Below are 57,671 nucleotides of genomic sequence, written 5' to 3' on the forward strand. Positions count from 1 at the left end.
CATTGGCGGCGACCTGGTTGCCGCGCTGGCGCGCGATCGAGGCGAACACCTTCTGCACGTAGCCGTGGCGGAAACCGGTGGTGAAATTGCCCGAGTAGTAGCAGCTGAAGGATTTGCCCCAGTCCCTGCCCGAACGCCCATAGCACTCGGCCAGGATCCTGGAGCCGGCCTGCAGGTTCGGGCACTGCTGGAACGCCTTCTCGTAGGAATCCAGGCCGTACTTGGCCAGGTTGTAGCGGTTCACCTGGGCCAGTCCGATCGAGAAGTTGTAGCCCTTCTCTTCCAGCATGCGTACCGTGGCCAGAGCCTCGTCCAGCGCCTTGGGCTGGCGCACCAGGGCGCCACCCACCACGCCGATGGCGTAGGGGTTGCGCGAGGATTCCACATTGATCACGTGCTGCATCACATCCATGGACACGGCCATTTCAGGACACGCCAGTGCTTCCAGTCCCGGCAACATCAGCCCCACCTCCCTGCGGACGACATGTGATCACTCACACAGGCAACGTAGAGGCAGCAGGCTTCGGCCCGCGTGAAATCCCGGTTCAGTTTTCTGTAAATCATGTTCGCCATCTCACCCTGCCTGCGCCAGCGCGCGTTCGGGACTGAAATCGATGCCGGTGATGTAGCGGCTGCCGGCATGCGCCTTGATATGCACCACGATGTCGATGGTCATCATCAACAAACGTTTGATTACCGCAAATTCCAGGCCGGAGCCTTCGCTGGAGGCCTTGACCATCAGCGCCAGCTGGTCCCAGGTCTGTTCCGGGCTGCCCGCGTGGCAGCTGGTGATCGACCCGGGGTGGCCGGAGGCGCAGTTGCGGATGAAGTAGAACGCCTCGTCGCCGCGCAGCTCGGCCAGGATGATGCGTTCGGGCTTCATGCGCAGGCACGCTTCCATGCAGCTCTTGGCGGTGACGTTGCTGGCGCTCTGCCCGCCCTTGGAGTACAGCAGGTGGACGACGTTGGGCTGGCTGATGAACAGCTCGCGCGCGTCCTCGATCGTCACCAGCCGCTCGCTGGCCGGGATGTGGTTGACCAGCGATTTCATGAAGGTGGTCTTGCCGCTGCCGGTGGCGCCGGAAACCACGATGTTCTTGCGGTACATCACCGCGCGCCGGAAGAACTCGGCGTAGTTGCGCGACTGGCGCAGCTGAACCAGTTCGCTGTCCTGCTCGCTCAGGCCGGCGCCCTGCTCCAGGATCTGGTTGAAGAACCCGTCGTCCTGGTACTGCTCCAGCGTCTTGGTGTGCTTGGACGGCAGGCGGATGGTGATCGACACCTTGCCGGCGTCGCACGCCGGCGGGATCACGAACTGGGCACGCTGGCCGGTCGGGAAGGTCAGCGACACCACCGGATCGGCATCGGTGATGCGCTGGCCGGTATTGCTCTCGTTGACCACCGCGGTACAGAACTGGCGCGCGCGCTCGAAGGTCAGCGTGGGGACTTCCACACGCTGCCATCCCGCATTGGTTTCCAGGTACACCTCGCCCGGACGGTTGATGCAGATTTCCGTCACATCGGGCGAAGTCATGTACTGGTGGATCCCCAAGACCTCGTACTGGTATCTCAGGAATTCACTGGAAACATCGGCGACAGGGGCCACTTCGGCGTCCATGATTGATCCGGAAGGTCAGCGGCGCTGCGGCAGCACGTCGCTGAAATCGACGTCCTTGGCCACATAGACACTGACCACGGTGCCTTGGTTGATGGTAACGGTGGGCGGGCGGCGTTCGCTCAAAGCCTCGTTGGCCAAACGCTCCATGCTGCGCGCGGTGGCGCTTTCATAGGGCGACTGGATCGCCATGCCGCTATTGGTGATGGTGGTGGATTCCGGGCCATGCTCGGCAGCGGCGTACTTGAAGGCATCGGAGATCAGGCTGATCATCAGCGCCGAGGCGATGCGGCTGCCCCAATGCGCGCTGTACTGGCCCGGATGGCCGGCGCCGCCGAGCTGGTCGATGCCCGGGCTGGACATGGCCACGTCGATACCGTTCGGGGTGGTGATGCGGTCCCAGATCACTTCCACGCGCTCGCCCTTGGGGCCACCGCCATACGCGCCGTAGATCTTCGAGCCCTTGGGCAGCAGCAGGCTGCGGCCATTGATCGAGTAGACCGGCTCGGTCAGCAGGCACGAGGTGTAGCCGGCCAGGTCGGTGATGATGCGGGTTTCGAGCACGCAGCGCAGATAGGTGCCACGCACCAGCAGTGCATCCGGGCTACGGATGAAACTGGCACTGGAGACGTCCTCCACATCCGGTCCACGCTTGGTCTTCTGAGGTTGCGGCTGCTGCGGCTGACCGTTGGCAGCAAGTTGGGCGAGCATCGCACGGCTGTACTCATCCATGCCGCCATTGGCAGCTTGCCCGCCCTCGCCATCGGAAACACTGCCGTTGGCGCCGATTCGGCGGTCAAGCAAGGTTGGGCCACGTTCCATCTGCTGGGCAGACATCGATTGGCCAAAATCAGACTCGGGGCGGGTCGGGCCACGCGGCTCGGTCGGCAGCGGCGGAATCATTGGAATCGGTTCGGCCATGCTCTGCGGCGGCGGCGGCGCAGGAGCGGCAGTTGGCAATTCCGGCGTCGTCGCACGTGCGGTCTGGTTGAGGTTGGCCGGTGCATCCTTGTCATCGCTGGACTTGCGGAACAGCAGGAAGCCCATGGCAATCAGCAGCAGCACGATGCCCCCCAGGAACAGCAGCGCCTTGCGGTTCAGCCGTTGCTCTTCGGAGGAACGCAGTTGCGGTGCGGCGGCATCCAGATTCGGCGTACCGTCGGCCACATTCCGGCCGTAATACGGGTTGTTCGGCGTATCTCCACCACCCTGGTTTGCACCAAGGTCAGCGCCGTCGCGTTCGTTGTTCGGCTCATTGCCGGGGATGTTGTGCTGGCTCATTTCTTCACGTTCCTTCGCAGACCGACGACCTTGTCACCGTGGCGGATGACCAGATAGGGATAGGTTCCGTGCACGATCAGGGAATTGCCTTCCACCGTCGTGTTGACCACGAAATCTTCGCCGTACTCGGTCTCACGGCCGAACACCGCCGGGAAGATGCCGGTCTTGTACTCCGGCGATGTCGGCAGCTTCAGGTAAGTGAAGCGCCCATCGTCATAGGCATTGACCGGGATCAGCCAACCCATCTTCTTGGAGCGGCGGGTCGAATAGGAGTAATCGAAGTTGTACTGGCGGTCCTTGGCCAGCTCCGAACTCAACAGCGGCTTGACCTCTTCTTCCACTGCCTGCTGGGCGGTACCGAACTCGGTATCGCTGGGGTAGCTGAAGGCGATCTTGTACTGCACCCCGGCGCGACGGGCCTGTTCCAGCTGGCGCCAATCGGTGGCCACCACCTTCAGCTCGAAGATGTAGGAATGGGTCTCGGTGCGCACCATCATGTTGGTGTCCACGTCGACGTTCTTGGGCTTGAGATAGAACACGTTCTCGCGACGGGTCAGTTCCCAGCCATTGCTGAAGCCGGTGCTGTAGTCGAGGATCTTCTCGTTCGGGCTGAGTTCGATCTGGGTGGTCAGGCCCAGGCCGGTGCGGACCGGATAGATACGGTCCTTCTCGTATTCGTACTGGTCCACCGCCTGTGCGGCGACCGGAGCAGAGAACGCCGACAACATCGGCAACAGGGCCAAGCTGGCCCACCAAATTTTGTTACTACTCATCGGTTGCTTGCTCCCTCAGCAGTTCCGGTGGAAACACGTTGGCCCGGCACCTGTGCCGGTTGCCGCGGCGCGACTTGTCCTGGTATCGCCTGGCCCGGCACAGCCTGCCCGGGTACGCCTTGTTGCATGGGTTGACCCTGCATGGGTTGGCCCGGCATGGGCTGCCCCGGCACCGTCTGCCCCGGCACGCCCGGCATCGGCGGCGGCACAGGCAGGCCCGTAGCCGGGTCGACCATGGTGGCCGCAGCCGGATTGTTCGGGTCATAAACCCCGGCCTGGGCCGTCTGCGCCGCCTGGGCAGCCAGCGCCGCCTGGGCGGACTGGCTGGCCATGGCGGCGTCATCGGGAACCGGAACGCCACGGGCGTAGTCGTTGTCCACGCGGTATTCGGTGACGTAGAACGACAGCGGGTTGAGGATGCGGTCCTGCTCGGACAAGGCCAGGTCTGGCTTGTATTCAAAGCGCATGGTGACCAGCTGGTTGTCCAGGAACTGCGCCACCGCCGTGCGCTTGTCCAGCAGGCTGCGCTGGATGCGCACCGAGGCACCCTTGAAGCTGCCATTGCCCTCGGCGCCCAGCGGGGTGATGCTCAGGATCTTGACCCGGATCGCCTGGTGGGTGCCGTAGACGAACACCGGGTTCTTCGGATTGTTGTTGGCATAGCGCTGGTTCATGCTCGCCGCGACCGGCTCGGAGGACATGGTGAACACCAGGTCCCAGTCGCGCAGGCCCATCACCGCCGAGTCGAAGGACTCGCGCGCCATCACGTACTGGGCGACGTTGCTGCGGTTGATCGCTTCATTGGCGGTAATGCCCTGCTCACCGAAGGTGCCGGTCAACCGGGCCACGGTGGCGTTGCCGGTATAGGCATCGGCCATCACCAGGAACGGCACCTTCTCCTTCAGCGGCAGCATGTAGTAGTAGCCGCCGGCCAGGGCCAGCGACATCACCAGCGAGGCCGAGGCCACCCACCATGCGCGGCGCTCGCTGCGGCGCGCCATGTCGGCCACGGTCAGCTCGTAGCTCACCGCTTTGGCGACCGCCTGGTCGACCTTCTGGCTACTGCCTGTTTCCTTCTTTCGGAACATGGGTTCATCCGTACTGCTGGAACGTCAATGGGCGTGGCACCCCGGCGCGGTGCGCGGGGAGCATCACGTTTACCGATACCCGGCCGGCGTCAGCTACCGCTGGACGCGTCGACCGCGCCCGTCGAGACGGTGGGCGACGCGGCGGCCTGCACGACAATCTGGTTGCCGACGATGGACACCGACACGCCCTGCGCCGCATAGGCGGAGCTGAGGTCGATCATCGCCTGCTGCGGATTGGTGGTGCCGATGGTGGAGACGGCGCCGTAGAGCGTGTAGTCCGAGCTGATCCGGTAATCCAGGGTCATGCCCGAATCCTTGGCCCAGCGTTCCAGCATGGTCTTGAGCGTGCCGTCCATGGGCGTGGCCTGGTACACGTAACTGGTGTACAGCGGAATTTCCATGGTGGTGCTGGCGAAGCGGTTGACCGGCTTCCAGCGGCCGCCGATATCCGGGGCCGGCTTGGTGGCGCAACCGGCCAGCAGCAGTGCGGCGGCGACGGCGATGAAACCCTGTGACAGATACGCTTGCTTCATACGGACTTCCCTATGACGTACGGAACGCGGCTTGATTCGACTGACTGACGGCAATTCACTGCGCCGGGTGGATGAAGACCCGGGACGCAGATGGCGATTGCGGATACAGCGATGAAACACCGTGGATTGTTGTGACCAGGCCCCCGCCCTGTCCCCGCAGCCCAAGGCTGCATGTACCGGTGTGCAGGCGTCCCGGGCTTATCGCCCGGCCCCGTCGCCCCACCCCCACATCCCTTCGAAAAATACCGTCCATGATTTCCTCTGCAACTACCCTGCGGCTGTCCTTGTGCGGCGAACTCTAAACGACAAATTCACGGCGCATAGAACGGCCATCACAAATACGATGCCACAACCGCGCGTCAATTCGGTGTCAAAGCATAGTCAAAAATCGTCTTCACATGTCGTTTATCTGACGTCCATCACAGGAATTCACACCGACTTGATCAAATTTCGAGATTTGGTACGGAAGTTTTAGGCAGCAGACGGGACGTGAAATAGCGATCCTTGTAGTACTTGATCTTGTCGCACTTGACCGGATGGGGGATCCCCTCATACAGGAACACCTCGTGATCGTTGCCCATGGCCTTGAGCTCCTGCGGCAGCATCAGCGCGCGCCGCTCCTCGGTGAAGCTGTGGGTCTTCTCGCGGGCATGGGTGACGTTCTTCTTGCGGATGGTCGTGTAACCGAGCATCTCCGAGTAGTCGTTGGCGTCCTGCTGCTCGCGGGGGGCGTACAGAATCTGCAGGGCATGGTTGGTGATGATGGTGCGCGACACATCCCGGCCATAGGTGGCGTCCAGCTGGGCCATGCTCTGGATGATCGGCAGCAGACGCACGTTGTAGCCGGCCATGTAGGACACCGCCGAGGCGATGATGTCGACCTTGCCGATCGCGGTGAATTCGTCCATCAACAGCAGGCACTGGTACTTCAGGTCCGGGTTGGACTTGGGCAGTTCCTTGGTGTTGAGGTTGATGATCTGGCTGAAGAACAGGTTGATGATCAGGCGGCTTTCGGCCAGCTTGTTGGGCTGGATGCCGATATAGATGGTCATCTTCTTCTTGCGCAGGTCGGTCAGCAGGAAGTCGTTGGCGCTGGTGGCCTTGTCCAGCACCGGGTTGATCCAGGCGTTGAGCGGCTCCTTGAAGGTGCCCATGATCGAGGCGAAGGTCTCATCGGCCTGGGACAGCATGTTGGCGAAGGCCGATTTGGCGTTGCCGCTCAGGTAGGTCTGCCCGGACAGGCGCTGCAGGTACTTCTTGAGGTCGCTGCCGTCGCCGGTGGACAGGCGGAACAGCGCGCCCAGGGTGGGCACGTCCTGCACGCCGGGGAAGCCGGAGCTGAGCGCGTCGTCGCGGTTCTCGAACAGGTACAGACTGAAGGCCATGAACGCGTTGCGCGCCTGGCTGACCCAGAATTTCTGGTCGTCCGACCCATCCGGGTACAGCATCGCGGCAATGCTCATCAGCTCCGAGACGCGGAAGGCCGGGTCGTTGGAGACGTAGCTGAGCGGGTTCCAGCGGTGGGTGCGGCGGTCTTCGGCGAACGGGTTGAACAGGTACACCTCCTGGCCCTGGCTGGCGCGCCAGCCGCTGGTCAGGTCGAAGTTCTCCTGCTTGATGTCCAGCACCACCACCGACTCGTCGTACTCCAGCAGGTTCGGGATGACCACGCCCACGCCCTTGCCCGAGCGGGTCGGGGCGGCCAGGATCACGAACTGCTGGCCGCTCAGGCGCACCAGCTTGCCGCCGAAGCTGCCCACCACGATGCCGTTGCCGGTCTTCTTGAACAGCCCGTGCTTGGCCAGGTCGGCGGCCTGGGCAAAGCGCGCGTCACCGTGCAGCGAGGTCTTCTTCGGCCGGAACATCAGGAACATCACCACCAGGTACAGCAGCAGCGGCAGGCCGAAACCCAGCACGCCGGCCAGCTTGATCTTGGTCACATACGGCGCCACGGCCGGCTGGTCCAGTGCCTGCAGGTACTGCAGGTAGGTGTTCCACTTGAACAGCCCGGTATCCAGGCCCAGCAGCAACAAGGTGAGATACCCGGCAAGGCAGTAGCCGGCAATCACGGTCAACAGGGTGGCAACTACGGCAACAACGATCTTCTGCGTGGACAAACCCTATCCTCCATGACGCGCCCGGCGGGCGCTACTGCTTGCGCCGGCGCCTGCGCGGCGTCGTACGCGGTTCTATTTCGTCCTGCACCCGCGTCCCACCGTCCTGGTCACACAGCAACGCCCACTGGCTGCGCGCCTGTTCCAGCGACAGCACCTCGGTGACCCTTGCCCCTTCGGACGTGAACACGGCATAGCCGAACACATCGCCCGGACTGTACACCGGCGAATATGTCAGGGCTACCAGCTGGTACTTCCCGCTGACCTGGACTGCATGAGGGTATTGGACCATCAAGCACGCTCCCCGCGCCACGACAGGCTGCCGATGCTAAAGCACTGCCTGCAGGCTGCCAATCAGAAAATCCCGACCCGGCCGCCGCCGGCCCGGCGCCGGGCCGATCGCGACCACCCTGCACCACAGCGTCCCAGGCCGGCGGCAGGCCGCATGCTGCGCCGCAGCAGTACAATGGGCGGCCGCCCCCTGGTCACGCCCTGCCCGCATGAGCTCCTCCCCCGTTTCCCTGGCCGCGCGCCTGTCCCCGCGCGAGCGCACCTTCATCCTGCTGGCCCTGTCGCTGGGCGGCTTTGCGATCGGCACCAGCGAGTTCGCCAGCATGGGGCTGATGCTGGAGATCAGCCGCGGGCTGGCCATCAGCGAAACCCAGGTGGGGCACCTGATCAGCGCCTATGCGGTGGGCGTGGTGGTCGGTGCGCCGGTCCTGGCCTTCGCCGGCGCCGGTTACGCCCGGCGTTCCCTGCTGCTGGCGCTGATGGGTTTCTATGCGGTGGGCAACCTGGCCAGCGCGCTGGCGCCCAACTACGGCACCATGCTGCTGGCCCGCTTCATCGCCGGGCTGCCGCACGGCGCCTACTTCGGCGTGGCGATGCTGGTGGCCGCGGCGATCAGCCCGCCGGCCCAGCGCGGCGCGGCGATGTCCAAGGTACTGCTGGGGCTGTCGGTGGCGATCCTGGTCGGCAACCCGCTGACCACCTGGCTCGGCCAGCAACTGAGCTGGCGCACCGCCTTTGCCCTGGTCAGCGTGCTGGCGATCGCCACCGTGGCGATGATCGCCCGCTTCCTGTTGCCCGACCCGGACGAAGTGCGCACCTCGCCGATGCGCGAGCTGCGCGCGTTCAACCGCACCCAGGTGTGGCTGGCGCTGGCGATCGGGTCGGTCGGCTTTGCCGGCATGTTCTGTGTGTTCACCTACCTGGCGCCGACCCTGGTCCAGGTCACCGGCCTGGCCGAATCGTGGATGCCGCTGGCGGTGGGCATCTTCGGCGTCGGCGCGATCATCGGCAACGTCGCCGGCGGCTGGCTGGTGGACCGCTTCCATTTCCGCGCCGCCGCGGTGGTGCTGGTCTGGTCGATCCTGGTGCTGCTGGCCTACCCGCTGGCCGCGCAGTCGGTATGGAGTGTCTTCCCGATGATCATCGCGGTGGGCACCATGGGCGCGCTGGCCGCGGTGCTGCAGACCCGGCTGATGGACGTGGCCGGCGAAGCGCAGACCCTGGCGGCGGCCTCCAACCATGCCGCCTTCAATACCGCCAACGCCCTGGGCCCGTGGTTCGGCGGCATGGCCATCGGCGCCGGCTTCAGTCCGGCCACCACCGGCTATGTGGGGGCGGCCACCGCACTGGGCGGCCTGCTGCTGTGGGGCGTGGCGGTGCTGGTGGAGCGACGGTCACGCGCCGGCACAGCGGCGGCCTGCCAAGGCTGACCGCAGCGCCAGCCGAAGGCGACCACAGGCGGATTGAAACAAATTGCATGGCCGTCGCACGGCCCTGACCTTACCCTGCACCGCCTGGACATTGGCGGTACCCACAGCATGCAGCTTTCCTCCCCCCGCGCTTGTCTTGTCCACCGCCTGCGCGTAAGCAGCAGAGCCGTGCTGCGCACGCTGCTGGCACTGGCCGGCGCCGGCCTGCTGGGCTGCACGCCGGGCGCGGCCGCCGACCCGGTGCAGATTCCCGGCTCGCAGGTCAGTCTGGTGCCGCCGGCGGGGATGGAACTGGCTACCCAGTTCAGCGGCCTGACCGGCGAACAGGGCCAGGCCAGCATTCTGGTGGCCGAGCTTCCGGCCGAGGCCGCCGAACCGATCGGCACGTTGTTCGACAGCCTGCCTGCAGCGCGCACCGCCTTTGCCAGCAAGGGCATCGTGGTGGATACCCTGGCGCATATCCAGGCGCAGGGAGCCAAGGTGCCGGTGGTGGCCGGCACGCAGCGGGCCCACGGCCAGTCCTTCCGCAAATGGGCGGCCTTCTATCGCGGCACCAAGGCCGTACTGGTGACCGTGCAGCTGCCTGACGGCTCGTCCATCACCGATGCGCAGGTGATGCACACGCTGGCCTCGGTGACCCTGCAGGGGGAGGTGACCCTGGCCACCAAGCTTGCCGCGCTACCCTTCACCGCCGAGCCTGCCGGCCCGTTCCGGATCATCGACGCCTTGGGCGGTTCGAGCCTGCGGATGACCGCCGGCCCCCTGGACGTGGACCCGCAGGGTCTGCAGCCGCTGATTGTGATCGCCTCGCAGCTGGCGTTGCCGGCCGGCGCAACCAGTCCGGCGACCACCTCGCGCACCCTGATCGCCGGCACCCGTGAACTGGACCAGGGCGTTGCCCAGTCCCAGCGCCGTGTCAGCTTCGCCGGCATCGATGGCATCGTGGTCACCGGCACCCTGCCGGAAGGGCGCCGCTTCGCGCATTACCTGGCGCTGTGGCCGGGCCAACGCTACGTGCGCATGGCCGTGATCTACCCGGCCGATGCCGATCCGGGCCTGGAACAGAGCGTGGCGGCGATCGCCGCGTCGGTGATGTTCCGCCCCTAGCGAAGCCATCCAGCACAACTCGGAAAACCGGAGGCGCAGGGGTCAGGATTTTCCTATCATGGCCGCCTGACCCCACCGCCGTTGCAGGTTCTGGCAGCCGGCCGCCTTCTGGATGTATGGATGACGCACCACTGGACCCCTTCGTACTGGGGTCGACGCATCACGCGCTCGCCGCACTGGCAGCTGCGCCTGGCCGGGCAGCAGTTTGAACTGTACATCGACGGCGCGCTGCACCCGCTGCCCGCCACCGCCTCGCCGAGCCTGCGCCGCGGGCTGCTCTGGAGCGAACTGCAGCTGTGCCCGGGCCAAGCGCAGGCAGTACGCCTGGGCGGCCTGCCGCATGCGCAGGCACGCACGCTGCGCCAGGCCCTGCGCCAGTTGGAGCAGGACCGGCAGCAGGACCAGCGCTTGGCCGACAGTTGCGCTGCCCTGGAGCAGGTCCAGCACTGGCTGGCGCTGGCCGACGCCCAGCTGCAGCAGGCCGATGCGCAGCACCGCTGGTTCACCCAGGAGCAGCAGCAGGCCCTGCTGCAGCGTCGCCCGGCCCTGCCGGTGGAGGAAGCCGCGTTGTGGGCGGTATTCGATGATCCGGCGCTGCGCCCGCTGCTGCCCGGCCCGCCCGCGCAGATCGAAGATGCATTGACCCGCTGGAGCAGTGACTGGGCGTCTACCTGGGAGCAACGCAACCAGGCCTACCTGCAACGCGAACTGGTCCAGGCCGGCGAGCTGCTGGACCAGGTCGAACGCCAGCCGCTGACCGACGAACAGGCCCGCGCGGTGATCTGCTTCGACAACCGCGTGCAGGTGGTGGCCGCGGCCGGCTCAGGCAAGACCTCGACCCTGGTGGCCAAGGCCGCCTATGCGGTCGACCGCGGCCTGGTGCCGCCCGAGCGCATCGTCATGCTGGCCTTCAACAAGGATGCCGCCGGGGAACTGCAGCAACGCACCGAACAGGCCTTCGCGCGGCTGGGGCTGGACGCACAGGCGGTGCAGGCGCGCACCTTCCATGCGCTGGGCCGGCAGATCATCGGCAAGGCGACCGGGCGCATGCCCGATGTGCCCGACTGGGCCGTCGATGCGGCGCAGGGCTTCCACCAGCTGGCCGAGCTGATCGACCGGCTCAAGGACCGCTCGCTGCACTTCCGTACCCAGTGGGACATGTTCCGGCTGGTGTTCGGCCGCGACCTGCCGCCGCTCGGCGGTGCGCTCAGCGCCGATGGCTGGGACGCCGACGGCAGCGGCTATGTGCGCACCCTGCGCGGGGAGCGGGTACGCAGCATCGAAGAATGCGTGATCGCCGACTGGCTGTTCTACAACGGCGTGGACTACAACTACGAGCGCCACTACGAATTCGATACGGCCACCGACCAGTACCGCCAGTACCGCCCCGATTTCCACTACCCCGGCATCGGGCTGTACCACGAGCACCTGGCGCTGGATGCGCAGGGCAATGCGCCGGCGCATTTCGACGGCTACCTGGACAGCCTGCAGTGGAAGCGCCAGGAGCATGCGCGGCGCGGTACCGACCTGGTCGAGACCACCTCGCACCAGCTGCGCAGCGGCGCGCTGTTCACCCACCTGGGCCAGGCGCTGACCCGGCGCGGGATCGTGCTGGACCCCAACCCGGACCGCGAGCTGCCCGGCGATGGCGCCAGGCCGATGCCCGACACCGAGCTGATCGCACTGCTGCGCACCTTCATCAGCCACGCCAAGAGCAACGCGCTGTCGATGGAGGACATGGCCCAGCGCCTGCGCGCGATGCCCGAGGACCAGTACAAGCACCGCCACCGGCTGTTCCTGGAACTGGCCACGCCGATCCTGCACGCCTGGGACGAGGCGCTGGCGGCCGTGCACGGCATCGATTTCGAGGACATGCTCAACCAGGCCGCCGAGCACCTTGAGCAGGGCCGCTACAGCTCACCCTACGATCTGGTGATGGCCGACGAGTTCCAGGATGCCTCGCGCGCCCGCGCGCGGCTGTGCCGGGCCCTGGTGCAGGCGCCGGGCAGGCACCTGTTCGCGGTGGGCGACGACTGGCAATCGATCAACCGCTTCGCCGGTGCCGATGTGTCGGTGATGACCGGCTTCGTCGACTGGTTCGGGCAAGGCCGGGTGCTCAAGCTGGAACAGACCTTCCGCTGCCCGCAGGCGCTGTGCGACGTCTCCAGCGGCTTCATCACCCGCAACCCGGCGCAGCTGCCCAAGCAGGTGTGCTCGGTCACCGCCGCCCATGGCCCGGTGCTGCAGGCCTTCCAGGTCGCCGTGCGCGAGCAGATCTGCGATGCCATCGGCCAGTACCTGCTGCAGGTGCAGCGCCAGCTGCTCAGTGGCCAGATGGCGCCGGGCCGCAACGGCAAACTGTCGATCTTCGTGCTCGGCCGCTACAACGCCGACCGCAGCTTCGTGCCGCCCAACTGGCAGGCGCGCTTCGGCCAGCAGCTGGACGTGCGTTTCCTGACCGCGCACCGTGCCAAGGGCGCCGAGGCCGACGTGGTGATCCTGCCGGCCATGCTTGAACGCAGCTTCCCCAACACGCGTGCCGATGACCCGGTGCTGGCGCTGGCCATGCCGCACGCCGAGCACTGGCCACTGGCCGAAGAACGCCGCCTGTTCTACGTGGCGCTGACCCGGGCGCGGCGTACGGTGGCGATGTTCAGCGTGCGCGGTAAGCGCTCGCCGTTCCTGGCCGAACTGATCGCCGATGGCGCGCTGCAGGTAACCGCGCTTGACGGCCAGCCGATCCAGGAGCATCCCTGCCCGGCCTGCGACGGCGGGGTGATCGTGCAGCGCAGTGGCGCCTACGGCAGCTTCCAGTCCTGCTCGGGTTATCCACGTTGCCGGTACAAGCCGGCAACGGCTGCCTCGCAGGCCGTCCGCGCATGAAAGCGGTGTCGTCGGCGATGGCCGTTCTGCCCGGATGGCACCGACAGCGCCCTTATCCGGGCAGGCGCTATCATGTGCACCTTCCGTTGAAAGCAGTAAACGCAGATGAGTTGCCGAATCAACATGCGCACGGCGGTGGGCAGCCATGGCACGGTGCATACGCCGGCTCTGCTGCAGAAGCGCCATGACGCCCGGCAGACCCTGCCCGCCCTCTTCTGCGACAGCCCCGGCTGCCTTGCACCGGCCTGCTTCATCGCCGAGCAGGCCGTGGCCGGCACCGACCGCCACGGCCCGGTTACCGTGCCGGCCCATATCGTGCTGGAACAGGGCGCCGCGCACGCACCGGGCTGCCGCTACGACCCGCGCGGCCGGCTGCACGGCATCCTGGCCGCCGTGGCTGATCCGGGGTTCCTGCAGACCCTGGACGATGGCAGGCAGGAGCTGCGCTTGCTTGGCCTGCAGCAGGCATTGAAACGCGGCAACGCCACGTCGCCGCTCGACGACTACCTGCGCACCGTCGGCGCGCTGGCGGTGCTGCGCGCGCTGTGCGCCGACGATACTCTGCTGGCAGCGCAGCTGACCCTGCGGCTGGGCAAGAAAAAGGTCGCCTGGGATGGATTCTTCTACCCGCAGGACCGCTACGACGAGGCCTGCGAACGGGTCGCGTCGATGTCCAGCGGGTTTCCGCTGGCGCTGGCCGGCACGGTCCGTTCGCACCGCTCGCCGCAGGCCGGCAGCGGTTACGGCCCGACGTACCTGAACTGCACCGCCCAGTACCGGCACGGTGATGTCGCCAATCGCCACGAGTACTTCGAAGTAAGCATCGGCCATGACGACGCGGCGTGGTTGCAGCGGTTCCCGGTGGGATCGGAGATCGTCATGCTTGGCCTGTGGCGGCTGGGCAGCAGCCAGACCGCCACCCGGCCGCACCCGCAGGACCCGAGGCGGATGCTCAGCACGGTCACCCACAAGCTGAGTCTGCGGCCGGTATCCAAGGCCCAGTTGATCGCGGTCGACTGAACCGGCTGCGCAGCGCCCGTGAGCGGGCACCATCACCGCGGCCGGCGCCGACCTGCGCGGGCCGCCGCTGTCGCCAATGCCTCTTCGCAGATGCCGTGCAGTTCGCTCTAATGCCTGTGCTTCCGTGCACTCGGTCCACCGGCGCTGCGGGCGCGCCACCGGCCAGGCGTACCTGGCCACCAACCGGGAGCGGCCGATGTTGATCATGGACAATGTGGTACATGCCATCGGCGAGCGGGTGGTGCTCGACCACGCCTGCCTGGCGCTGGGCGCGGGTGAGATCGTGGTGTTGGCCGGCCCGCCCGGCAGCGGCAAGACCAGCGTGCTGGGCATCATCGCCGGCACCCTCAAGCCGCTGGCCGGCACGGTGGCCTGGAACGACATCCTGCTCGACGCCGGCTACCGTCGGCGCCACCTGAGCTATGCCGGGACCTCGACGCCGATCATCCGCGACTATCTTCTCGGCGACTTCCTGCGGATAGCCGCGGCAGACAGCCTGCTGAGCGATGCACAGATGCTTGCGCGCAGTAGCGAGGTGCTGGAACGCCTGGGCCTGCAGGCACGACGCAAGGAACCGCTGGCGGCGCTGAGCGGCAGCGAAATGGTCAAGGCCATGCTCGCCGCCTGTCTGGTCGGCGCCCCGCGGCTGATCCTGCTCGATCAGTCGCTGTCGCTGCTGGACAGCAAGGACCGCGCGGTGGCCTGGGAGACCCTGGCTGCCGCCGCGCGTGAGGGCGCCGCGCTGCTGGTCAGCGCGTATCCCGAGCAACTCCCGCCACCCGGCGATGCGCGCATACTGCAGATCGCCGATGGCAGAATCCGCTGACCGGTCCGGTCCGCCCCTCCTTCCCACCACAGGCTGCCCCATGTCCTCGCCGCTCCGTAACCTGCTGCTTGCTTCGGCCCTGCTGGCCAGCGCAGCGCCCGCCGCCCACGCCGCCCAGACGCAACCGGTTGCGCTCGATCCTGCATTCGTGGACGGCGCTGCGGCCGCCTTCATGCAGCGCTACCACGTGCCGGGCATGGTGATCGGGATCAGCCACAACGGGCAGCAGCGCTTCTACAGCTACGGCGTGGCGTCCAAGGCCACCAAGGCGCCGGTAACGCCTAACACTCTGTTCGAGCTCGGCTCGATCAGCAAAACCTTCACCGCTACGTTGTCCACCTATGCGCAGGCGCGGGGCGCGCTGTCGCTGCAGGACCCGGTCGGCAAGTACCTGCCGGACCTGGCCGGTCACCCGATCGGCTCGGTGCCGCTGTGGCAGCTGGGCACCCACAGTGGCGGCGGGTTTCCGCTGCAGTTCCCGGATGCGGTCAAGACCGACGCCGATGCGATGCGCTACTACCGGCAGTGGACACCGTCGTATCCCGGTGGTGAACAGCGCAGCTACGCCAACCCGTCAATCGCCCTGCTGGGCGTAGTCGCCGCGCGGGCATTGGACCAGTCGTTCGAGCGCGCGATGCAGGGCACGCTGTACCCGAAGCTGGGCCTGACCAGCAGCTGGCTGCGCGTGCCGCAGAAACAGCGCCGCGGTTATGCGCAGGGCTACAACGCGGCCGATGTGGCGGTGCGGCTGAATCCAGGGCCGTTGGCGCAGGAGGCGTACGGCATGCGCTCCAGCGCGCGCGACCTGCTGCATTTCGTCGAGCTCAACATTGCGCCGGCCACCGGCGACGCTGCCCTGGACAAGGCGCTGCGCGATACCCAGCTGGGGCGCTTCGAGCTAGGCCCGATGACCCAGGCCCTGGTCTGGGAGCAGTACCGCTACCCGCTGGCGCTGGAGGCACTGCTGCAGGGCAACTCGGACCAGATGGCCTATCACGACAATCCCACCACGCCGATCGCCACCTCGCTGTTGCCACAGCAGGACTGGCTGTACAACAAGACCGGTGGTACCGGCGGTTTCGCCGGCTATGTGGCTTTCATTCCATCCAGGCAGGTGGGGATCGTGATCCTGACCAACAAGTCGCATCCCAATGAAGGGCGGGTGCGGCTGGCGTATGCGTTGTTGGAGGCGCTGGAAAAAGCGCCCTGACGCTACCGCCCCGCCGGTGTTTGGCTTGCCAGGACCGGCCTGGCCCTGCGCGGTTTTACCCGGCCGGCCAGGCCATGCCCATGATCATTGACCTTCGGCAATGGTGTAACGACCCACGTTCTGTCGCACCGCCGGCGGCATGGCTCCCTGCTCCTGGTTGTAGATCAATACCCCCGACCATGGGGTCGAGCAGACCAGGGTCAGTCGATACCTGGTCACGCTGCCGCCGAAGTCCTCGTGCGCTTCGAGCTGACCCACGCCGGCGGCCAGCCGCCTGTATACATAGCTCCCCTCGACCGTCAGGTTTTTGTTCAGAATCTGGTTGGTGTAGTGGCCGGCAGCGAACCGCAGCTTGACCAGACTGCCGGCATTGGGGTTTTCCGGCGAGTAGTCCGGGTCGATGGCATTGATGAAGGTCAGGCCGTTCAATGCGGCCGGCACCGTGCATTCGGCCCGGGCATCGAACGCTGCAGCCAGGGCCAGTGCGAGCAGCGGGGCAGTAGCAGTCATTGTGTTCATCGCATATCTCATCAAGGCGCCACCGGCCCTCAAGAGCCGGTGGCGCATGCTCAGGGGCTTACCAGTCGTACTGCAGCTGTACCCGCGCATAGCGTGGAGTGGTGTAGTACTTGGCCTTTTCGAAGTTGTAGTAGTCGGTGATGGCACCATTGTTGTCGACGCTGAACTTGGTCTCATACACCTGCAGTGGCTTGACCGAGTTGAACAGGTTGATGACCGAGAACTGGACGCTCAGCCCGGGCAACGCCGCCGGCCGGTAACGCACGCTTGGGTCGAAGCTGACCACCCACGGGGTCCGCCCGTTGCTGCCCAGCTTGCTGACTTCCTCGATGTCGGCGTTGCAGGTATGGAACACGCCGGTGTAGCCATACTCGGTACCAAAGGTGTCCATGCCACCGCCGAGACAGGTGATCGGCGTGCCCGACTGGATCAACAGGTTCGCGCCGAGCTGCCACTCGTCGGTGAGGTCGTAGGAACCATACAACTTGAAACTATGCCGACGGTCGTTGAACAGATAGCCATCGGCACCGTACATCAACTCCTTGAAATCGAAGTCGGAGGTGGTGCCGGTATCGGTCTGGCCATTGGTACTCTTGACCAGCCCTTCATAATTGCCGTTCAACTTCGCCCAGGTGTAGTTGACGCTGGCATACCAGCGCTCCCCCTGCCTGTCGGCCGTCAGGGTCAGGGAGCGGTAGCTGCGCTTGGCCTTGGGGCCCAGTTCCTCGCCCGGCACCGTGATGTCGTCGACCTTGCCATCGCCGTCAACATCCAGGCTGACGTTCAGGTCTTCCCCGGGGTTGTAGATCCAGCAGCCCGGCAGGCCGGACGGTACTTCCCAGGGATTGTCCCAGTTGGACAGATCGTAGCCCGCGTTCCTGGCCGCGTTGTACAGCGCACGCGAATCACAGGTATCGTCGATCACATTGTTGATGCGGCGCCAGGTCAGCTTGGCACCCAGCGTCCACCCATCCACCCACCGGTTGCCGGACTGCAGTTTCTGCTCATAGCCGAGGATGACCTCGTCCTGGGTATACGGCTTCAAGCCCTTCGAGGCAATGGACCTGGGGTCCGGCGCGTGACCATCGGACCCGTTGACCACGTTGTCGTTGGCACCGCCATCCAGCGAACCGGTGATGTTGGGCTTGCCGGTGACCGGATCGTAGCCATCGTAGGTGTAGTACTCATTGGTGTAGTACGAACCAGAGGCCGAACGCAGCGCAACGTTGGCGGCAATGGGCAACGAGTAGCGGCCGATCGAGCCGAACAGCTTGGAGCTGCCCTCACCCAGCACATCCCATGAGAAGCCGGCACGCGGCTGCCAGATATTGTCCTGTTTGACGAAGCTCTGGCCATCGCCGTTCTTGTTGTTGAAGGAATCATTGCGCAGGCCGCCGTACAGCATGAATGCGTCGGTGACCTGCCAGTGATCTTCGAGGTACCAGGAGCGCTGCTCGATCTTGATGTCACCGCCGGTGCGGAAGTTGATCTTGCGTGCGTAGTCCTTGTACAGCAGCCAGCGGGCGCCGCTGGAGTAGGAACTGCCCTGGGTGGACTTCCACACATCATCGCTGACCCCGAAACCGATCGCGTGGTCGTCCAGCTGCCAGGTCAGGTCGAGCGCGGTCGTGCTGCGCTGATTGCTGCCGTTGGCGATGCCGAGCGAACTTTCCACCGCGCAACCTACCCGCTTGCCCAGAACATAATCGTAGACGTACGGGCAGCTGCCCTCCGGGCTCTCGATATTGCCGTCATACTCGCCGCGTTGCCCGTCCGGGCTGATGGTGTACTCGCCATTCTTGTTGCGCATGCTGCCGTAGCGGAAACTGGCCGTCAGATCGTCGTTCAGGTAGCTGGTCCACTGCAGGATATGGGTCATGCCCTCCTGCTTCTTGTACAGCCGGCCCAGGTACTTGTCCTTGCTGGCCTCGGCAGCGGGGCTGTCGTCTTCGTAATTGGCGGTGTACTTGTCGTAGTGGTAGCGGCGGTTGTTGCCGAAGCCGGTGTACTCCAGATGGTTGTTGTCGTTGAGATACCAGTCCAGCTTGAGCAGCCAGTAGGGATTGTTCGAGCTGTAGTCCTCAGCACTGGTTGCCAATGAGGTGGGCGGCGTGGAGACCCCGGACTTGCGTGGAGCTTCGGCGCTACGCCCACCATAGGCCTCGCTGTCGGCCGTACTCAGACTCCCCAGCGCGAACAGGAACAGCTTGTCCTGGATCAGCGGACCACCGATCCACGCCGAGGCCACGTCGCTGTCCTGCTTGTTGTTGTCATACGAACGCAGCAGGGTGCCGTCGCTACGCAGGGTATCGGGCTGCCTGCTGCGGAAGGCGTCCGGCGTGGTGGTCCAGCTGAAGCCGCCCTTCCACTCGTTGGTGCCACGCTTGACGTTGACGCTGGTGACGCCGCCGGTAGAAAACCCATAGCGGGCGCCGTAGCCGCCGGTCTGCACGTCGAGCTGGTCGATCGCCTGGAACGGTACTTCGGTGAAGCTCAGGCTGTCGAACAGGTTGGTGACGTTGAAGCCGCTGACGTAGTAGCTGTTCTCGGCGGCCGAGGCGCCGCCAAAGGATGCCGGCCCGAAATAGCCGCTGCTGGCCACCGTACCGGGCGTCAGCAACGAGATGCTGGTGATATCGCGGGCGACCGGCAGCGCATTGAGCTGCTCGGCGCTGAAGGTGGTACGCGATTCCACGCTGCCCAGGTCGATCGTTGCGCCCAGCTGGGCGCGCACGTTGACCGCATCCAGGGTCGCGGCCGCGCTGCCGCCGGCCGCCAGGTACGCGCTGGTGGTCTGGCCGGCGGCCACCGTGACCACGCCGGTGCGCACTTCGCCGCTCGGGCTGGTGGCGGTCACCTCGTACCTGCCGCTGCTCAGCGTGCCCAGCCGGAAGCGGCCGTCGGTGCCGATCCTGCCGTCGCGGACCACGCCGGAATCGAGGTTGCGGATGCGTACCTCGCCACCGGTGAACTCCGGGGCAAGGCCGCTGATGTCGCCCACCGTGCTCTGCGCATAGGCCTGCGCCGACAGCATGGCCGCGGTGAGAACAAGCAGTCGAAGACCGCGGCGTGGTCGCCGCAGGCGGATATGTGAAGCATGTGCCATTGAACCCTCTCCAGGAATGCCCAGTCGAGACTGGTTAAGGAGCGGTGAACGTAGTCCTGTTCAGACGGCAGCAATCAGGGAGGTTGATAGAAAAAAGTTATGCCGTGACACGATTCTCAAGTTGATTCGCGGGTTAACAATACGGTGGGATGGATCGCACATTGCAACTGAGGTGCGCACCACCTTTGTCATATCGAATTGCGGCACCGCGACATACCAATTTCGCTACGCGGAGGTCGCTTCGACCGTGCGTATCAACGTTCGTGGGCCATCTGCGACACACAACACAAGGCCGGCGTGGAATCCTCCACGCCGGCCCCGGTTCCCGCGGGTGCTTACCAGGCCCGCTTCAGGCCCAGCTGCGCGGCCACGTCACGGAAACTGCCATCGCCACGCTGCACACCCAGCTGGCCCCAGCCGGTCCACTTGCCGCCCAACTGCAACTGCGCGCCGGCCTTGAGCTCGTAGCGATCCTGCGGCGCGGCGCCGTTGATGGCATCGCCGTTGAAGCTGACCGCATTGCCGCGCTGCTGGTGGTACCAGTTGGCGGTGACGAACGGCTGCACCCGGTTGCCGCTGTCCACGTTGGCATGCCCATACGCCCGCACGCCCAGGCGGGTGGTGAGACCGCCGGCCAGCGCGGTCTCGATGCGGGTGCCGTTGGCTTCGGCATGGTCGTCGCTGCGGTAGTCGGTATAGGTGAGCTGCAGCTGCGGCTCGACCAGCAAGCGCGAGCGCTCGCTGCTGCGCGCCAGCCAGGCGTAGCCGGCTTCCACCGAGCCGGTCAGGCTGCGCGCCCGCAGGCGCTCTTCGGCCAGCGCCTGGCCCTGCACGCGCTGGCGGTAGTCGCCCGCCTGCACCCAGCTGTCCACGTACAGGCCGGTGCCCTGCGCGGGATGGGCGAACCAGTTGCCGTAGATGCCCAGCGCGGTGCCATCGACACGGCCCTGCGCCTGGTAGCCGGTGGCGTTGGACAGCACGCTGCTGCTGCTCTTGCCGGCCGCCATCATCACGCCCACCTGGCCACGGCCCTGCTCGCCCCAGCGCGCCAGGTCGGTGCCGATCTGCAGCATGGAACGGTCGCTGCGGACATCCAGCTGGTCCAAGCCGGTGCGCTGCTGGGTCTGGCCACCTTCGATACGCGCCCAACTGCTGCCACGCACGTCGTCCCGGCGCAGGCGCTCGACCAGGTTCGGCTCGCCCAGACGGTCATGCATCGCGTGCTGGAACATGCCCACCGCCGCGGCCTGGTTGGCCAGGTAGGCGCCCGCCTCCGGACGCAGCACCGGCTTGATGATGCCGCCGCCGCAGCCCGGCGCGGCCGGATCGGTCAGGCACGGCTGCGGCGCCGGATCGGTGGCGCTGTCCAGTTCCGAACGCAGGTACCAGTCGCCATCGTTCGGGTCGGTCTTGCCGCCCTGGTACAGGAAGTATTCGTACATCCCGCCGACTGCACGCCCGGCCAGGTCGAAGCGGGCATCGGAGCGACCATCGACCTGGATGATCTGGATGCCGTCCTGGGTTTCACCGCCCAGACCGCCCACGTTGTTGACCGCCACGGCCGCAGTACCGGAGGTATTGCCCAGCACATGCAGCTTGTCGGTGGCCGAATGGTCATCGCCCAGCGCGGTGTTCATCAGCAGCAGGCCGTTGTTGGCGGTGAAGTCGCCGTTGACGGTCAGGGTCTTGAAGTCGCCGGTGGCGGGCGCGTCGAAGGCAACGATGCCGTGATCCAGGCTGAGCCGGCCCACCTGCGAATCGCCGGTCATCTGCCAGCGTGCGCCGCTGGCGATGGACAGGTCTTCGAGCACGCCACTGGTCTTGCCGACCCAGGCCGAATCGCCGGACAGCTGCAGGGTGGTGGCCGCGGTGCTGGCGCCGCTGCCGAACACGATATCGCCGACCGCAACGGCGCGGTCCTGCATGCGCACCAGGCTGGCGTCATCGCCGACCTGCTCCAGGAACGTGCCGTTGCCGGCGCCGACCTGGGCCGCGGCGGTCAGCGTGATGTCGCCACCTTCGCTGCGGATGGCACTGTCGTGCCCGCTGTACAGCGTGCCGCCGGCCATGCCCAGGGTGCTGCCGATCACGTCGGCGCCGACCGCACCGGCGCCTTCGGCGCGCACCTGCGAATCGATCAATTGCAGCTCGGCACCGAACTCGGCCACCGCGCCATGCGCGCCATTGCCGGTGGTCAGTACCTGGCTGCCGCTGGCGGTCAGGGCCGCGCCGGCAGGACCATAGGCATACAGGCCATGGCTGCCGGTACCGGTGGTGTGGAGGCTGCTGTCGGTGATGTTGAGCAGCGCACGCGCGCCGTCGCTGGCCATGCCCGAATGGGTCGGGCTGGCACAGGCATCGCCGGCACCCACCACCAGCGCGCAGGCCATCGCGCCGAAGGCGTTCTCGCCATTGGTCAGCACCTGTACCTGATTGGCGTTGAGCACCGTGTCCGGATCGCCCAGGCTGCCGCCAACCTGCGACAGCAGGCCGATCGAGGAAACGCCATGGGTGGTGAGGTTGGCGTTGCTGATGTCCAGCTGGCCACCCCACTCGGCCACCACGGCCGAGGCGGTGGTGCCGCCGAAGGTGGTGCCGAAGGTTTCCACCGACACGTTGTCGGCCCGCAGCACAGAACCACCGCCCATCGCCTCCAGGCCATAGGCGCCGTTGCCGCGGGTGGTCAGACGCGCGGCGCTGAGCTCGACCAGACCGCCGTCGACCGCGCGAGCGCCCATGGATACGTCGCTGGCGGTGCTGATCTCAGCATGACCGACCTTCAAGGAAGAGCCGACGGTATCGGCGACCACGCCATGCGCATACACGCCGCCGGTAGCGATGGTCACCTGATCCAGATCGACCTGGCCGCCATTGTTGGCGCGCAGGCCATAGGCATGTTCGCCCTCGGTAGTGGAGCGCACGTTGCTGCCGGTCACCCGCGCATCGCTGCCGGTCGCCTCGACGCCGTGTGCATACCCCTCGTGGGTCAGCACGCTGACATCGGACATATCGACCCGGCTGGCATCGGCCGCCTGCACACCGGTGCCGGAGGCATCGATGCTGAGCTGGCTCAGCTGCAGGGCAGCAGCGGAGACCGCCTGCGCGCCCTTGCTGCCGGCGCCGGTGGTGGTGATGCTGCCGCCGCGCATGGCCACGTTCGTGGCCAGCCCGCTGGCGACCACGCCACGCGCGGTGGCGCCGTCGGTGCGGATGCTGACGTTGTCCAGCACCAGGGAGGCGTTGTCGTCGTAGGCCACCGCACCCTTGGCGTCGTCGCCGGTGGTGTGGATGCTGCTGTCGAGCACGGTCATCGAGGAATCGCCCTCGACATCGACGCCATCGCCCCAGTAGCCGGTGGTGGTGATGGTGGTATTGGTGACCAGCGCGTCGCCGCCATGCGAGGTGACCACGCCGGCCGCGCCGACGATGCCGGTGCCGCGGCCGCCATCGATCTGGATGCTGGCGCCGTCGATACGGGCCGTGCCTGCGTCGACCCACGCGCCGCGGGCGTTGTCGCCGCTGACCTGGATCAGCGTGCCGTTGCCGCTGGCATCGCGTCCGAGCTGCAGGTGACCGCCATTGCTGACCCGCGCACCGTCACTGCTGGTGCCGGTGGTCTGGATGCTGCCGCCGTTGAAGGCAACTATGCCGTCAGTGCCGTTGGCCAGCACGCCGATCGCGCTGGTGCCACTGGTACTGATATCGACGCCGCTGGCGTTGATCGTGCTGCTGCCTCCGGAATACAGGCCGTAATTGAAGTTGCCGGTGGTGGTGACCGTAGTGTTGCTGAGGTCGGCAAGCGCACCGGTCGTGGCCAACACGCCGGATCCATAGTCGCCATCGGTGTGGATGCTGGAATCACGCATCTGCAGGGTACCGTTGCCGAGCAGCACGCCGTTGCTGCTGTTGCCCTCGGTCTGGACGGCCACGCGCTCGGCGCTGATCAGCCCACCGGCATCGACGAACATGCCCGAGGCGTTGTCGCCGGTCATGTGGATGGCGCTGTCGCTGATCTGCAGGTGGCTGCCGGCGTCGCGGGCGTCCACGCCATGGGCGGTGCGGCCGCTGGCGTCGATGGTGCTGTTGCGCACCGTGACCTGACCGCCGCTGAAGGCCGCCATGCCATGCACGACATTGCCGGACACGGTGATGGCGGTACCGTCTATGTTCAATGCGCCGCCATTACGGGCCAGGCCACCGCTGGCATCGACGCCGTCAACGCCGATCGAGCCGCCATCCAAGCTGACCGCGCTGCCGGCGCCGTCGGCGAAGATGCCTTCCGCGCGATAGCCCTGGGTGACCAGGTCGGTAGCGGTGGCGATGATCGTGCCGCCGTTGATCGCTTCCAGCGCATGCGCATAGTCGCCATCGGTCTCGATGCTGCCGGCCGGCACGGTGACCACGGTCCCATCGGCAACCTGGCGGTCGGCATCGGCCGCGAAGGTGGCCGATGCCGACAGCGTAAGGATGCCGCCGATCGCAAGCGACAGGGTATGGCGGGAGAGCGTGTTGCGGGTTACCTGGTTCATGGGAATCTCATCACAGAAGGGAGAAGGACCTGGCCCGGCCGCCTCCCTGCTGCTGGAGGTCAATCCCTGGCATTTGCGCCGGCCAATGTGTGTCGGCAGTCGCAAACTACGGACGTATTCAACCCAGTCCTATGCAATTAGTTTCAAAACTTGCGGAACAGATCACGCTATTCATGTGCGGTAGTGCTCTGTATACAGACCGTGCAACCACGCCCAAGCGCCGTTCCAACCTGCTGCCGGGCTTTCGTACTTGTTGTATTGACCACCGCTCCCGACACGCGCAGCGTCGCCACTGCACTGCTGAACTGCCGAGCGCGCATCATGAAAAAGGTCTGGAACCCTGCCATGAGGAGTGGATTGCTGACCATCTCACCCGTCCTGCCGGCCCGACACGCCAGCAGCGGCCAGCTGCCGCGCTGAGCACCGGGCACGCGCATTGAACGGAGATACGCCATGGATACGCTTCGACGCCGTCTGCTGGCCGGCACGGCAGCAGGCTGGCTGGCGCAGTCGCTGCCCGTGCCGGTGAAGGCCGGCAGCACTGCCGACCGCGCCGGCCTGGCCGACGCCAACGCGCCGGCGTCATCGGCCATCGACGCGGTGCTGGCCGATGGCCAGGCCATCGACGGACTGCGCAGCCTGCTGCTGGCAGCCGGTGGCAAGGTGCTGGGCGAGCGCTACTACCACGGCGCGCAGGCCGAGGACCTGCAACCGGTCAACTCGATCACCAAAAGTGTGACTTCGATGCTGGTCGGGCTGGCCCTGCGCCGCGGCAGCCTGCCCGGGCTGTCGGCCCGCGTGGCGCAGCTGCTGCCACGCGCCCGCGCTTGCGTGGCGCCCTGCCCGGCCGCGCAGCTGCACCTGGAGCAGCTGCTCAATGCACGCAGCGGGCTACGCTACGACTGGCTGGCCCAATACGATGCGCTGATGGCCTCGCCCGACCCGATCGCGATGGCCCTGGCGCAGGTGGCCGAGCCGGGCGCAGCCGGGCAGTGGAGCTACAACGACCCGGTGATCGGCCTGCTCTCACCGATCCTGGCCGAAGCCGAGGGCCTGGACCTTGAGGCACTGGCCGCGCGTGAGCTGTTCGCGCCGCTGGGCATCGGGCACTGGCACTGGCAGCGCGATGCGCTGGGCCAACCGATGAGTTATGCCGGGCTGGCGCTGCGCTCCCGCGACCTGCTCAAGCTGGTCTGGATGATGGCCCGTGAGGGCCGCTGGGGGACTGCACCGATCCTGCCGGCGCGCTGGGTGCGGGCCAGCACGCGCTCGCGCGGCACTGCGCAATGGCAGCTGCCCGGTCTGCACGACATCGGTTACGGCTACCTGTGGTTCAGCGGCCGCCTGGATCGCCAGCGGCTGGTCTGGGGCTGGGGCTACGGCGGGCAGTTCGCGCTGTGGGCGCCGGCGCACGGCATTGCCGTGGTCAGCACCGCGACCGCGCCCGAGCCCGCACGGGCGCTGCCGCAGGCCGAGGCGATCATGGCGCTGGTGCTGCGCCTGCTACGGCTGCCGCTGCAGACGCGTCCACAGCGGTGCCGCAGAGCTGGACCAGGGTCTGCACCATCGCGGCCATGCGCTCGCCCTTGAACAGGTAGCCACGCGCGCCGGCCTGCCGCGCCTCCGCCACGGTGGCGTCGTTGCAGCGCGAGGAGAACACCACCACCGGCAGCGCCGGATATGCGCGGCCCAGTTCGCCCAGCAGCTGCCGGCAGCTGCGATCGTGCGCGGCGAGCACGTAGTCGGCCAGCACCACATCGGCCGCGGTCGGGTTGCCGGCCAGCGCGTCCAGCAGTTCCTGGCTGGTGCCAAAGGAACCCACCACGCAGGTAGCCGGATCATCGTTCAACAGGCCCTCCAGGCCAAAGCGGACCAGCGGGTGGTCATCCAGCAGCATCACCCGCAGCGGGCGACGCAGGTTTTCAAGGCTATCGGTCATCGTTGTGCTCCAAAGTTCGGGGGTGCCGACCGCCGCGCGGGCAGGCAGCGGTCATGGTGCGCGCCGGCGTGCCGGATCGATATTCAACGGCTTGCAATCCGGCTGCGCTGGGCCGCCGCCGGACCGGCACGCATAGCGTTCCAGCAAGCTTTCCAGGGTCCGCAGCAGCGCCTCGATCGCCGCGTGCGGCACCGGTGCAGGCTGCTGCAGCAGCGCCTGCTCCAAACCGACGCAGACCTGTGCGGTGTCGCGTTCAGCCATCATCAGCAGCGCTCCGGCCAGCGAATGCAGGCGGCCGATCAACTCGGCCGCGTCCTGCCGGGCAAGTGCTTCGGTGATGCCGGCGATATCCTCGGCGGTGGTGCTCACGAACAGTTCCCGCATTTTCGAACGGCGCTGTCGATCGCGCGCGTCGTCGCCGGCGCCGGCCGATGGCGCCTCCAGTGGCCGTTGCGACGACACGAGGTGGCGGGCCAGCGTCGCCTCCAGCACGTCCAGCCCGACCGGCTTGAGCAGCAGTTCGCTGATGCCGGCGGCCCGGCAACGTTCGCGGTCGGCGGGCAGCGCCGAGGCGGTGATGGCCAGGATCGGGGGCGTCTGCCCGCGTTGCTGCAACGCCAGCGCCAGGTCATAGCCGTTCATGCCAGGCATGTTGATGTCGGTCAGCACCGCCACGTGGGTGCCCGGGCACCACTGCGCGAGCGCCTCCATCGCTCCCGGCGCCGCGTCCACGCGGTAGCCCAGTTCCTCCAGCTGCCACTGGATCAACTCGCGATTGACCGGATTGTCCTCGGCCAACAGGATGCGGCCTCCAGCCGACATCGGCATGCCAGACGCCGGCGCCGTCGAGCGCGCAGCCGGCGCCGGCATGGGCAGGCCGCGTCGACCGATCGCGGCCACCAGCGCGTCGCTGGCATAGCAGGAAAGCAGCACTTCGCCGTCTCCCTGCCTGGCCACCAGCGGCCCGCCGGGAAGCGCCCGCAGCACGCGTGCGTGGACCTGCCGCAATGGTGCTTCTTCCGCCTCGCTCCAACCTTCGCGCGCGCCGCAGACCAGCAGCAGTTCGGCCTGCGCGCCGGCCGGCCATGCCGCCGGGGTGTCGATCACCCGCACATTGGCCCCCAGCGCCGACAGCAGACCACCGAACTCATCCCGCCATTCGGCCCGTGCCGACAGCAGGGTGACGCTGATCGCGGCCAGCGGCTGTGCGCGCGGCTGCGCTGCCGGCACCGGCTCGACCGGCACCTCGAGCGTGAACACGCTGCCATGGCCCAGCATGCTGACGGCCTCGACCCGCCCGCCGAGCAGGCCGGCCAGTTGCTGGCACAACGCCAGGCCCAGGCCGCTGCCGCCATAGCGCCGCGAAATGCTGGAATCGGCCTGCAGGAATGGTTCGAACAGGCGCTGCAGCTGCGCCTCGGTGATCCCGATGCCCGAGTCTTCCACCTTGAAGCGCAGGCGTTGGCGCGGGTCTGCAGCGGAGCGCGCGGCCAGGATGCTGATCACCACCCGGCCATGTTCGGTGAACTTGATCGCGTTGCTGACCAGGTTGTTGAGGACCTGACCGATCCGATGCGCATCGGCCACATAGTCGGTGTGCAGTGACGGATCGATGCGGTACAACAGTTCGATGCCCTTGCGCTGGGCGACGGGCGCGTACAGCAGCGCCACCTGTTCGACCAGGCCGCGCAGCGCGAACGGGGTCGGGTCGATGTCCAGCTGACCGGCCTCGATGCGGGAAAAATCCAGTACATCGCTGATGGTGCCCATGAGCAGGTTGGCCGACAGCTGGATCCGGTTGACGTGTTCCTGCTGAGCACTGCACATCTGCGAACGCGACAACAGCTCAAGGTGGCCGAGTACGCCATTGAGCGGGGTGCGGATTTCATGGCTCATGGTGGCCACGAACACGCTCTTGGCACGGCTGGCCGATTCGGCCTGCAGCCGCGCGTGTTCCGAATCCACCCGCGCCTGCTGCAGGCTGCGCTGCAGCTCGTGCTGGGTGGTCACATCGTGCAGCGCGCAGACCCACACGGCCCGGCCGCGGTAGGTGGCCGGGGCCATGCTCACTTCCAGCCGCATGCCCTGGTGCACCCAGTGCAGTACCTGCTGGCCCTGCCCGGCCTTGCCGCGCACCTGCGCCACCAGTTGCGCATACAGCGGGATGGATGCATCGGCCACCGGCGCAGCCAGCGAACCCGCCACCGCGTTCTCGGCCAGCGCACTGGCATCGGCCGCATCCAGCAGGCACAGGCCGATCGGGGTGGTATCGATGATGATGCGGCTCAGCGCCTGGCTTTCGTAGACCCGCGCGGTGTTCAGCAGCGCCGGAGTGAACACGCGCCGGTCCAGCAGCAGCAGCACCGTCCACAGGATGGCGCTCATCGACAGCGTGGCCGCTGCCTTCAACCACACCTTCCAGCCATTCACCGCCAGCAGTTCTTCCCAGGTATAGAAGTGCAGCAGCCGCCAGTCGATGCCCTGCAGCTGGCTGGCGTCCATGAAGGTGCCGCCAGCGCGCAGGTGCAGCGGCTGTCCGTCGGCGGGCAGCGCAGCGGGAATCATGCGCTGCAGCGCCGCGGCGGCCGCAGGCGTCTTGCCGCTGCTCATCAGCGTGCGGCCCTTGCGATCGATGACCAGGAACGCGCCCTTGGTCGATGCCGTCATGCGTTGCTGGATCCGCTCCAGCGAATCGAAGGTGACCCGCCGGAAATACGCATCGCCCTCGCTGGCCTGGGTCTGGATGCCGACCAGGGCGGGCTGGTGGGTGACTGGATTGAGGTCGACGAAATTGCGCAGCCGCCCCTCTTCATCCGGATACTGGATCGGCCCACGGCAAGGATGGATGCCCGCCACCCGGTAGTCGTGCGATATCAGTATCTGCAGGGCCTGGGCCCGGGTGGACACCTGCAGACGCTGCAGCAGCTCGGCCTCGCTGGCCACCCCGGTGACCGCGAACAGGCGCCCGGCCGGCTCGTAGGCATACATGAACAGTTCCGGGCCGGACTGGACCGCGGTCACCGTGGTGGCGGTGAACGCCGAATACTCGTGCAGCATGCCCAGGTAGGCGGCCAGCAGCGCGGGGTCCATGGTTTCGGTGTGCCGGCCCAGGACCAGCCACGGCAAGGCATTCTTTCCTTCCGCGGTAACCACCAGCTGTTCGCCCTGCCGGATGAACCGGCGGGCCAGCGCCCGACCGCGCTGCACCAGCGCCGGCCGTTGGGTGGTCCACAGCGCGTCATGCGCATTGATCGCCGAGGCGTAGGCGCGGTCGCGCCGACCCAGGTAGTAGTCGACCGCTTCCTTGGCCAGGTGGAACTCGCGCTGGTGACGCAGATGCACATCGCGCGCATCGGCCAACAGGCTGGCCAGCATGGTGGCCAGCAGCAGCAGCGTGATCAGGGCACCGGCACCGAACAGCAGCCGGCGCTGGTGCTGGCGCAGGTCGTTGAGCTGGGCGACGGCTGCGTGGGATAGGGGCATGGGAAGGGCCGATGCCAGCACGGCACGGGCGGATGATCAGGGCAGGCACGATATCGGCCGGGCTCCGGGCGGGATATACAAATAGTTGCAAACTATCGGAATCATGCATTACCCGTAGGGGTGTCGATTGAAGTAGCCGTGGCGATCGCCGAGGAAGACTCGGCGCAGCCCGCCACCAAGCCGTTGCGCAGCAGTTCCATCAGCTCCACATCGCTGTCCACCGACAGCTTCTGCATCGCCACCGCCTTCCGGCGGCTGAGCGCAGAAGCTGCGATTGCGCATCGCGCCGCGCCCGTCCGCCAGTGGGATCGCGCCGCGCCCGGTCACGCCGAAATGGCTGGAACCGCTGAAACTGGACGGCAACTCCTTGACCTGCGCAATTGGCACGCGGCCATGCGCGGTCCGTTGCGCCCAGCCTCCCAATGGCATGGGTACCGCTTGCTTCCCGACGGGAAACGCACATCGAAGGAGGTGATCGACCTTACGTTACCAGACCCATGACCGTCTACTCAACCCAATCCAGCAGACCGCTGCGCAGCACCTCGATCAGCTCCATTTCATTGTTTACACACAACTTGTTCATCGCCACCAATTTCTGCCGGCTGACGGTATTGAGCCGACGGCGCTGAAACTGGGCGATCTTCGACAAGGACAGGCCGCTGGCCCACTGCAGCACCACGCGCGATTCACACGCCGACAACGGCACGCTGGGCCGTGGCCAATCTCTGCCGGGATCGAAAAAATGGCTGCGCGCCCGCAACGAACTGCCCAGGTAGGTCTTTCCGCACAACGCGCTGCGGATCGCCGCGGGCAGTTCCGTTACCGAGTCGGACTTGCTGAGCAGGCTACGCACCCCGCACCGCTCGGCAAATCGCAGCAAGCCCAGGTTCTGCGATGCGGTCATCACCACGATCGGCAACTGGGGATAGCGCTTGCGCAGAAACGGCAGCATGCGTACGCCTTCCGGCAGCCCTTTGCCAGGCATGAACAGTTCGGTGACCAGTACATCGCAGCAATGCCGGTCCAGCGCGTCGACCAGTGCGGTGACATCGCCAACCTCAGCGAGCACGCTGCCGATAGCGGCATTGGTGAGAAAGGTACGGACCCCGATGCGGGTCACAGGATGATCATCGGCAACGATGATGTGCAGCGGCACAGGGCGCTCCTTAGACTCAGGCTCCAAATGCACGTCCCCGCAGTCGCGCAGGGGTCCGGCAGGGGAAAAACGTCCCGTCATCTGAGTTCCGGGAAACGCACCAACTTGAGCTCCGCGGCGCGCCATCGTGCAGTCTGAGGTCAGCAACGCTGCCAGCGCCACCTCAAACGTTAACGCGTTTGTTCCAAACAGAAAAAGTGCAGCAGCGCTTGATTTCAGGCCATGGCAAGGGTGGACGGATCAAGTTGCCTTCAAACGCTTCTGTGCGGACCCGCTGGTCCAGACATGCATAGCCCTTTTCATCAAGCAACCGGGACGATTCCCGACTGCGATGCCCAGACTCACTGAGCCGACACTGAGCGAGGCAATGCAACAGCGACACCGAGCGGATTTGACCGGCATAGTCACAGCGGGAGCATGGCCAATCCATAGCACAATTACGAAATTCATCGATAGCGCACGCGGCCTGGCCGCCGCACATGACAGTCCCTCAACCGCTGTCTCCTTTACCGGAGTAGCAGCTGGGCATGGATTCAGCGCTTCACTACAGATCCGCATCGAACAACAAGGTCACCACCCCCTGGTAATGGCTGCCCGGATGGTCCAGCATCTGCCGCACCGCCTCGCCGCGCACCGCAAACCCGATGCGTGACGGTCGCTGCAGCACATAGCTTTCCACCGTGAACTTCGGCGCGGCCATGCCCACCGTCAGCGGGTAGTCCACCGCATCGCGCCCCAGCGTCTGGTCACGCACCCCCGGCATGGTCAGGGTCACCTCCAGCGGCACGTCCTCGGCGCCGGCCGTGCTGCGGTTGCGCAGCCCGCAACGGCCGTCGGCCAAGGCGATCTCGCATTGCAGCGACACACTGAATGGTGCCGAGGTGTCCAGATTGAACGGCAACTGCTGCTCCAACGAGCTGGGCGCGCGGCCATGATCGGCCCACTGGCTCCAGCCACCGCGCGGCGAAAGGATGACGCGATCACTGCCGGGCGGGAACGTCAACCGGAACGCATGCTTAACTTCCAGGGTGAAATGCATGGTCAAGGTGTCGTCATCCAGGCTGACACCATCGCCCAGATCGATATCCATGCCGGCACCGCCAATACTGTAGGTGGTGCTGCCGGTGTAGATACCGACCTCCATTGCCAGTGGGTTGGGCGTCTCCAGCTCGTAGACGATATCCAGCTCGTGGATTGTCCGATCATCTCGGTTGTTCACGGCGCCGGACCAACAGGCTGACGCCCCCTCACTGTCGTCGTTGCGATGAAACAGGCGCATCGCGCTATCGGCTGCGCTGCCGAAATTGGTCAGAACAACAGTGCAGTTGGCCAACTCGATTCCCTCGCTGCCGTTGTAGGCAGCAATCCGGTACCCCATCCCGACGATGCGTACGACCATGTCAACGTTATTTCCCGCCGCATCGGTCACCGTAATCCTGCGCGCGCCAGGCATTCCGAAATAAAAATCGTTGCGGTTTCCCGTGCCACGGGTGGTCTTGGTACCGCGAATGGCCGTATCGATACCCCACACCCCACGCGCGACGCAGCTTGCATTGTGCACCGGGTGGCTGCACAACCCGGACCACGGCGTAGTGTTGTCAAATGTCCGCTTGTTGGGATCATGCGCGTTGGGCACAAACTCGGCGCTGACATGGATGTCGGCCGCCTCCGCCACCGCCGGCCACAGCAACGGCAAGACCAGGGCCAGCAGCGCCAGGCGCAGGGTTGCAGTGAATTGCATCGTCATGAGAAAACCCGCAGAGCAAAGAAAGCAACGCAATCGGCGCCGCATGGGACAGCGCCGGCGCACAGCGGCGACAGTGGCAGCCTTCATCGCCCCACCCCATCATTCAGCAGCCCCACTGCCAGCGGCGCGGCAGGCAACGGGCAGCGCAGGGTGCCCAGCATCACCACGTCATCCTCGCTGGGGTGCTCGCCGGCCAGCAGGCTCAGCCGGCACTCGCCCACGCTGGGGTGGCGCACTTCCAGCGTGGGCTGGCTGGCGCTCATTTCCAGGGTGAAGAAGCCGCTGGCCTCGCTTACGCTGCGGCTGGTGTGGTTGATCACCTGCGCCCCGGCCAGCGGCCGGTCCTGCGCATCGCGCAGATGGCCCATCACGGTCAGGGTGCGCTGCACGCTCACCTGCTGGTAGGCCACCCCGCCCTTGTTGAGGTGATAGCCCAGCGCGGCCGGCTGGATACTGGCGGCCGGCGCCTCGCGGCCGACGAAATCCAGTTGCAGCTGACCGCTGCGATAAGCCGCCACCGGCACGAAATTGCGGCCCGGCCGCAGCGTATAACTGCCACCACGGCTGTCATGCGCGCCCAGTTTCAGCCCGGGCAGATCGCTGGCCAGATCCACGATCATGCCGGTGCCGGCGCCACTGCCGAGCTGGCCGCCGGCCAGCGCCAGATGACCGCCGCCGATGGCCATGGTGCTTTCCAGATTCACGCTGCCGCTGAGCTGGCCACCGGCCGAGCTGCGCTGCGCCTGAAGATCGCCACGCAATGCCGGGTGCTCGAACTGCAGGCTGCTGCCCACGCCCACCCCTTCGCGGTCGACGCTGGCCTGGGCACCGATGCTGCGCACCAGCCCGTCCTCGAAACTCTGCTGCACGCCGCCGCCGGCATACAGATCGCGGCCGCCGGTGCGGCCGGTGCGGGTGCCCAGGTTGGCGCTGTAACGGCGCTGCGCCTGGCCCAACGCCAAGCTCAGGGTGAAATCGACGCCACGGTTGCGGCGCTGGCCGGAACTGGCGTTGGCCGGGCGGTCGAATACCGACGCGCGCCAGTTGGCGTCGCTGCCGAACAGGCGCTGGCGGCGGTTGAACGACAGATCCAGCCCGACCCCGCTGCTGACGCCCTGGCTGTGCGATACCCGCGCCGAAAGATGGCCGCTGTTGCCCACCCGATGGTTCAGCGCCAGCGCACTGTTGCGCAGCCAGCCCGAGCGGGTGGGGAACTGCGGCCGTTCCGCCTCTGCCCAGCGTCCCGGGTAGTAGTCCTCATCCTCGCGCCGGCGCTCCTGCCAGCTGCGGCTGTGCGAGGCCACCACGGTGCCGCGGGCATAGCGCCAGATACCCTGCACATCCAGCCCGCTGCCATCGCCGCTGTCGGCGCCGCTGGCGCGGTAGGCGTTGGTATACAGATTGAAACGATCATGCACCTGCCAGTCCAGCGAGGTACCAACGGCCTGTTGGCGACCAACCTGCTGCACCGACAGCCCGACAATCGCACGCGGGTGGGCCAGGTAATTGACGATGCCACCGAAGGCGCCACGGCCGCGCTCGGGGTCGTGGAAACTGTCGAACAGGCTGCTCTGGTAACCGGCGAACACACTGTAGCGCCAGCGCCGTTCCGGGTTGGCCCAGTTGCCGGGCTTGTGGATCAGGCTGCGCTCGCGCGAGGTCTCGCGGCCATCCTCGACCACCCGCAGCTCCACCTCGTAGATGCCGCCGGGCAGACGCCGGGTATCCACCCGTTGCAGGCCCGGCTGCAGTGCCTGGGTCAAAATCAGACTGCCATCGCGGTAGACCTCCAGCATGCCTTCGCGGTTGGCGGTGACATACACCGGGTACACGCTGGGCGCGCTGCTGTCGGCCAGCAGGATATCCGAGCTGCCGGCCATCAGCCCCAGGCTGGTGTAATTGGGCGAATTGGGCGCACGTGGCTGCCGGGTTACGCCCTGGAAATTGGGCAGAAAGTACCCCACCCGCAGAAAATGGTCGCGCAGTTCGCGCTGTGCATACAGGCTTTGCACCGAATGGCGCAGTACGGCGCCTTGTTCGCTGCTGCGGTCCAGCTGGTAGCTGGCCACGGTAGACCAATGGCCCAGGCTGCCCTGCGCATCCAGCGCGTAGCGGCCGGCCGTATTGAAACCCTGCCCGGCATAGGCATTGAGCTGGTGGCGCAGGATCAGGCCACGGCTGCCGGCGTCGGGCAGCTGCAGGTAACGCTGGTCCGCGGGGGTGCGTTGGCCCTCGCTGGTGGCCAGCGACAGCAGCGAACTCTCCAGGCTGTAGTGCAGGCGCTGCAGCCCGGGCGCACACTGCCCGGCGCACTCGCCCAGCGGCTGCGGCTCGGCCAGCGCATGCAGCCAGCGCTCACGTTCGCGATCGGGCAGAGCACTGTCGGCACTGTCGCTGAAATCCAGCAGCTGCACCCGGTTGTCGCGGCTCAGCACCGCCCGTGCATCGCCCAGATACTGACCATCGCGCTCCACCCGCACCACCAGCGGCACGTCGAAGAAATGCGCCTGGAAGTCTTCGGGCAGGTCATCGGCCTGCTGCAGAAGATTCACGCTGTCCCAGGCGGCGGGTGCGGCCAGCGCCCATGGCGCGCAGCAATACAGGCTGGCGGCCAACGCCAGGGGACGGAGTCGCAGCGACATCGATAACCTCACAGACAGGCCGGGGGAGCGCGCGCGGGCGCTCCCCCGTCAGCGGGCTGCAGTGCGCGCCCGGAACACATGGCAACTTTTGGGTTGCGCTTACGGGGTCGTCGGGGCGGCGCTTTCAAACATCATGAAGACGTTGCCCTGGTAGTTGCCCTGCGCATAACCAGTGTTCGGCGCGGCGGCGGCGACGATTTCAACAGCGGCACGCTTGCTGTTGGCAGCTTCGTTGGCGGTGGCCACTTCCACTGCGGCCGCCGAGCCAAGCGCCAGCGGCTTGCCTGCGACCGACACGGTCATCTTGATGGTGTTGGCGGCGCTGGTCAGGTTCGCGTCGGCGGTCAGATAGGCGTTGATCGCGCCAAGGCCACTCTTCAGGTCCACCTGCTGCTGGATCGGCTTGAGCTTCTGGGTTGCGATATCCCAGAACATGTTCTGGGTGATACCCGCCCAGTCCCCCACCGGACTCACCTGCAACCCGTTCGGCGAGGGCACGAAGGCCTCCACGGACACCTGCAGCGGGAATTCCTCAGCCATCGCGGCGGCCGGGCTGAACATCAGGACCGCGGCCAGGGCCAGACCGGTACGATTAATCGACATGGTTGTTGCTCCATTGAAGTGACAGCCGACCTTGAGGTTCGGATCGGCCAGGGTGTTGGTTCCAGCTGGAACCTAAAGACCAAAGGCGATGCTGCGACGTTGCTCCCCTTCGACGATTTCAAGACGATGGTGCTGGCCCGCCAGGCGCTCGAAGCGCCGCTGGCTACCGGGCAGCAGATGGATCGTACGTGCCGGCGAGCACTGCTCGGCCGTGCCGCTGCCGGTGCACTGGCGGAGGTCTTGCAGAATCACCGTGCTGTTGCCGTCGTTGTGCAGCACATCGGCATCGGCCAGGGTTTCGCGGCGGACCTGGTAGCGGGCCGCCGCCGGATGCACGATCACGAACACGCCATAGCCGGTCAGCACCTTCACCCCGGCACTGAGCTGCTGCCGGTACGCGGCAGCCTGCGTCTCATCCAAGCCGAACTCATCTGCGGTCTTGGGCTGCACCGGCACGAAACGTAGTCGGTAGTAGCGCTCCTGCTCGCGCGACCGCTGGTACAGCAGGCGGGTGGCCTGCTGGCCCTGCGCCGGCACGATCATCCGCGCCGGGCTGGCCACCAGGCTGGGGACGGTGTGTCCAGCCGCTTCGTCCTGCTTCGGCAGTTCACGTGGCCGTCCATCTTCGTCATAGACCACTTCAGTGATTTCCACCCGCACGAAGGCGGTGGCATCGCCACTGTTGCGCACCCGCTTGAGCAGGGTGCTGCGGCCGGGTTCCAGGTATTCGTACATCGCCCCGACGTTGATGTTCGGGGACGACGCGTGCGCGGTCGCCATGACCGCCAGCAGCGCTGGCATCAGCAGGAGTGATCGCATCAAAGAGATCCAGTAGCGCGCCACGCTGCCGGCCAACAACGTGGGCAACAGGCGAAGCGGTGGACGACTGCAGCAGGTGCGCAGCGCCGGGTGGGGGCTGAAGAACAGGCCCACAAGATATCGACGCCCCGGCGCCATCGATATAGCACTAATTGCAAAGCTCGGCCGTCACTGAAGGTTCGAGTCCAGCCGCTGCAATGGCATAGTACCGCCACACGCAAAAGGCCGCCGCGAGTGCTCGCGACGGCCTTGTTTTGCGGGGGGGGTCCGGCCGGCGATCGGATTCGTTCGGTACCGGCACCGCGATGTTCGACCATGGGGCGGCCCCACCATTTCGGACCCGCCATTTGCGCATTATATCCGACCATGGGTCGGGCCCGCCTTTTACGAGCGCTGGTAGAAACACCACTGCTGCCGGGCCTGCTCGCGCGCCAGCCGGCTGAGCTCGGCCGCGCATCCGGCGCTGCCTACCATCCGGCCCTGGATCGCATCGATGCCGGTTTCTGCCAGCCAGGCCTGCTGGGTCGCGGTGGAGACCCCGCTGGCCAGCACCTTCAGGGTGAGCGCCCTGGCCAGGCTGGTGATGCTGCTCACCACCGCGCGGCAGTGCGGGTCGTATTCAATGCCGGCGATCAGCGACGGGCAGATGCCCAGTTCCTGCAACGGCAGCGATTGCAGCTGCGGCAGGGTGGCGTAGCCGAAGCGGAACGCACCCAGCACCACCCCCACGCCCAGCCCGGACAGCCGCTGCAGTGCGCGGCGGGCGGCGCTGAAATCCGGTCGTAGTTGCGCCTCGTCCACCGCGATGCGCAGGTCGGTCGGGGCCACTGCATGGGTGGACAGGCTGTGTTCGACCTGGCTGACAAACTGCGGCCGGCACAGCTGCGCGCTGGAGACCGGCAGCGACAGCTGCCAGTCGTGGTGGGCGCGCTGCTGCCACAGGCTGAGCTGGCGGCAGGTGGCATCCAGCCACCACTGGTCCAGCCGGGTGGACAGCTGGGCGTGCTGCGCCAGTTGCTGGATATGAGCGTGGCCGATTACCCCATCACACGGATGCTGCCAGCACAGCTGCGCCTGCGCGGCGCAGATGCGGCCCGAGCCCAGATCCAGGATCGGGTCGTAGCAGACCCGCAGCTGGCCATTACCGAACGCTTCCCCAAGCTGGTGCTGCATCACGGTCTCCCCCGTGCGGATGACCGTCAGCCGGGGCGTGACGGGAAAGGGCGGATCAGGCGACCGGCGCGGAGCGGCGGCCGGACGATACGCGATCTGCGCGGGTGGGTTCGCGCACGTCAGCCTGGAAGAAGCCGGCGCGGATGGGAATGCAAGAAATACGAAATTGCGGCCAGACGCCGCGGGTCCGTCACCGCTCGTAGCGGGGCAACTGGGCCAGATAGGCGCTGGTGGTGCTGCGCACCGCAGCCAGTGCGGCGCTGTTGGCTTGCACCCCGTGCAGGTCGATCGCCTGCATCAGCGCGCGGATCTGCGCGATCAGCGGCTCGGCTCCCACCACCGCCAGACCGCTGATCACCCGATGCAGCAGGTCCTGCACCGCCACTTGGTTGCCATCGGCTTCGGCGGCGACCAGGTCGGTCAGGTCCTTGACCGTGCTGCCGCGCAACGCCTGCACCAGTTGCCGGACCACGTCGGCCGAGCCGAAGCGCTGGATCAGTGCCTGCAGCTGCGGGTCGGCGGCTGCGGCGACCGGTGCGGCGACAGCGGGCGGTGCCGGCCAGTGCCCGGCACCAGCGTCGGCGGCATCGGCGGCCGGATGCAGGTGCTGGAGCAGCAGCGCGCGCAGCACGGCCAGCGCTACCGGCTTGGTCAGCACATCGTCCATGCCGGCGGCATGGCAGCGTTCGATATCGGCCTGCATGGCGCTGGCGGTCAGCGCGATCACCGGCAGCCGCGCGCGGCCTCCGGCCTGTTCGCGGCGGCGGATCTCACGGGTGAGCGCATAGCCGTCCATGCCGGGCATGCGGCAATCGGTGATGACCAGGTCGTAATGCTGGGCGTCCATGGCCTCCAGCGCGGCACGGCCTTCCTCGACCATGTCGTGCTCGACCCCAAGCTGCTGCAGACGCCAGCGCATCAGGCCCTGGTTGGTGGGATGGTCTTCGACCACCAGCACCCGGCCACCGCGCCAGTCGATGGCGGCCGCGGCACTGCCCGGCCCGGCCGCCGGCACCGCGACCGGCGCCGGCTCGGCCAGCACATACGGCAGCCGCAGCCGCAGTTCCACCCGGGTGCCCTGCCCGGGCGCGCTGTGCATGCGCAGCTGGCCGCCCATCAGGTCGACCAGGCGCTGGCAGATGCTCAGGCCCAGCCCGGTGCCGCCATAGCGACGGCTGGTGGAGGTTTCGGCCTGGGCGAAGGGCTGGAACAGGCCGGCCTGGTTTTCCAGCGGGATGCCGATACCGCTGTCCTGTACGGCCAGGCACAGCACCTGATGGGTCGGATCCTGCTCCACCAGCGCCAACTGGATGGACACGCTGCCGCGATCGGTGAACTTGAGCGCGTTGCTGAGCAGGTTGAACAGGATCTGGCGCAGGCGCAGGCCGTCGGCGTGGTGCAGCGGCGCAACCGTCTCCTGCACCTGGCTGCCGAGCTGCAGGCCCTTGTCGGTGGCCTGGGCCGAGAACAACTGCTGCACGTTGTCGATGATGTGGCGCAGGTCCACTTCGGTCGGCTCCAGGTGCATGGCCCCGGCCTCCATCTTGGACACGTCCAGAATGTCGTTGAGCAGTTGCCGCAGCAGGTCGGCGGATTCTTCCACGATCCCCAGCACGCGCTGCTGTTCGGTGTCCAGCGGGGTGTGGGCGAGCACTTCGAGCATGCCCAGCACGCCGCTCATGGGGGTGCGGATTTCATGGCTCATGGTGGCCAGGAATTCGGCCTTGGCTTCGGCGGCGCGTTCGGCGGTGGCCTTGGCGGCGACCAGCGCCTGCGACTGCGCATGGGCTTCGGTGATGTCGATCCAGTAGCCGCTCCATAGCTGGCGGCCATCCACATCGGCATGCGGCTTGCCGCAGGAGCGTACCCAGCGCCAGCCCTGCAGCGACTGCGCGCGAAACTCGACCACGAACGGCGCATGGTCCAGTGCGGCCCGATCGGCGGCGGCCAACACCGCAGATTGATCATCGGGGTGAATCCGGGCCAGCACATCGCGCTCGTTGTGCATGCCCAGTTCGGCGCTGATGCCGAACAGGGCCAGCATGTCGCCGGCGATGAAGGGGAAGGACAGGCCGCCATCCGCAGCGCGGGCAAGCTGGTAGACCACCGCCGGCACGTTGCCGGTGACCCCGGCCAGGCGCTGTTCGACACGGCGGCGTTCGGCCACTTCGCGGCGCAGGCGCAGGTGGCCGATGCCATGCACCGCGGCCACGATCAGCAGCACGCCGAGGATCGGCAGCAGCCAGGTCAGCACCTGCTTCCAGTCCACCCCGGAGCGATACTGCACGGCAAGCCAATCGCCGCGCAGGGCTTCGCGCTCGCGCAGGGACATGTTGTCCAGCACCCGGTTGAACACCGCCACCGCCGCGGCGTCGCGCGGCGCGGCGCCCAGCACCAGCACATCGTCGATGCCGGCCGGCGCGGCCACCTGCAGCTGGCCCGGGTAGCGCTCCTGCAGCAGCTTGTCGACCACCGCCAGGTTGCCGATGCACGCATCCACCCCGCCGGCGGCCAGCAGCGCCACGCCTTCGCGGGTGCTGCGCACCGGCACCATGATCGCGGTCGGGGATTCCTCACGCAGCCACGGCCCCAACCGGACCGGGTCGGACACGCAGACGCGCTGGCCGTCCAGGTCGCCGGCGCGGAGCACGGTGGCGCTGCCACGCCGGTTGACGATCACGTTGGCCACGATCAGGAACGGGTTGCTGCGCGCCCAGCCATCGGCCGGTACATGGCGATCGGCCGGCAGCCCCATCACCAGATCCATCTTGCCGCTGGCCATCTTGTCGCGCACCTCCTGCCAGTCGCGCACCGGCACGATTTCCAGGCGCAGGCCGACCGCGCGCAGCCGGCGCAGGTACTCGCCTGCCAGGCCGGCCGGCTGGCCGTTTGCATCCACGAAGGAAATCGGCGCCCAGTCCGGCGCGAAGCCCACGCGCAGGGTGCGCTGCTGCAGCTGCTGCTCACCCATCCGCAGGCTGACCACCTGCTGGCCCTGCCGCCACTGCAGCGCCGGCAGCCAGTTCGTACGGATCTGCGCCATCCGCGCCGCCGGCACCTGGTTCATCGCCACGCCCAGCGCCTCGGCCAACGGCTGGCGCGCGTTGGGCACCGCAAAATGCAGGGTTTCCAACGGCAGATCGCCCTGACGCACCAGTTCGACGTTGTCGATGCCCTCGCGCTTGAGCAGCGCGGTGATCACATACGGGTTGCCGATATAGACGTCGGCCTCGCGGTCGGCGACCATGCGCAGCGCGCTGATGGTGTCCGGGGCCAGCAGGTGGGTCGCCGAGGGGTAGCGGTCGCGCGCCGAACGGGTGCTGACAAAGCCCTTCTCCATGACCACGCGCAGACCGCGCAGGTAGGGCCGGTCGGACGGGCGCGGATCGGTACGGCGCGCCGCCAGGGCCAGCGGGGCTTCGCTGTAGGGGTCGGTGAAGACCAGGCAGCGGGTGCGCTCGGCGGTCAGCGATACGTTCATCACCACATCGATCTCGCCGCGGCAGGCCGCGGCCAGCACACTGGGCCAGTCCGGGTATACCCGGGTGTCCAGCGCCACCCCCAGCCGTTGCGTGCTGGCCCGCAGGTAATCCCATGCCAGCCCATCGGGACGGCCATCGCGCAGTTCCTCGAACGGCGGCCAGCCACTCTCGTAGACCCCCACGGTGATGCGCGGGTGCGCGCGCAGCCATTGGCCCTGGGCGGCGGTGAGCACCGGTGCGGATGCGGCGGCGCCGACCGACGGTGCCGCGACCACGTGCCCGGGCGGCCAGGCCAGGCCCAGCACGATCAGGCAACAGAGCAACCAGGTACGCATGCAAGCAGCTCCCACAGGGCATCAAGCGGACGGCACCGCGCCCCACCCTGCGGGGGAGCCCGTGCAGTGTGCACGCAGATGCCAGCGGCAACCAGCCCTGCCGGCGCTGAAGATGCTTCAGCCCCGCATTTGCTATCGTTCACCCTGCCCCTTTCTTTCCTTGGAATCCCATGTCCCGCCAGCCGTCTGCCGCCCGGTCCGTTGCAAAGATGAAAGCCACGCTCGCAGCGGCGGTGGCAGGATCCGGGATGGATGAGCAGGCGCTGTTGCGCGCCGCGACCCAGGAAGCCTATCGGCGCGTCACCCTGTTGCTCAACGCCAGCTACGCCGATTTCAGCCCGGAACAACAGCGCCGGATCCGCGCGGCGTTGGGCAGCGAGACCCCGGCCGGTGCCGTCAGCCCGGCCAGGCGCGGCAAACCGGGCAGCACCGCCAAGCAAGACCTGCCGCCGCGCTACTGGCTGCCCTACAGCGGCGAAACCTGGTCCGGTCGCGGGCGCCCGCCCAAGGCATTCCTTGCCTGGGAAGGCACCGTGGCCCACACCGAATGGAAGAAGCGGCACCCCGACCAGCGTTTTCCGGCTTACCCGGGCTGATTCCAGCTCGGCTGGCACTGCGGCGGCGAGCAACCGCCCAAGTGCGAGCCCGAAGGGCCGCAAGATGGCCTGCCCAGGTTGCGCGGCAACCGAAAGTGGGCAACGGCCGCTCGCGCCGTGGGATTGGCCTTCACAGACCCACCGGTCGCCGTGCATGGACGGCGGTGTGGATATCGCACGATCCAACCCGTCCATCGTTGCTGCGTCCGCAGCCGGCCATGATTGGCCCCGGCCACCCCGTCGCCGCCTGGCCCGGCCTCACAGGTCGAGGTGGGGACGCAGCAGGGCCTCGAACCACTCGATGAAGGCGTTGAGCCGGCGCGAACGCTGCCTGCGGCTGGGATACACAAGCGACACCTGCATGGGCGCGGCACGAAAGCCCGGCATGACTTCCACAAGTTCGCCCCGGTCGAGCAGATGCTGGACATCGAACCGGGGAATCTGGATCAATCCCATCCCCGCCACGCAGCAGGCGATGTAGCTTTCGGCGTTGTTGACGATCACCTGGCTGGGTACGGCGACCAGCCGTTCCTGGCCCGACACAACATAGTCCCAGGGAAGCTCCCGCCCGGTGGAAGGCGAGGCATAGCCCACCGACAGGTGGCCCTGGAGCAGATCATCCGCCCCGGCCGGCACGCCATGCTCACGCAGGTAGCCCGGGCTGGCGCAGTTGATCAGGGCGATATGCCCCAGCGGACGAGCGACCAGACTGCTGTCATGCAGCGCGCCGATCCGCACGGCGCAGTCGACCCCTTCGTGGACCAGGTCGATCGCACGGTCGGTCGAGCCCAGTGCCAACTGCAGGCCGGGATAGCGGCGCAGAAATCCCGGCAGCGCGGGGGCGATCAGCCGACGCGCGATGCGGCTGGGCACGTCCACGTTGAGCCGCCCCGAAACCCTGCGTTGGCTGGCATGGAACAGCTGTTCGATGTCTTCGGCATCGCAGAGTAACAGGCGTACCCGTTCCAGCAACTGCACGCCATCGGCAGTGGGCCGCACCTGCCGCGTCGTTCGGTGCAGCAGGCGCGTGCCCATCGCCGATTCGAGTTGCTGGACCGCCGCCGACACCGATGCGCGCGGCACGTCCAGCGCATGGGCGGCCTTGATGAAACTCCCCATCTCGGCAACCTGGACGAAGATGCGGTACTGATCGAGTTTGTCCATTCATCCTTTCCCACAAAACCCACTCGCGCCGGGAACCCGCCCTACGGGAAACACCTCATCCGCTGTCGTTGCGGCGACGCTCGCGCAGCAGGCGCCCCTCCCAGAAACTCACCACCAGCACCACCGGGGTGGTCAGCCAGCCCATGACCAGCAGATCCACCACCCATGCCACCGGCGCCAACGCCAGCAGCATCAGCACCCCGGCCAGGTGCGGGGCCGGCACCCAAAAAAGAACCCCCGCGTTATCCATGCTGGTATCCGCCATGCCCAACGACCCTACTCGTCCAGGGCATCGAGCACCAGCTCGGCGGTGAGCCCACTGCTGTACTGCTGCTGCCCGGTAATCAAGCGCCCATCGCGGATCGCGAACGGTTCGTTCGCGCCCCGGCAGCGGTAGCTGGTGCCCTGGATCCGGGCGGCTTCGCCCTGGATGGTGTAGTCGTTCAGGGTCATGCCAAAGGTCTTGTTGACCTCGTCCTCCTCCTCGTCGCTGAAGCCGGTCCAGGTCTTGCCCTCGGCCAGCAACCTGCCATCGGACAGCCGCGTCCAGAGCAGGAGGCAAGCGCCGTGGCAGATCAAGGCGACGATCTTGCCCTTCTCGTAGAAGTCGGCGATCAGCGCGTGCAGCGCCGGGGCGTCCTTGAAGGTGAGCAGCGGCCCGCCCCCGCCGGCAACCCACACCGCGTCGTAGTCGTCGACGTTCACCGCACTGATCGGCAGCGTCTGCCCGAGCAGCGGGCCAAACCCGGCATGATGGACGAAGCCCAGGGTGACCAGGTCGTCGGCGTAGGGGCCGCCGGGCGTGCGCGGGTCGCTGTGCGTGTCGATCATGACCTCGCCGCCTTCCGGAGACACCAGGTCCACCCGATGCCCGGCTTCTGTGAACATCAGGAAGGCGCGGGTCATCTCTTCGCCAAAGAAGCCCACCGCAAAGCCCTTCAGCTGGGCGGTATTGGAGACGATCGACAGGATACGGCGCGGCTTGCGCTTCACGCCGATGCGGGTTTCAACTTTCAGGTCAGACGCTGGCATGGCTGTGCCCTCCAAAGTTCAACTATCGCCCGGGCTTCGGCCCCGGCGGCGGGCATGGATGCCTACTTGGTGGTGTACCCACCATTGATGAGGATGGTCTGCCCGGTGATCCACCAGCCGTCGCTCACCAGGTGGCGGATGAAGGGCACGACATCCTCTATGTCGGTCAGGCCGGTCTTGCTGAAGGGCGAAAGCGCCGCGGCCGTCTTGTGGTAGGCCACCGCATCGGCGCCCTCGGCCGGATAGAAGAAGGGCGTGTCCATCGGGCCCGGGCCGACGGCCGTGACCGAGATGCCGCGTGCACCGAACTCCTTGGACGCCGCACGGGTGAAATGCTCCACCGGCGCCTTGGTGCCTGCGTAGGCGGCGTAGAACGGGGTGAAGGCACCCAGCAGCGAGGTCACGATCGTGCAGATCTTGCCGTTGTCGTTGAGATTCCTGCCGGCTTCCTTGAGGAAGAAAAAAGCGGTCTTGGAATTGACCGCCGTCATCTGGTCGTATTCGGCCTCGCTGATCTCGGCCATGGGCTTCTTGAGCACCTTGCCGACGGTATTGATGGCGATGTCGGGCTTGCCGACCGCCGCGACCGCGTCGGCGAACAGCTTTTCGACCGCGCCGGCCGTGCTCAGGTCGCCCTGCAGCGCCACGGCCTGCGCACCTCTGGCCTGCACCGCGGCGACGGTGGCGTCGGCATCGGCCCTGGAGGCGGCGCTGTTGTAGTGGATCACCACGGCCTTGGCGCCCTGCGCGGCCAGGTCGCGGGCGATCAGGCCGCCGAGGTTCTTGGCGCCGCCGGCGATGAGGACAACCTTGCCCCGGATGGAATGGTCTGCCATGGAAAACTCCTTCACGCGTCGATGAAGCGTCGAGCCTAGGCGGTTTCACCTGGGGCGATAAACCGCCGTTGGCTGGATGGATAATCCAGGAAAGCAATCCAATCGAGGTTTTTTGGGTCTGCAGATCACGCTGTTGGTGCTGGTGGCGCACCCTGCCCTTTTAGACCATCCGCGTCTGTGGCGCGCCCGGGGACTGTTCCTGCGCATGGTCAAGCGTGCGTTGCTGGGCTTGCTGCTGGGCAAGGCGCTGGTTGACCTGCTCCAGTTGACTGAATGACTGCTCCACCGGCGTCTGCGTGGCCTGCTGGGTTGGCATGTGGGCACGAAGCATGGCCGGGTCATCAAGTGATCCCTGGACTACATATACGTTCTGGGCTGCAGCCAGGTGGCCGGTCCTGGCACTCAGAACAACGTGATCAACCTGCGTCAACCCATTGTCCTTGGCCAGGGTCAGCAGACTGGCCGCCATGCGCTCACTGCTGGCATCAAAGATGCGGCCACGCTTCAAATCAAGCTCCGCGACCTTGCCTGTGATCTGCTGATGAAGACCGAAGTCCTGATGATCTGCATCCACGGGCGTCTTCCCGCCCTGGCTTTCTTGACGAAGGCTTCGTTCAAGCTGCCGATCCTGCTGGCGTTCGAGTGGCGTCTTCCATTTCTCGATCTCGGGCGCAGCGTTGATCGCCCCCGTCGCCGGATCGCGCTCGATGTTCACTCTCGCCCAGTTCGATCCGATATCGACCTTGCCGGTCGTCAGATCCACGGTGTCATCCAGGATCCTGGCAGCAGTGGCCTGGGCTTGTTCTTCCCACATATTCCTGGGAGCCCAGGAACCTTGCTCAGCCTTTGCCTTTTCAAGCCGGTCGGTGATGAATTCTTCCGGGTTGCCAAATTGCTTGCGGGCTGAGCCTTGAACTGACGCTTTGACCTCGAAGCTCTCCCAATTGCCTTCAGGATTCTTTCCGACGACATCAATGCCGTGGCCCTGCTTGTTCTGGATGGCAACAAGATCGGTATAGCCTCTGCGAGCGAGGTCATGGGAGACAAAGGCCTCACCGATGTCACCCACTTCCGGATCGGTCAACGCAGACAATTCCCTCTTGCCCACATAGGCCTCGATGGCTTTCTCCATTGAGACCTGTCCATCGAACACCGAGATGTCTTTTCGGGCGAGATGGCCCAGTTCCCGGGGAGAAAGCGCACCGCTTTGCAGCAATCCATCCAGGCTTCCCGATTTCCGGAAGCCTTCGACCAATTCACCCAGTTCGCCCTGGCTGCGCTTCATGCCAGCCAGGCCATGGAACATCAGGTCGGCGCCCTCGGCGGCGATACCGCCCTTGGCTTGTACCCGCCGGGCATCGTTAGCCAGCTCTACCAGCTCGCCTGCCAACTCCCTGGCGGCACGGGCTTCCACCCGTCCCGCCAGGTTTCCTGCCGCCGGGGCGAGGTCTTCTGCGACGTCTGCCGCCTTGGCGACCTTGGCCAGGCTGGTGAGTTTGGTGACAGGGACGAAGGTCGCGATGATCTCAATCGCAACGGCGCCCTGGGCTTGCCCCAGATACTCCTGCTCCTTACCCTCCCGGGTTGCCTTTTCAAGCCCGGCCTCCCACTCGTTCCAGGCACCGACGGCAGCATTTCGGATGTCGCGCGGCACCTTGCCAGGATCGTCGATGGCATCGTTGGCATAGATCGACGCCGCACCGATGACAAAATTGCGGAAGTCGCGATCTGTGCTGAAACGATGCGCGAGCATGGCCAGATCGATCGTGTCGCCAATCATGCTCAAGCCATGGGACGTGGCCCCCTTCATCGCCCCGTAGCTTTCCTGCGCCTCTCCTGCGGTATGGCCGGCCAGCCCTGCGGCTGCCCGGTCCAGGTAACTGTTCTGCGGGTTGTCACGTGCCTCAACCGCCCAGCGCCTGGCAGTGGCCAGGCTGTCGCTGATCTGCTGGTCCGTCCAACCCAAGGCTTCGCCCGCCTTGGCAGCGGCCGCCTCATAACCGGCCGAGACCGGTTCTTCCACGAACCGTTCGTAGTTCCGCTCGGCCCAGGACTCATTGACATTGGCGGCATCCAGCGCGTCAGCAAAACGCCTGGCGTCAGCGCTCGGCAGCCGCGTCGTGATCGCCTCCAGCAGCGGTCCTACCTGTTCTCGTCCTTGTTCGGATGCATAGGCAGGCGACCTCACAATGTCGTTGACCACGCTCCTGGCGTCCAGCCCATCCATGGACTGATGGGAGTAGATCAATCGATAAGCTTGGTAGGCGGTTAAATCAACCTGGCCATCTGCGGAGGTCGCTTGGGCCAGTGCGGCAATATCAGCACTTCGAGTCTGGTGGGTTGCATCGTTCATGTCAGAGTCCATTCTTCACGACAGGATTGAATCAACGGAACTGCGGATAGTCCTTGATCAGCCGTTCTTCGACGGCCTGAGCCAGTGGAAACGCGGCTACGGATGTGATGTCACGCAGGACCTTCCAAGACGCATCGACAAGCGAATGATTCGTCTCGAATTCGGGAAGGCCATGCCTGCGCCGTAGCGCCTGGATGGCGAGAAGTTCTGCCGGAAACACGCGATCCATCGTCGCGTCGAACTCGAACTTCTGTCTGTCGGTGCTCTCCCTGCTTCGAGAGATGTGGAATTCGGCAGCCACCTGCATGACAGTCTGGAACTTCAGCTGGTCATCTGTGTTCCAGGCATCGAGCACCGCCCGGTACTCGGGAATGAGCGGATTGAGAGGTTCAAAGCGCGTTGGAATTTCAAACCCGGCCGAGAACAGCGCGACCGCGAAGACATCGGAAGTGGAATTCCTGATGCGTCGCATTTCAGGCATCGTATTGATGCGCTGGTCCTTTTCCGCCATCTCGATGTAGCGCTGCGCGCAGACGGAGCCTTCGGTCCACCAGGAGAGCATGGAAGGCCCCATGGCCATCATGCTGTCTGAAAATTCCCTGGGCCAGTTGCCAAGGTCCTGGCGCATGTCCGAATACATCCCCATCCACCGGAAGAACAGCGCGCGCAGGCGAACGGCTCGCTGGACGAATACGGCCAGTGTTTCGATGTCGGATCGGAAGAAGGCATCGCAGCTGCGGACATCGTAGACAAGCGCCAGATCATTGAGCTGGCCCGCTGCCTTTTGATGCAACGCACCGGGCGTGTCCAGGAACTTCTGGATTGCGGCCTCTGCCTGCTCGGCCTTGCCCTTCTTCCGAGCGTTCTCCAACCACTCGCTGCACTCAAGAGCCAGCGCCTGGAGCGATGGATGCGGGTTCAATGCCATGGTCCAGGCCAGTCCTTGTGCACTTCTTTCTCGCTTTTCAGTCAAGCGACAGGCAAAAAGCATCCCACTGTTTTGCCCCTGCTTCAACTCCCCGCCCTGCCCCACTCCCTTCCCCTATCAAGGTTCCAGGGACCTTCGGGGCACTCGCGGACGGGACCGTGAGCCGCCCCATGTGCGCCTGCCTTGTCCCAAGCGGCCAGGCAGAGCGCCCAACGCCGGCAGCTGACCGCCGGCCGACCCGCATGTTAATATCTCTCATTCGCAACTACCCCTCCCGCCCCTCCGATGACCTGCCCGTCCCTTCCCATCTCCGCCTTGGGCCTGGCCCTAGCCTGCGCTTCGGCCCATGCAGCGCCGCCATCCTCCGCCGATGTGCACCAGCTGGATGCCGTGCAGGTGCATGGCCGGGCCCAGACCCTTTACCGGGTGGACGATGCGACCGTGGGGACGCGCACCGATACGCCGCTGGCGTTGGTGCCGCAGTCCATCCAGGTGGTACCGCGCGAGCTGATCGAGGACCAGGCTGCACGCCAGATCACCGATCTGTACCGCAGCATCAGCGGCATCAGCTTTTTCAGCTACGCCGGCGTGACCCTGCGCGGCTTCCGCCAGGAAAACGTGCTGTACGACGGCCTGCGCGGCGACCCGTATGCCGGCTTTTCGGTGCCGCAGCTGTTCAACATCGAGCGCGTGGAAGTCCTGAAGGGACCGGCAGGCGCGCTGTATGGCGGCGGCGATGCCGGGGGTGTCATCAACTACGTAACGCGCAAGCCCAAAGCCACGCCCGAGCGCCGCATCGAACTGCAGGCCGGCAACAACGGTTTCCGCGCGGGATCGGTCGAGGCCACCGGGCCAATGAACGCCGCAGGCAGCGTGCGCTACCGCGCCGGGCTGTATGGCGATACCGAACAGGGCGTGCGCTGGAACGCAGACAGCGAGAGCGTGATCGGCGATGCGTCGCTGGCCTTCGACGTGGGCGACACCGGCGAGTTGACCCTGCAGTTCACCGACATCACCCAGAACCTGGGCGGCAACCGCCTGCGCGGCGTGCCGGTGGACGACAACGGCAGTTTCCTGACCGACCGGCGATGGAACCATAACGAAGCCAGCGACTTCCTGGATATGCGTGCCAAGGTGGCGCTGGTGCAGTACCGCTTCTCGCCCGGCAGCAACCTGGACCTCGATTTTGGCGCACGCTGGTTCGAGAACAACGAGCATCAGATCTACCACGAGCCGATGGGCCTGATCGACCGCAACCGCGATGGCGTGCCCGAATGGATGACCCGCCAGCTGCGCAACCAGATTCGCGACAACGACGCGTTTACCGCCAACGGCAACGCGGTGTGGCGCTTCAACACCGGCCGCATCGGGCACAAGCTGCTGTTCGGCGCCGACGTCTACCAGCAGGACGCCGACTTCACCGCGCAGACGGCCAACAGCGCCGACCTGGCGCGGGGTGCCGGCCCGGTGCCCGGCATCGACCTGTTCAACCCGGCGTATGGCGCCAGCTCGTGGCGGGACTACAACCTGGCCGCCCTGCCCTGGCGCGGCACCAGCACGCGCAGCAAGCGCTATGGCGGCTACCTGCAGGACGAACTGGCGCTGACCCCGCGCTGGCACGTGCTGGCCGGACTGCGCTGGGACGGGTTCAAGGACGATGACCGCATCGCCGGCACCGCCGTGGATGGCAACGACATCAGCTGGCGGCTGGGCAGCACCTACACCGTGCGCGAAGGCGTCAATGTCTACGCCAACATCGCCAGCGGATTCATGCCCCAGAGCGCAGCCAACCAGAGCGCCGAAGCGGGCGGCCCGTTCGATGCCGAGCGCAGCAGGCAGTGGGAAGTCGGCCTGAAATCCCTGCTGGCCGAGCGCGTGACCCTGAACCTGGCCGCTTACCGGATCGACCGCAGCAATATCGTGCAGGCCACCGGCGAGATCGTGGACGGCGTGAACCAGCTGGCCGCCCTCGGCCTGGTACGCAGTACCGGCATGGAGCTGGACCTGCTGGCCGATGTCACCGAACGCTGGGTGCTCAACCTGACCTACGCCTACAACGATGCCCGGGTGAAGGATGCCGGCAGCAACGGCATCACCAATGCCTCCGGCGACCGCTTCGCCAATGCCCCGCAGAACAAGCTCGGCCTGTGGACACGCTACGAGCTGCCGGCGATCAACTCGGCGATCGGCTTCGGCGCCGATTACGTGGATGAGCGCGTCAGCCTGGATGGCCAACGGGTAAAGCCGTACACCGTGTTCGACATGAGCTGGAAAACACAGTGGCAGCAGTGGCAGTTCCAGGCCAACGTCAAGAACCTGTTCGACAAGGTCTATGCCGCCAGCGGTTTCACCGGGCGCACCGGCCACTTCCCGGGTGAGCCGCGCCGGGTGTACGTGCAAGCCGCTTACGCGTTCTGAGCCCGCCCATGCGCCAGCCTTCGCCAGCGCCCCCCACCCGCCCGGCACGCGCCGGCAGTGGCCGGCGGCTGTGGTTCGACCTGCACAGTTGGCTGGGCCTGAAACTCTGCCTGTTCATGGGCTTTGTCTGCCTCACCGGCACGCTGGCGGTATTCTCCCAGGAGATCGACTGGCTGCTGCATTCCCCCATGCGCGTGGCCGATGGGGGTGAGCAGGCCGGCTGGGGCGCGGTCATCCATGCCGCACAGACAGCACATCCGGACTGGGAACTGGAAGGCATCAGCGCCGGCCACACCCGACTGTTCGCCGCGCGCGCGCAGATGCGCCTGCCCGACGGCAAGCGGCGCTTCGTCTGGATCAACCCGTATACCGCGCAGGTGAACGGCGACACCGGCTGGTTCAATACACAGCGGCTGCTCCGCAACACCCACCGCCACCTGATGCTGCCGGTGGCCTGGGGCGTGCCACTGGTGACGGCGTTGTCCATCCCCTTGCTGCTCTCGCTGCTCAGCAGTCTCTACATCTACAAGAAGTGGTGGCGTGGATTCCTGAAATGGCCCGACGCTTCGCGACCGCGCCGCCTGTGGGGCGATGTGCATCGCCTGGCCGGAGTATGGTCGCTATGGTTCCTGCTGTTGATCGGCCTGACCGGGGCGTGGTACCTGATCGAATCCCTCGGCGGCGATGCACCGGCCGCACCGACCATGCGACTGGCCAAGGGCGGCGACCGCATTGCCGCGGTAGATCCGGCTGCCGTCGACGCTGCGGTGCGGACCGTCCGCCAGCAATGGCCCGGCCTGGACATCCTCGCGGCCATTCCCGCGCGCGACGGCGGCAGCATCCTCTTCATGGGCGAAGCCGACGCCTGGCTGGTGCGCGAGCGGGCAAACAACATCGCCGTCGACCTGCATACCGGGCAAGTGATGGGCATGCATGACGGCCGTGCGCTGGGGGTCCACCAGCGCATCGCCGAAATGGCCGACCCCCTGCACTTCGGCAGCTTCGGTGGCTGGCCCATCCGACTGCTCTGGTTGCTGGCCGGCATCCTGCTGACCGGGCTGTGCTTTACCGGCGTGTATCTCTACGGACTGCGCACGGTGGATTCGCTGCGATCGGCAGCAAAGAGGAGGCAGGCATGAGCCATGGAAAGCTGCCGGGGCCCTGGCGCGCGGCGTGGCTTGGGATGGGTCGTTGGCGCTGGCTGTGGCTGGTGCTGTTGCTGGTGTGGGCGTCGCTGGTGCCGTTGGAGGCTATGAAGTAGCGGCGCTTATCCGATCAACATGGCCTGAAGGAGGCCAGTGCTCCACGGATCCCCCGGGTGCGATGCACCTGGGCGCGTCAGGGTGATCGACATCACCTACATCCGATAGAGTTCGAAAAGCAGCAATCAAAATAAGGCTTCGAGGCGTCTACAGAAGCCGGGGCGATTCATCGCTGCGCCAGACACAGATGAATGCCACTGGCATCATCACGACGTTTAAGCACAGTGTCCCCCGTCCGGGCACTGGCCTCAAAGGCCCGCAACACACCCAGCAACGCGGGCAATCCGTGTTGTACAACGCATTGCAACGCCTGCTCCTGCGTCATCAGGTGATAGGTATCCCAGATCCGCGACAGGCCGTCGCTGCCCAGCAGTACGTGACCTGGCCGGTGAAGTGTCTCGGACTGGAGGGTCGCGTTCAGCGCACTTTCCGGGTTGAGCGTCAGCGCCGAGCTGGACTCATTCCTCTGCTGTTGCTCGCGACGCAGCCACAGCCGATCACGCTGCACTCCCTGAAAGCCGGAGTAGGGCTTCCAGGGGTCATACACGGCTGCCGGCAATACGACGTCATCCAATACGCGCTCAGCTTCAGCAGCTGCGGGCCAAGCGGCTATGAAACAATCCGCATAGTGGTAACTCGCCAAACGCGCAGGGCTGACGGACAAATCGATCTCCAGCACGGTCGCCGCCGCGACCGGCCACGCCCACAAGGGGCGCGCATCGCCACCGGCCCGCCGGTAGGCTTGGCGAAGTTCTTGTAGAACCAAACGCAGCTGTGCCGGACTGAACCGCGTGTACTGAAACCGCTCCTCAAGCAGGCGGGACAGTTCGCGGGAGAACCAGCCGGCATCGGTCACGTCTGAGAACGTAGTAAAGGGTGTCTCGGTCAGTGTCGATGCCCCGTCGATCGCCCACGCCAACAGTGAGTCCTCACGCTGCACATAGCCCACCACATCCTCGGTGGGAATGTGTTCGTAGATGCCCTGACTGACCCGTTCGACTGTGACTGCTTTCATGACCGACCACTCCGGGGAGTCACTGCGATCTGCAAGGTGCGCAACCCACTTGAAATCACCGCCGGGCTCTCGTAGTCCCGGACAAGCGATGCAACGATCTGCGCCACTTGAGCGGGCTCCAGAACGCCCGCCTCCACCAAGCGCGAGCTAAACGCCTGGAACGATAGTCGAACCACTTGCTTATGTTCCTCACTCCATACCGTCGGCTGGCTGAAACGGGCCTCCTGGATTTCGACCTTCAGCCCGGCAAGCATTTCCCACAATGCCGCGGCACAATCATAGTCAAGGCCATGCAATCGACCGTAAGCAAGAATCGCAGCATTGGCCTGTTCAAACGCGGGCACCCTCGGCACGCAAAACAGGCTGCTCAGCGAGGGTTCCTCAATCACCAATGTACCCGTCGAGCCAAGCAGGACCAGCAAGGACTGAAGGACTGCCGCACGCTCCTGGAGATGCAATAGCACGAAGCGGCAGACAATCAGGTCGAAGCGATGCTCCTCTGCCCACCGAGTGATATCGCCAACACGAAAATCAAGATTGGCCGAGCCTTCACTCGCCTTGGCCACCGCAATCTGTGCCGGGCTGCTATCGAGCCCCAACACCTTCGCCTTTGGACTGCGCTCTGCCATCCAGCGGGCGATTTGACCGTGGCCGCAACCAATCTCCAGAATGCGTCCCTCGCTTGGTAGATGACGCAGCAAGAACTCGGTCGTGGCCGGATCATAGATCGCCGCCATCAGCTGAAGTCGCCTGCGGTCACACTCCCCGGTCGGCAAGGGGTAGTCCAGCGTTTGCATCGGTGACGCTGGGATCGCCAAGGTGCGGTTCATAGCGGCGCTGCAAGCCTGCCAATAAAAATCGGGAAGCCGGGTCGGCTGTTCTCCTGCCAGGTCCACCCAGCGGTAGTCCGTATGCTCCTCGCTTAGACGCATCGCGTGACCGGTGTACTCGCAGCGAAAAAACACCAGCAGCACACGCCGGCCAGGGATGATCTCGCAGGACTGGCTGTCAAGGTAACAAGCGGAGGTGATCGTCAAACCGCACTCTTCCTCCACTTCACGCGCGAGCGCGGCCTCCAGTCCCTCCCCCGCTTCAGGCCGACCGCCCGGCAATTCCCATTCACCACGGGGATTCTTGACGAACAGTACGCCGTGCGGGCTTTGCAAGATGGCTTTGACACTGACAGGTTCCATACCGGCTAACCTCCTATGGCTGCATGCCCTCTGGCATAGGCGGGCTCAACGACCAACTGGTACTGTCGTGGCGTTAGGCGATCAACCCGAAACGCAGGCGTAGCTGACGCCGCATGATTGGGCGTCGCCGGCAACGCGTGAATCGGTCGTTGATCCGAGGGCTTTCTGAAGTAAGAATGATTGTTCATGTAACGCGCGAACACGGAACGGCGCGGGCCTGATGAGGGCACCACATAGGTACCGTGAACCAATGCCTCGGAGAAGATCAGCACGTCCCCTGCCCGCAGGAACAAATGTCGTAGCATCGGATTGCCCTCGACTTCCCGATAGCACCCCGGCACGGGAAAGTTGGCGCGGTGTGAGCCAGGAATACAGCAGAAATGGCTCTGTGCTTCTGTCACGTCGGACAGAACATACTGCACCGCCACCAAACCGCTGTGGACGCGCTGGTTGCGTACCCAGTAGTAGATCCCCTCGTCGAACATATCGGCCTGATGGTGCAACCGGCCACCGCTGCTGACAAAGCGTTCATCGACACAGAACATGTGATCCAGGCGGAATCTGGAGCGGAACACCTCATCCAGAAATGGAAAAACCGTCTCCAGATCAATCAACGCCCGCCACTCTTCGCCCCAGTCAAAATTGACGTCGTGCAGGCGGTTGCCGGTGAGGTGTTCTGACCAATAGACCAGCAGCCGTCGGAGATGGGAGCTATCAATGGCGGCAGGCACCACCACGTAGCCATTGAGATCGAATTGGTAAAGTTGCTCTGCAGTCATTGTCCTCACCTTAGGCCTCGCAAAAGCGTCCTTGGCTAGAAATGCTCCCAACCGCATATCGCGTTCTTTAGATACATCGTCGAGCAGATCGCAACAACCTGAAAATCCCCTGTGATAGAAATTTTTCATACCGAAACAGAAGTTGTTTGATCCGATTGATCGAGAGATTCAAGGTCGCTGGCATGGCGATCCGCTCGTCGGAAAAACCGAGCCGTCCACCGGCAGCCACGGACACGCATGAACGGCCATTGAATGGCGCACATCGGTTGATAGTCGATTTGATAGTTGAGGGGACAATTCAGCGGGCAAAAAAAATCCCGCAGAGCGTCTAACTCGCGGGATTTCTTAGGTATTTATGGCGGAGGCGATGGACGATTTGGCGGAGAGAGTGGGATTCGAACCCACGGAAGGTTTGACCCTTCGCCGGTTTTCAAGACCGGTGCCTTAAACCGCTCGGCCATCTCTCCGTATCGGTGACGCTGTCGCGTTCCGCGTGCCCCGGTCGTTGCGGCCGGGGCAGCCGGTCGGGGGCGGCCCCGGCCGGTATGGCTCCCCGGCGTTGGCCGGGGGTCGCATTCTCGCACCTCGGGTGGGTTTTGCCCACCCGGCACGCGGCGCGATCAGCCTGCGTCGACCGCCAATGCACCCAGCGCGCTGGCGCGGATCTTCTCCTTGGCGCGCTCGCACGCGCCGCCGCAATCCAGGCGCGAAGCCTCCAGCTGCGGCGGCAGGTGTTCGGCCAGGAAGTCGATGAACACCCGTACCGCCGGCAGCAGGCCGCGGCGGGAGGCGAACACGGCGTGGCAGATGCCCTGCGGCAACGACCATTCCGGCAGCACCACTTCCAGCTCGCCGTTGCGCACCGCGTCGGCGCAGACGGTTTCGGGCAGCATGGTGATGCCGAAGCCGTCCTTGACCATGCTCTGCAGCAGTGGGAAATCGAAACCGGCCACGCGCGGCTGCAGGTCCACGCGGCGTACCGCGCCTTCCGGGCCATGCAGTTCCCAGCGTTGGCGCGCCTCGTCTTCGCTGATGCTCAGGGTGACGTGGTTGATCAGTTCGTCAGGGTCCTTCGGGCGGCCGGCGCGGTCGAGGTATTTCGGGCTGGCCACCAGCAGTTCCTGCACTTGGCCGAAGCTGCGCATGACCAGGCTGCCGTCGTCATCCAGCCGCGAGCGCACGCGCAGGGCGACGTCGTAGCCTTCATTGATGATGTCCACGCGGCGGTTGCTGATGTTCAGCTGCAGGCGCACCTTGGGGTACTGGGCCAGGAATTTGGGCAGCAGCTTGGGCAGCTGCATCTGCGCCAGCGACACCGGCACGCTGGCGCGGACCAGGCCGCGCGGTTCGGCGCTGAGGCGGTCCACCACCTCGCGCGCGGCCTGGGCCTCGGCGAGCATGGTCTGGGCGTGGCGGTGCACGCTGGTGCCCACGTCGGTGACCGCGAAGCGGCGTGTGGAACGCTGCAGCAGGCGTACGCCCAGGTCGGTTTCCAGCTGGCTGATGCGCCGGCTCAGGCGCGATTTGGGGATGCCCAGGGCGCGCTCGGCCGCGGCGAAACCGCCGTGGTCGACCACCATAGCGAAGTAGTAAAGGTCGTTGAGGTCCTGCATGCTCGAGTTCCAGATATAGAACAATATGTGGTATTCAACCACCTTTATCCTACGGATGCAACAACCTAACCTGATCTCCGTCGGCGGCGACTTCCGCCCCTCCCCAGAATCAGGTGACTGCCATGAAGCTTCTTCACATCGACGCCAGCGTGCTTGGCGACAACTCGGTTTCCCGCCAGCTCTCGGCTGCGGTGGTCCAGCAGTGGCGCGACCAGGTGCCTGACCTGCAGGTCAGCTACCGCGACCTGGACGCCCAGCCGGTGGCCCACCTGCGCAGCAGTTCGCTGGCCCAGTCCGACCCGGCCGAAGCGGCCGACGCCGAACAGGTGCTGACCCAGTTCCTGGACGCGGACGTGGTCGTGATCGGTTCCCCAATGTACAACTTCAGCGTCGCGTCCACCCTGAAAGCCTGGATCGACCGCCTGGCCGTGGCCGGGCGCACCTTCAAGTACACCGAAAACGGCCCGGTGGGCCTGGCCGGTGGCAAGCGGGTGATCGTGGCCAGCAGCCGCGGCGGCCTGCATACCGGTGCGCCGACCGACTTCCAGGATCCCTACCTGCGCCAGGTGTTCGCCTTCTTCGGGATCGACAACGTGGAGTTCGTGCGCGCCGAGGGCATCGCCTATTCGCCGCAGCACCGCACCGATGCGATCGCCGGGGCCCTGGCCGCGCTGCCGCAGCCGCAGGCCCTGGCGGCCTGAGTCGCAACGCCACGCCGCTCCCTCCCCCTCGTCGTGGTGGCGTGGTGGCGCAGCACCGGTTCTCTCTCCCTCGCCGG

The 57,671-nt window shown here is 66.0% G+C and carries 43 protein-coding genes and 1 tRNA gene (1 of these 44 running past the window's edge); 13 read left to right on the top strand and 31 right to left on the bottom strand.

Annotation, left to right across the window (positions count from 1 at the left end; genetic code table 11):
• The 8 genes from IC535_RS13260 to IC535_RS13295 form a co-directional block, all read right to left on the bottom strand.
• Window positions 1-460, bottom strand: the start of a protein-coding gene (locus IC535_RS13260) for a lytic transglycosylase domain-containing protein (RefSeq protein ID WP_228886475.1). The gene continues 485 nt to the left of window position 1, outside the view; 460 of the gene's 945 nt are visible here — the first part of the coding sequence; the start codon lies at window positions 458-460; its stop codon lies beyond the left edge, outside the window.
• Between the two features lie 114 nt (window positions 461-574).
• Entirely contained in the window at window positions 575-1,618 is a 1,044-nt protein-coding gene (gene virB11, locus IC535_RS13265; RefSeq protein WP_228886474.1) for a P-type DNA transfer ATPase VirB11, read from the bottom strand.
• 15 nt (window positions 1,619-1,633) lie between these two features.
• A complete protein-coding gene (locus tag IC535_RS13270) occupies window positions 1,634-2,896 on the bottom strand; it encodes a TrbI/VirB10 family protein (RefSeq protein WP_228886473.1) in 1,263 nt (420 codons plus the stop codon).
• Complete coding sequence (locus IC535_RS13275) at window positions 2,893-3,669, bottom strand: TrbG/VirB9 family P-type conjugative transfer protein (RefSeq protein WP_228886472.1); 777 nt, start codon at window positions 3,667-3,669, stop codon at window positions 2,893-2,895. The genes IC535_RS13270 and IC535_RS13275 overlap by 4 nt, the downstream gene beginning before the upstream one ends.
• Window positions 3,666-4,757: a virB8 family protein gene (locus tag IC535_RS13280; protein ID WP_228886471.1), complete on the bottom strand. Its 1,092-nt coding sequence runs from the start codon at window positions 4,755-4,757 to the stop codon at window positions 3,666-3,668. Before IC535_RS13280 ends, IC535_RS13275 begins: the two co-directional genes overlap by 4 nt.
• Window positions 4,758-4,846: 89 nt before the next feature.
• Entirely contained in the window at window positions 4,847-5,290 is a 444-nt protein-coding gene (locus IC535_RS13285) for a toxin co-regulated pilus biosynthesis Q family protein (RefSeq protein ID WP_228886470.1), read from the bottom strand.
• A gap of 443 nt (window positions 5,291-5,733) precedes the next feature.
• A complete protein-coding gene (locus tag IC535_RS13290) occupies window positions 5,734-7,392 on the bottom strand; it encodes a type IV secretory system conjugative DNA transfer family protein (protein WP_429000382.1) in 1,659 nt (552 codons plus the stop codon).
• Between the two features lie 46 nt (window positions 7,393-7,438).
• Window positions 7,439-7,696 (bottom strand): hypothetical protein, encoded by a 258-nt coding sequence (locus tag IC535_RS13295; protein ID WP_228886468.1) that lies wholly within the window; start codon window positions 7,694-7,696, stop codon window positions 7,439-7,441.
• 208 nt (window positions 7,697-7,904) lie between these two features.
• Here IC535_RS13295 and IC535_RS13300 point away from each other — a divergent pair, with 208 nt between their 5' ends.
• The 6 genes from IC535_RS13300 (at window position 7,905) to ampC (ending at window position 16,171) form a co-directional block, all read left to right on the top strand.
• Window positions 7,905-9,125, top strand: coding sequence for an MFS transporter (locus IC535_RS13300; protein WP_228886467.1), 1,221 nt, complete (start codon window positions 7,905-7,907; stop codon window positions 9,123-9,125).
• Between the two features lie 168 nt (window positions 9,126-9,293).
• On the top strand, window positions 9,294-10,232 hold the full coding sequence (locus IC535_RS13305; RefSeq protein WP_228886466.1) for a hypothetical protein: 939 nt from the start codon (window positions 9,294-9,296) through the stop codon (window positions 10,230-10,232).
• Between the two features lie 120 nt (window positions 10,233-10,352).
• Window positions 10,353-13,115 (top strand): UvrD-helicase domain-containing protein, encoded by a 2,763-nt coding sequence (locus tag IC535_RS13310; protein ID WP_228886465.1) that lies wholly within the window; start codon window positions 10,353-10,355, stop codon window positions 13,113-13,115.
• A gap of 105 nt (window positions 13,116-13,220) precedes the next feature.
• Window positions 13,221-14,135, top strand: a complete 915-nt coding sequence (locus tag IC535_RS13315) for a hypothetical protein (protein WP_228886464.1) — start codon at window positions 13,221-13,223, stop codon at window positions 14,133-14,135.
• Window positions 14,136-14,340: 205 nt separating this feature from the next.
• Window positions 14,341-14,961, top strand: a complete 621-nt coding sequence (locus IC535_RS13320; protein WP_228886463.1) for an ABC transporter ATP-binding protein — start codon at window positions 14,341-14,343, stop codon at window positions 14,959-14,961.
• Between the two features lie 40 nt (window positions 14,962-15,001).
• Window positions 15,002-16,171, top strand: coding sequence for a class C beta-lactamase (ampC, locus tag IC535_RS13325; protein WP_228886462.1), 1,170 nt, complete (start codon window positions 15,002-15,004; stop codon window positions 16,169-16,171).
• An 84-nt stretch (window positions 16,172-16,255) separates the two neighbouring features.
• On the opposite strand, the gene IC535_RS13330 is transcribed toward ampC, so the two are convergent.
• The 3 genes from IC535_RS13330 to IC535_RS13340 form a co-directional block, all read right to left on the bottom strand.
• Window positions 16,256-16,690, bottom strand: a complete 435-nt coding sequence (locus tag IC535_RS13330) for a hypothetical protein (RefSeq protein ID WP_228886461.1) — start codon at window positions 16,688-16,690, stop codon at window positions 16,256-16,258.
• A 58-nt stretch (window positions 16,691-16,748) separates the two neighbouring features.
• Window positions 16,749-19,796, bottom strand: a complete 3,048-nt coding sequence (locus IC535_RS13335; protein ID WP_228886460.1) for a TonB-dependent receptor — start codon at window positions 19,794-19,796, stop codon at window positions 16,749-16,751.
• Window positions 19,797-20,131: 335 nt separating this feature from the next.
• Entirely contained in the window at window positions 20,132-24,325 is a 4,194-nt protein-coding gene (locus IC535_RS13340; protein WP_228886459.1) for an autotransporter outer membrane beta-barrel domain-containing protein, read from the bottom strand.
• Window positions 24,326-24,778: 453 nt separating this feature from the next.
• On the opposite strand from IC535_RS13340, the gene IC535_RS13345 reads away from it, so the two are divergent.
• On the top strand, window positions 24,779-25,915 hold the full coding sequence (locus IC535_RS13345; protein ID WP_228886458.1) for a serine hydrolase domain-containing protein: 1,137 nt from the start codon (window positions 24,779-24,781) through the stop codon (window positions 25,913-25,915).
• Here IC535_RS13345 and IC535_RS13350 read toward each other — a convergent pair.
• Both IC535_RS13350 and IC535_RS13355 read right to left on the bottom strand, forming a co-directional pair.
• Entirely contained in the window at window positions 25,806-26,264 is a 459-nt protein-coding gene (locus IC535_RS13350) for a response regulator (RefSeq protein WP_228886457.1), read from the bottom strand. The genes IC535_RS13345 and IC535_RS13350 overlap by 110 nt on opposite strands.
• A 51-nt stretch (window positions 26,265-26,315) precedes the next feature.
• Window positions 26,316-29,747, bottom strand: a complete 3,432-nt coding sequence (locus IC535_RS13355; RefSeq protein WP_228886456.1) for a hybrid sensor histidine kinase/response regulator — start codon at window positions 29,745-29,747, stop codon at window positions 26,316-26,318.
• Window positions 29,748-29,867: 120 nt separating this feature from the next.
• Between IC535_RS13355 and IC535_RS13360 the strand changes: the two genes are divergently transcribed.
• A complete protein-coding gene (locus IC535_RS13360; RefSeq protein ID WP_228886455.1) occupies window positions 29,868-30,248 on the top strand; it encodes a hypothetical protein in 381 nt (126 codons plus the stop codon).
• 4 nt (window positions 30,249-30,252) lie between these two features.
• Here IC535_RS13360 and IC535_RS13365 read toward each other — a convergent pair whose 3' ends face one another.
• From IC535_RS13365 to IC535_RS13395, 7 genes are all read right to left on the bottom strand, one after another.
• A complete protein-coding gene (locus IC535_RS13365; RefSeq protein ID WP_228886454.1) occupies window positions 30,253-30,903 on the bottom strand; it encodes a response regulator in 651 nt (216 codons plus the stop codon).
• A 544-nt stretch (window positions 30,904-31,447) separates the two neighbouring features.
• On the bottom strand, window positions 31,448-32,650 hold the full coding sequence (locus IC535_RS13370) for a hypothetical protein (protein ID WP_228886453.1): 1,203 nt from the start codon (window positions 32,648-32,650) through the stop codon (window positions 31,448-31,450).
• An 83-nt stretch (window positions 32,651-32,733) separates the two neighbouring features.
• A complete protein-coding gene (locus IC535_RS13375) occupies window positions 32,734-35,292 on the bottom strand; it encodes a TcfC E-set like domain-containing protein (RefSeq protein WP_228886452.1) in 2,559 nt (852 codons plus the stop codon).
• Window positions 35,293-35,391: 99 nt separating this feature from the next.
• Entirely contained in the window at window positions 35,392-35,895 is a 504-nt protein-coding gene (locus IC535_RS13380; RefSeq protein WP_228886451.1) for a CS1 type fimbrial major subunit, read from the bottom strand.
• Window positions 35,896-35,967: 72 nt separating this feature from the next.
• On the bottom strand, window positions 35,968-36,828 hold the full coding sequence (locus IC535_RS13385; protein WP_228886450.1) for a CS1 fimbrial subunit B flags: Precursor: 861 nt from the start codon (window positions 36,826-36,828) through the stop codon (window positions 35,968-35,970).
• A 270-nt stretch (window positions 36,829-37,098) separates the two neighbouring features.
• Window positions 37,099-37,887, bottom strand: a complete 789-nt coding sequence (locus tag IC535_RS13390) for an EAL domain-containing protein (protein ID WP_228886449.1) — start codon at window positions 37,885-37,887, stop codon at window positions 37,099-37,101.
• Window positions 37,888-38,077: 190 nt separating this feature from the next.
• Complete coding sequence (locus tag IC535_RS13395) at window positions 38,078-41,704, bottom strand: ATP-binding protein (protein ID WP_228886448.1); 3,627 nt, start codon at window positions 41,702-41,704, stop codon at window positions 38,078-38,080.
• A gap of 209 nt (window positions 41,705-41,913) precedes the next feature.
• On the opposite strand from IC535_RS13395, the gene IC535_RS13400 reads away from it, so the two are divergent.
• Complete coding sequence (locus IC535_RS13400) at window positions 41,914-42,300, top strand: H-NS family nucleoid-associated regulatory protein (protein WP_228886447.1); 387 nt, start codon at window positions 41,914-41,916, stop codon at window positions 42,298-42,300.
• Between the two features lie 258 nt (window positions 42,301-42,558).
• On the opposite strand, the gene IC535_RS13405 is transcribed toward IC535_RS13400, so the two are convergent.
• The 6 genes from IC535_RS13405 to IC535_RS13430 form a co-directional block, all read right to left on the bottom strand.
• Window positions 42,559-43,464, bottom strand: coding sequence for a LysR family transcriptional regulator (locus IC535_RS13405; protein WP_228886446.1), 906 nt, complete (start codon window positions 43,462-43,464; stop codon window positions 42,559-42,561).
• A 55-nt stretch (window positions 43,465-43,519) separates the two neighbouring features.
• Complete coding sequence (locus IC535_RS13410) at window positions 43,520-43,687, bottom strand: hypothetical protein (RefSeq protein WP_228886445.1); 168 nt, start codon at window positions 43,685-43,687, stop codon at window positions 43,520-43,522.
• 53 nt (window positions 43,688-43,740) lie between these two features.
• Window positions 43,741-44,496 carry a type 1 glutamine amidotransferase domain-containing protein gene (locus IC535_RS13415; RefSeq protein ID WP_228958689.1) on the bottom strand — a complete coding sequence of 252 codons (756 nt, stop codon included), beginning with the start codon at window positions 44,494-44,496 and terminating at the stop codon, window positions 43,741-43,743.
• A gap of 62 nt (window positions 44,497-44,558) precedes the next feature.
• Window positions 44,559-45,332 (bottom strand): SDR family oxidoreductase, encoded by a 774-nt coding sequence (locus tag IC535_RS13420; protein ID WP_228886443.1) that lies wholly within the window; start codon window positions 45,330-45,332, stop codon window positions 44,559-44,561.
• A 160-nt stretch (window positions 45,333-45,492) separates the two neighbouring features.
• Window positions 45,493-47,685: an XVIPCD domain-containing protein gene (locus IC535_RS13425; RefSeq protein WP_228886442.1), complete on the bottom strand. Its 2,193-nt coding sequence runs from the start codon at window positions 47,683-47,685 to the stop codon at window positions 45,493-45,495.
• Window positions 47,686-47,716: 31 nt separating this feature from the next.
• The gene (locus tag IC535_RS13430; RefSeq protein ID WP_228886441.1) at window positions 47,717-48,613 is read right to left on the bottom strand and encodes a hypothetical protein; all 897 of its coding nucleotides are present in this window, start codon (window positions 48,611-48,613) and stop codon (window positions 47,717-47,719) included.
• Between the two features lie 285 nt (window positions 48,614-48,898).
• Between IC535_RS13430 and IC535_RS13435 the strand changes: the two genes are divergently transcribed.
• From IC535_RS13435 to IC535_RS18740, 3 genes are read left to right on the top strand one after another with little or no spacing between them, the layout of a single operon-like run.
• Entirely contained in the window at window positions 48,899-51,031 is a 2,133-nt protein-coding gene (locus IC535_RS13435; RefSeq protein ID WP_228886440.1) for a TonB-dependent siderophore receptor, read from the top strand.
• Between the two features lie 8 nt (window positions 51,032-51,039).
• Entirely contained in the window at window positions 51,040-52,170 is a 1,131-nt protein-coding gene (locus IC535_RS13440) for a PepSY-associated TM helix domain-containing protein (protein WP_228886439.1), read from the top strand.
• Complete coding sequence (locus IC535_RS18740) at window positions 52,167-52,292, top strand: hypothetical protein (RefSeq protein ID WP_267473002.1); 126 nt, start codon at window positions 52,167-52,169, stop codon at window positions 52,290-52,292. Before IC535_RS13440 ends, IC535_RS18740 begins: the two co-directional genes overlap by 4 nt.
• Before the next feature lie 167 nt (window positions 52,293-52,459).
• Here IC535_RS18740 and IC535_RS13445 read toward each other — a convergent pair whose 3' ends face one another.
• From IC535_RS13445 to IC535_RS13470, 5 genes are all read right to left on the bottom strand, one after another.
• The gene (locus tag IC535_RS13445) at window positions 52,460-53,308 is read right to left on the bottom strand and encodes a hypothetical protein (RefSeq protein ID WP_228886438.1); all 849 of its coding nucleotides are present in this window, start codon (window positions 53,306-53,308) and stop codon (window positions 52,460-52,462) included.
• Window positions 53,305-54,501 carry a methyltransferase domain-containing protein gene (locus IC535_RS18815; RefSeq protein ID WP_306433091.1) on the bottom strand — a complete coding sequence of 399 codons (1,197 nt, stop codon included), beginning with the start codon at window positions 54,499-54,501 and terminating at the stop codon, window positions 53,305-53,307. Before IC535_RS18815 ends, IC535_RS13445 begins: the two co-directional genes overlap by 4 nt.
• A gap of 5 nt (window positions 54,502-54,506) precedes the next feature.
• Window positions 54,507-55,280, bottom strand: coding sequence for a phytanoyl-CoA dioxygenase family protein (locus IC535_RS13460; RefSeq protein ID WP_228958690.1), 774 nt, complete (start codon window positions 55,278-55,280; stop codon window positions 54,507-54,509).
• Window positions 55,281-55,657: 377 nt separating this feature from the next.
• Window positions 55,658-55,747: transfer RNA gene (locus IC535_RS13465), tRNA-Ser, on the bottom strand.
• A gap of 153 nt (window positions 55,748-55,900) precedes the next feature.
• The gene (locus IC535_RS13470) at window positions 55,901-56,893 is read right to left on the bottom strand and encodes a LysR substrate-binding domain-containing protein (protein ID WP_267473001.1); all 993 of its coding nucleotides are present in this window, start codon (window positions 56,891-56,893) and stop codon (window positions 55,901-55,903) included.
• Between the two features lie 122 nt (window positions 56,894-57,015).
• On the opposite strand from IC535_RS13470, the gene IC535_RS13475 reads away from it, so the two are divergent.
• Window positions 57,016-57,594, top strand: coding sequence for an FMN-dependent NADH-azoreductase (locus tag IC535_RS13475; protein WP_228886435.1), 579 nt, complete (start codon window positions 57,016-57,018; stop codon window positions 57,592-57,594).
• The last annotated feature ends 77 nt before the right edge of the window (window positions 57,595-57,671 follow it).

Origin of the sequence: Stenotrophomonas rhizophila, from assembly GCF_020857975.1 — a bacterium.
GTDB classification, from domain to species: domain Bacteria; phylum Pseudomonadota; class Gammaproteobacteria; order Xanthomonadales; family Xanthomonadaceae; genus Stenotrophomonas; species Stenotrophomonas rhizophila_C.

Bases quoted from the DNA above. Each gene is read 5' to 3' on its own strand.
- IC535_RS13390 (WP_228886449.1), bottom strand. From the start codon at position 37,887: ATGCAGCACCAGCTTGGGGAAGCGTTCGGTAATGGCCAGCTGCGGGTC.
- IC535_RS13400 (WP_228886447.1), top strand. From the start codon at position 41,914: ATGAAAGCCACGCTCGCAGCGGCGGTGGCAGGATCCGGGATGGATGAG.
- IC535_RS13320 (WP_228886463.1), top strand. From the start codon at position 14,341: ATGGACAATGTGGTACATGCCATCGGCGAGCGGGTGGTGCTCGACCAC.
- IC535_RS13285 (WP_228886470.1), bottom strand. From the start codon at position 5,290: ATGAAGCAAGCGTATCTGTCACAGGGTTTCATCGCCGTCGCCGCCGCA.
- IC535_RS13405 (WP_228886446.1), bottom strand. From the start codon at position 43,464: ATGGACAAACTCGATCAGTACCGCATCTTCGTCCAGGTTGCCGAGATG.
- IC535_RS13425 (WP_228886442.1), bottom strand. From the start codon at position 47,685: ATGAACGATGCAACCCACCAGACTCGAAGTGCTGATATTGCCGCACTG.
- IC535_RS13395 (WP_228886448.1), bottom strand. From the start codon at position 41,704: ATGCGTACCTGGTTGCTCTGTTGCCTGATCGTGCTGGGCCTGGCCTGG.
- IC535_RS13415 (WP_228958689.1), bottom strand. From the start codon at position 44,496: ATGCCAGCGTCTGACCTGAAAGTTGAAACCCGCATCGGCGTGAAGCGC.
- IC535_RS13430 (WP_228886441.1), bottom strand. From the start codon at position 48,613: ATGGCATTGAACCCGCATCCATCGCTCCAGGCGCTGGCTCTTGAGTGC.
- IC535_RS13345 (WP_228886458.1), top strand. From the start codon at position 24,779: ATGGATACGCTTCGACGCCGTCTGCTGGCCGGCACGGCAGCAGGCTGG.
- IC535_RS13445 (WP_228886438.1), bottom strand. From the start codon at position 53,308: ATGAAAGCAGTCACAGTCGAACGGGTCAGTCAGGGCATCTACGAACAC.
- IC535_RS13340 (WP_228886459.1), bottom strand. From the start codon at position 24,325: ATGAACCAGGTAACCCGCAACACGCTCTCCCGCCATACCCTGTCGCTT.
- IC535_RS13310 (WP_228886465.1), top strand. From the start codon at position 10,353: ATGACGCACCACTGGACCCCTTCGTACTGGGGTCGACGCATCACGCGC.
- IC535_RS13370 (WP_228886453.1), bottom strand. From the start codon at position 32,650: ATGACGATGCAATTCACTGCAACCCTGCGCCTGGCGCTGCTGGCCCTG.
- IC535_RS13295 (WP_228886468.1), bottom strand. From the start codon at position 7,696: ATGGTCCAATACCCTCATGCAGTCCAGGTCAGCGGGAAGTACCAGCTG.
- virB11 (WP_228886474.1), bottom strand. From the start codon at position 1,618: ATGGACGCCGAAGTGGCCCCTGTCGCCGATGTTTCCAGTGAATTCCTG.
- IC535_RS13330 (WP_228886461.1), bottom strand. From the start codon at position 16,690: ATGAACACAATGACTGCTACTGCCCCGCTGCTCGCACTGGCCCTGGCT.
- IC535_RS13335 (WP_228886460.1), bottom strand. From the start codon at position 19,796: ATGGCACATGCTTCACATATCCGCCTGCGGCGACCACGCCGCGGTCTT.
- IC535_RS13380 (WP_228886451.1), bottom strand. From the start codon at position 35,895: ATGTCGATTAATCGTACCGGTCTGGCCCTGGCCGCGGTCCTGATGTTC.
- IC535_RS13440 (WP_228886439.1), top strand. From the start codon at position 51,040: ATGCGCCAGCCTTCGCCAGCGCCCCCCACCCGCCCGGCACGCGCCGGC.
- IC535_RS13300 (WP_228886467.1), top strand. From the start codon at position 7,905: ATGAGCTCCTCCCCCGTTTCCCTGGCCGCGCGCCTGTCCCCGCGCGAG.
- IC535_RS13270 (WP_228886473.1), bottom strand. From the start codon at position 2,896: ATGAGCCAGCACAACATCCCCGGCAATGAGCCGAACAACGAACGCGAC.
- IC535_RS13315 (WP_228886464.1), top strand. From the start codon at position 13,221: ATGAGTTGCCGAATCAACATGCGCACGGCGGTGGGCAGCCATGGCACG.
- IC535_RS13355 (WP_228886456.1), bottom strand. From the start codon at position 29,747: ATGCCCCTATCCCACGCAGCCGTCGCCCAGCTCAACGACCTGCGCCAG.
- IC535_RS13350 (WP_228886457.1), bottom strand. From the start codon at position 26,264: ATGACCGATAGCCTTGAAAACCTGCGTCGCCCGCTGCGGGTGATGCTG.
- ampC (WP_228886462.1), top strand. From the start codon at position 15,002: ATGTCCTCGCCGCTCCGTAACCTGCTGCTTGCTTCGGCCCTGCTGGCC.
- IC535_RS13375 (WP_228886452.1), bottom strand. From the start codon at position 35,292: ATGTCGCTGCGACTCCGTCCCCTGGCGTTGGCCGCCAGCCTGTATTGC.
- IC535_RS13460 (WP_228958690.1), bottom strand. From the start codon at position 55,280: ATGACTGCAGAGCAACTTTACCAATTCGATCTCAATGGCTACGTGGTG.
- IC535_RS13435 (WP_228886440.1), top strand. From the start codon at position 48,899: ATGACCTGCCCGTCCCTTCCCATCTCCGCCTTGGGCCTGGCCCTAGCC.
- IC535_RS18740 (WP_267473002.1), top strand. From the start codon at position 52,167: ATGAGCCATGGAAAGCTGCCGGGGCCCTGGCGCGCGGCGTGGCTTGGG.
- IC535_RS13275 (WP_228886472.1), bottom strand. From the start codon at position 3,669: ATGAGTAGTAACAAAATTTGGTGGGCCAGCTTGGCCCTGTTGCCGATG.
- IC535_RS13280 (WP_228886471.1), bottom strand. From the start codon at position 4,757: ATGTTCCGAAAGAAGGAAACAGGCAGTAGCCAGAAGGTCGACCAGGCG.
- IC535_RS13470 (WP_267473001.1), bottom strand. From the start codon at position 56,893: ATGCAGGACCTCAACGACCTTTACTACTTCGCTATGGTGGTCGACCAC.
- IC535_RS18815 (WP_306433091.1), bottom strand. From the start codon at position 54,501: ATGGAACCTGTCAGTGTCAAAGCCATCTTGCAAAGCCCGCACGGCGTA.
- IC535_RS13475 (WP_228886435.1), top strand. From the start codon at position 57,016: ATGAAGCTTCTTCACATCGACGCCAGCGTGCTTGGCGACAACTCGGTT.
- IC535_RS13420 (WP_228886443.1), bottom strand. From the start codon at position 45,332: ATGGCAGACCATTCCATCCGGGGCAAGGTTGTCCTCATCGCCGGCGGC.